This is a genomic window from Streptomyces sp. NPDC025273 (assembly GCF_040638585.1).
Taxonomy (GTDB): Bacteria; Actinomycetota; Actinomycetes; order Streptomycetales; family Streptomycetaceae; genus Streptomyces; species Streptomyces cinereorectus.
Map to the genome: position 1 here is coordinate 1 of NZ_JBEZYP010000029.1, position 47,843 is coordinate 47,843.

The following is a 47,843-nucleotide window of genomic DNA, read 5'->3' on the forward strand; positions in this document are numbered from 1 at the left end:
GTTCTTGCGTTTCCGACTCTATCAGACTCTTTCGTGTCCGATTCCCGGTCGAAGCGGGTTTCGCCTTCCAGTTCTTCGCTTTCGCGTTTCCCTTTTCGGCGGTTCCAACGTTACCAGACTCTTTTCCGTTCCGTTTCCGGTTCGAATTTGAATCCGATGACCCGTGGAGTGGCCTTTGCCTTTCGGCTGATCCGACTTTATCAGAGATAATGAGTCGGAATTCCCGCCCCTCGCGGTCCACCCCGGCGCATGGCTGCGCGCGGCGTTTCCCGGTCTGGCGGAGCCGTAAACGTACTGGAGCGGGGCGCCTCGATGCAAATCGAGGCGCCCCGCTCCAGGTCGGTGACGTCGGATCAGACCTCGACGACGACCGGAAGGATCATCGGGCGCCGGCGGTAGGTGTCGGACACCCACTTGCCCACCGTGCGACGGACCAGCTGCTGGAGCTGGTGCGGCTCCATGACCCCGTCCTGTGCCGACTTGTTCAGGGCTTCCTCGACCTTGGGCACCACGGCGGTGAACGCACCGTCGTCGATGCCGGAGCCGCGGGCCTGGATGTGGGGACCGCCCACGATCTTGCCGGAGGAGCTGTCGACCACGATGAAGACCGAGATGATCCCCTCGTCGCCGAGGATGCGGCGGTCCTTGAGGGAGACCTCCGTGACGTCGCCGACCGAGAGGCCGTCGACGTACACGTAGCCAGCCTGGACCTTACCGACGATCTTGGCCTTGCCGTCGATGAGGTCGACGACGACGCCGTCCTCGGCGATGACGATGTGGTCCTTGGGTACGCCGGTCAGCGCACCGAGTTCCGCGTTGGCCCTGAGGTGGCGCCATTCGCCGTGCACCGGCATCAGGTTCTTCGGCTTGCAGATGTTGTAGAAGTACAGCAGCTCGCCGGCCGAGGCGTGCCCCGACACGTGGACCTTGGCGTTCCCCTTGTGGACGACGTTCGCGCCCCAGCGGGTCAGGCCGTTGATCACGCGGTAGACCGCGTTCTCGTTGCCGGGGATCAGGGACGAGGCCAGGATCACGGTGTCGCCCGGGACGATCCGGATCTGGTGGTCCCGATTGGCCATGCGCGAGAGCGCTGCCATCGGCTCGCCCTGGGAACCCGTGCAGACCAGCACGACCTCGTCGTCCGGCAGGTCGTCCAGCGTCTTGACGTCGACGACCAGACCCGCGGGCACCTTCAGATAGCCCAGGTCACGGGCGATGCCCATGTTGCGGACCATGGACCGTCCGACGAAGGCGACCCTGCGGCCGTACTCGTGGGCGGCGTCCAGGATCTGCTGGATGCGGTGGACGTGGCTGGCGAAGCTGGCCACGATGATGCGCTTCTGGGCATTGGCGAACACCGTGCGCAGCACGTTCGAGATGTCCCGCTCCGGCGGGACGAAGCCGGGGACCTCGGCGTTCGTCGAGTCGGAGAGCAGAAGGTCGATGCCTTCCTCGCTCAGCCGGGCGAACGCGTGCAGATCGGTGAGACGGCCGTCCAGCGGCAGCTGGTCCATCTTGAAGTCACCGGTCGCGACAGCCATGCCCGCAGGGGTGCGGATGGCGACCGCGAGGGCGTCCGGGATGGAGTGGTTGACCGCGATGAACTCGCAGTCGAAGACACCGATGCGCTCACGCTGCCCCTCGGTCACCTCCAGGGTGTAGGGGCGGATCCGGTGCTCCTGGAGCTTGGCCTCGATGAGCGCGAGGGTCAGCTTGGAGCCGATGAGGGGGATGTCCGGCTTCAGTCGGAGCAGATACGGGACGCCGCCGATGTGGTCCTCGTGACCGTGCGTGAGGACGATGCCCTCGACATCGTCCAGACGGTCCCTGATCGTGGTGAAGTCCGGCAGGATCAGGTCGATGCCGGGCTGCTCCTCCTCGGGGAAGAGGACGCCGCAGTCGACGATGAGCAGGCGGCCGCCGTACTCGAAGACCGTCATGTTGCGGCCGATTTCGCCCAGGCCACCGAGCGGGGTGACCCGCAGGGCGCCCTTCGGGAGCTTCGGCGGGGTACCGAGTTCAGGATGCGGATGACTCAAAAGACTCTCCTTACCACGCGCGCCACGTACCGCTGAGGGCACGTGGCGCGCATGTCATTCGTGCACTTGCTGTTGTCAGGTGGGTGTTTCTGTCGCGAGTGTCCTCGCGTATTCAGTTGTGAAGTCCGTGGTTACAGCTGTACCCCGCCGGCCGTCAGATCGATCTTGAGCTGGGCCGTTTCCTGTGCGGTGAGTTCCACCAGAGGCAGGCGCAGCGGACCGGCGGGCAGGCCCTGCAGGGTGAGAGCGGCCTTGGAGGTGATCACACCCTGGGTGCGGAACATCCCGGTGAAGACCGGGAGCAGCTTCTGGTGGATCTCGGTGGCCTTCTGCACGTCGCCACCGAGGTAGGCCTCGATGAGAGCGCGCAGGTCGGGGGTGACGACGTGACCGACGACGGAGACCACGCCGACCGCGCCGACCGAGAGCAGCGGGAGGTTGAGCATGTCGTCGCCGGAGTACCAGGCGAGGCCGGACTCGGTGATCGCCCAGCTGGCGCGGCCCAGGTCTCCCTTGGCGTCCTTGTTGGCGACGATGCGCGGATGCTCGGCGAGCCGCACGAGCGTCTCCGTGTCGATCGGCACACCGCTGCGGCCGGGAATGTCGTAGAGCATCACCGGCAGGCCGGTGGAGTCCGCGATGGCGCTGAAGTGCCGGAGCAGCCCCTCCTGCGGCGGCTTGTTGTAGTACGGCGTGACCGCGAGGAGGCCGTGGGCTCCGGTGCGCTCGGCGGTGCGGGCGAGCTCGACGCTGTGCCGGGTGTCGTTGGTGCCGATGCCGGCGACGACGTGGGCCCGGTCTCCGACGGCTTCCAGTACAGCCCGTACGAGCTGGTCTTTCTCCGCGTCGCTGGTGGTCGGGGACTCACCGGTGGTGCCGTTGATGACCAGGCCGTCGTTGCCTGCGTCCACCAGATGGGCGGCGAGCCGCTGGGCGCCGTCGAGGTCGAGTGCGCCGTCCGCCGTGAAAGGCGTGACCATAGCGGTGAGGACCCGCCCGAAGGGGGTCTGCGGAGTGGAGATCGGAGCCATGGGTAACACGCTACTCGTTGCTCGGAGCGCCGTGTCCCCTCGGGGGGGACGGGGAAGAAGAGCCCGGTACTGCCTGCTCGGGGGTTCAGGCAGTACCGGGCCCGTTTGATCAGCCTAGATGAACTTCATGAAACGCCGCAATACGGACACCGCCTACGGAGCTACACGTCCGTTTTTGTTGAACGCTGCATGAGTGAGCGGCATGAGCCGCTGCCAGTGGTGTTCCATCTGTTCGCCGACCATTTCGATCTCGCGCTGCGGGAAGGACGGCACCTTCGCCAGCTCGTGCTGGGTGCGCAGACCGAGGAAGTGCATCAGCGAGCGTGCGTTGCAGGTGGCGTACATCGAGGAGAACAGGCCGACGGGAAGGACCGCGCGGGCGACCTCGCGAGCGACTCCGGCGGCGAGCATCTCCTGGTACGCGTCGTAGGCCTGGCGGTAGGAGTCCTCCATGGCACGGCTGGTGAGCGCGTGCTGCTCCGGAGTTCCCTCGACGAATTCGTACTTGCCCGGGCGGCCCTGCTGGATGAGCTTGCGGGACTCCGCCGGGACGTAGAAGACCGGTTCCAGCTCCCTGTAGCGGCCCGATTCCTCGTTGTACGACCAGCCGACGCGGTGCCGCATGAACTCGCGGAACACGAAGATCGGGGCGCTGATGAAGAAGGTCATCGAGTTGTGCTCGAACGGGCTTCCGTGCCGGTCCCGCATCAGGTAGTTGATGAGTCCCTTGGAGCGCTCGGGGTCCTTGGTGACCTCTTCCAGGGACTGCTCACCGGCCGTGGACACGCGGGCTGCGAACAGCACATCGGAGTCACCGGCGGCGGATTTCACCAGGTCAACGGTGACATCGCTGCGGAAGTGGGCCTTTGTGGGCTCGGGGGTCTCGGTCACCGGCGGGGGTCCTTCCAATGGCGTCGCTCGGGCGGCGTCCACTCTACGGGCCCGGCCGCCGCGCATGGTCCGGCGACCGTCGGGCAGGTGCCCGTCCGAGCGCGGCCGTGCGGGGACGCGCATCCGTCCGCAGGAATTCTTCGGCCGGTTCGGCGATTCGGGGCACCGATGGGGTCTCCCGTACGTCTGACTCGTTACCAGCACCCGTTACTGAGTTCAAGGAGAGTTTCCTCATGTTCCGCCGGCGTGAATCCGTCCCGTTCTCGTTCGTGGCCGAGGCCGACCGGTTCCGCAGCAATGTCACTCCGCCGCCCCGCCCGCGGGCCAGCGTCTCCCAGCTGGCCGGCCGTTCCCTCGTGGGGCTGACCCTGATCGCCGGTTTCGCCGGGTCACTGCTCTTCGGGCTGCCCGCCCTCGACACCGACCCGACGCCCTCCCACGGTCAGGCCTCCGAGGCGTCCCGGCACCGCTGACCCGTCCCGCTGCTCCCGACGGGACCCCTGGGGTGGTCGGCCGGGAGGCTGCTCGGTAGCCTCACCGGGCACAGCAATCGAGCGTGCTTGTGAGTGAGGATCAGTCGTGCCCCTGCCCTTCCTGACGGCCGACCGCGCATTCGACGCGGGCGCAGAGGACATCGCGCTGCCGTTCGACGACCACGACACCTGGCGGCGGCCCTACCGCCCCGGCCCGTGGCGGGTCGCGGCAGCGGCCACCCTGCTGTTGCTCGCGTCGTTCGTGCTGCTCGCGGCGGTGATCATCTCGTTGGCCGGATCACTGTCCGCCGCCACCGCGTGCTTCGTGCTCGCCGGTCTGGTGATCGCCTGCGCGCTGCGCCTGCTGCGGGTCGGCGCCTGGGTCAGCCGGCACGGCGTGCGCCGGGTGGGCTTCTTCCGTACCACCACCGTCCCGTGGAGCGGTGCGGCGGCGGTACGGACGGTCCAGCAGCCGGTGAAGTGGCTCGGATTCCCTCGCACCGTCCAGGGCCAGGCCCTGGTCGTAGTGCGCCGGAGCGGCGAGACGCTGCCTCCCCTGGTCACCGACCACAACGCGGACTTCCTGGCCCGTGCGGAGGCCTTCGAGCGTGCCACCGACACGATCGAGGCCTGGGGCGACGAGTACAGCGTGGTCAGCTGACGCGGTCGGGGCCGCCCGGAAGGACGGCCCCGACAGAGCAACCGAGCAACGACAGGACGAGCCGGTACGGCGCCGCTCAGGCGCGTACCGGCTTGTCCGCGTGCAGGGCGATGGCGCGCTGCATCGCCTTACGGGCCCGTGGGGTGTCCCTGGCGTCCTGGTAGGCGACGGCCAGCCGGAACCAGCAGCGCCAGTCGTCCGGGCTGTCCTCGGTCTCCTCACGGCGCTGTGCGAACACGGCGTCGGCGGAGTCCCGGTCGATCCGCCCGGACGGGGTGCGCAGCAACTCGTCGACGGGCAGGCCGCCCTCCGCGTCCAGTTCCGCCGCGAGGGCGTTGGCCCTGCGGACGAACTGGGTGTTCTTCCAGAGGAACCAGATCCCGATCACCGGCAGGATCAGCACCGCCACGCCGAAGGTGACCGTGAGAAGGGTGCCGTGCCGGATGAGCAGGACGCCGCGGCTGCCGGCCAGGACGAAGTAGAAGACCAGGACGGCGGCGGTGACGGCGTACGTGAGCTTTGCGCGCATGGGTTCGGGCCCAGTCAGTTCAGGTCGAGGAAGTGTTCCAGGCCGAAGGTGAGGCCGGGAGTGGTCACCACGCGGCGGGTGCCGAGCAGGATGCCCGGCATGAAGCTGCTGTGGTGCAGCGAGTCGTGGCGGAGGGTGAGGGTCTCGCCCTCGCCGCCCAGCAGGACCTCCTGGTGGGCGAGGAGGCCGCGGAGCCGGACCGAGTGGACCGGGACTCCGTCGACGTCCGCGCCGCGGGCGCCGTCCAGTGCCGTGGCGGTGGCGTCCGGCTGCGGGGCGCAGCCGGCCTTGTCGCGGGCCGCGGCGATCAGCTGGGCGGTGCGGGTGGCGGTGCCGGAGGGGGCGTCCGCCTTGCCGGGGTGGTGGAGCTCGATGACCTCGACGGACTCGAAGTAGCGGGCGGCCTGCTCCGCGAACCTCATGGTGAGGACCGCGCCGATCGAGAAGTTCGGCGCGATGAGCACGCCCGTGCCCGGGGAGGCGGAGAGCCAGGTGTTCAGCTGCGCGAGCCGTTCGTCGGTCCAGCCCGTGGTACCGACGACGGCGTGGATGCCGTGCCGGACGCAGAAGTCGAGGTTGCCCATCACCGACGCGGGGGTGGTGAGCTCGACGACGGCCTGGGCGCCGGTGTCCGTGAGGGTCTCCAGCGTGTCGCCGCGGCCGAGTGCGGCCACCAGCTCCATGTCCTCGGCGGCCTCGACGGCTCGTACCGCCTCGGATCCGATGCGTCCCTTGGCGCCGAGGACGGCCACGCGCAGCTTGCTCATGTGCTCTGCTTCCTGACTGATGGGTGAGGAGACCGTGAATGGGTTAGGAGACCGCTTCGTGGAGGCGGTCCGCCTGCTTGTCCTTGAGGGGTCCGATGACCGAGAGCGAGGGGCGGTGTCCGAGGATGTCGGCCGCCACGGCGCGGACCTCGTCGGGGGTGACTGCCGCGATCTTCGCCAGCATGTCGTCGACCGACATCTGCTCGCCCCAGCAGAGCTCGCTCTTGCCGATGCGGTTCATCAGCGCGCCGGTGTCCTCCAGGCCGAGGACCGTCGAGCCGGCGAGCTGGCCGACGGCCCTGGTGATCTCCTCGTCGCCGAGACCGTCCGTCGCCGCACGGTCGAGCTCGTCGCGGCAGATCTTCAGGACGTCGTGCACCTGGCTGGGCCGGCAGCCGGCGTACACGCCGAAGAGCCCGCAGTCGGCGAAGCCGGAGGTGTACGAGTACACGCTGTAGGCGAGGCCGCGCTTCTCCCGTACCTCCTGGAAGAGGCGTGAGCTCATGCCGCCGCCGAGGGCGGTGTTCAGGACGCCGAGCGCCCAGCGGCGCTCGTCGGTCCTGGCCAGGCCGGGCATGCCGAGGACGACGTGCGCCTGCTCGGTCTTGCGGTTGACCAGCTCCACCCTGCCGGCGGTGCGCAGGGCGCGGGAGCCCTCGCGCGGGGCCGTGGGAACGGCGTCGGCGCGGGTGAGGGCGCCGGCGCGCTCGAAGGCCTTCCGGACCTGGCGTACGACGGTGGCGTGGTCGACGTTGCCCGCCGCTGCCACGACCAGGTGCGTGGGGTCGTAGTGCTTCTTGTAGAAGCGGGCGATCTGGCCGCGGTTCAGGGCGTTGATCGTGTCGACCGTGCCGAGGACGGGACGGCCCAGCGGGGTGTCGCCGAGCATCGTGTGCGCGAACAGGTCGTGCACGCAGTCGCCCGGGTCGTCCTCCGTCATGGCGATCTCCTCGAGGATGACGCCGCGCTCGGCGTCGACGTCCTCGGGAGCGATCAGCGAGCCGGTCAGCATGTCGCAGACGACGTCGATGGCCAGCGGCAGGTCGGTGTCCAGGACCCGCGCGTAGTAGCAGGTGTACTCCTTCGCCGTGAAGGCGTTCATCTCGCCGCCGACCGCGTCGATCGCGGAGGAGATGTCGAGGGCGCTGCGATGGGCGGTGCCCTTGAAGAGGAGGTGTTCGAGGTAGTGCGTCGCGCCGTTCAGGGCGGGCGTCTCGTCGCGTGATCCGACGTTGGCCCAGATCCCGAAGGTGGCGGAGCGGACGGAGGGCAGGGTCTCCGTGACGACCCGGAGGCCGCCGGGGAGGACGGTGCGGCGGACGGTGCCGATGCCGTTGGTGCCCTTGAGGAGCGTTTGGGTACGGGCGACGGCCCGCCCCTCCGAAGAAGGGCGGGCCGTCGTCACGGAACTACGGGACGTCACTTGTCGGTGTCGTCCTTCTTCTCGGACCCCTCGGCGGAGCCGCCGTCGGACTCATCGCCCTCGACGACGGGGATGAGGGAGAGCTTGCCGCGGGAGTCGATCTCCGCGATCTCGACCTGGACCTTGGCGCCGACGCCGAGCACGTCCTCGACGTTCTCCACGCGCTTGCCACCGGCGAGCTTGCGGATCTGCGAGATGTGCAGCAGGCCGTCCTTGCCGGGCATCAGGGAGACGAACGCACCGAAGGTGGTGGTCTTGACGACCGTACCCAGGTAGCGCTCGCCGACCTCCGGCATGGTCGGGTTGGCGATCGCGTTGATCGTGGCGCGGGCGGCCTCGGCCTGCGAGCCCTGCTGGGCACCGATGTAGATGGTGCCGTCGTCCTCGATCGTGATGTCGGCGCCGGTGTCCTCCTGGATCTGGTTGATCATCTTGCCCTTGGGGCCGATGACCTCACCGATCTTGTCCACCGGGATCTTGACGGTGATGATCCGCGGAGCGTTCGGGGACATCTCGTCCGGGACGTCGATGGCCTCGTTCATGACGTCCAGGATGTGCAGACGCGCGTCACGGGCCTGCTTCAGCGCGGCGGCCAGGACCGAGGCGGGGATGCCGTCGAGCTTGGTGTCGAGCTGGAGCGCGGTCACGAACTGCTTCGTACCGGCGACCTTGAAGTCCATGTCGCCGAAGGCGTCCTCCGCACCGAGGATGTCGGTGAGGGCGACGTAGTGGGTCTTGCCGTCGATCTCCTGCGAGATCAGGCCCATGGCGATACCGGCGACGGCGGCCTTGAGGGGCACACCGGCGTTCAGCAGGGACATGGTGGAGGCGCAGACCGAGCCCATGGACGTCGAGCCGTTGGAGCCCAGCGCCTCGGAGACCTGACGGATCGCGTAGGGGAACTCCTCGCGCGACGGCAGCACCGGCACGATGGCGCGCTCGGCGAGCGCGCCGTGGCCGATCTCGCGGCGCTTGGGCGAGCCCACGCGGCCGGTCTCGCCGACGGAGTACGGCGGGAAGTTGTAGTTGTGCATGTAGCGCTTGCGGGTCACCGGGGAGAGGGTGTCCAGCTGCTGCTCCATGCGGAGCATGTTGAGGGTGGTGACGCCCAGGATCTGGGTCTCGCCACGCTCGAACAGCGCCGAGCCGTGCACGCGCGGGATGGCCTCGACCTCGGCGGCGAGCGTACGGATGTCCGTGACGCCGCGGCCGTCGATGCGGACCTTGTCCTTGATGACGCGCTCGCGGACCAGCTTCTTGGTCAGCGCGCGGTAGGCACCGGAGATCTCCTTCTCGCGGCCCTCGAAGGCCGGGAGGAGCTTCTCGCCCGCGATCTCCTTGATGCGGTCCAGCTCCGCCTCGCGCTCCTGCTTGCCGGCGATGGTGAGCGCCTTGGCGAGCTCGGTGCTGACGGCGCCGGTGAGCGCCTCCAGGACGTCGTCCTGGTAGTCGAGGAAGACCGGGAACTCGCCGGTGGGCTTGGCAGCCTTGGCGGCGAGGTCGGACTGGGCCTTGCAGAGCGCCTTGATGAAGGGCTTCGCGGCCTCGAGACCGGCGGCGACGACCTCTTCGGTCGGGGCCTCGGCGCCGTCCTTGACGAGCTGGATGGTCTTCTCGGTGGCCTCGGCCTCGACCATCATGATCGCGACGTCGCCGTCCTCCAGGACGCGGCCGGCGACGACCATGTCGAAGACGGCGTCCTCGAGCTCGGTGTGCGTCGGGAAGGCGACCCACTGGCCCTTGATCAGGGCGACGCGGGTGGCGCCGATGGGGCCGGAGAAGGGCAGGCCCGCCAGGATCGTGGAGGCGGAGGCGGCGTTGATCGCGACCACGTCGTACAGGTGGTCGGGGTTGAGCGCCATGATCGTCTCGACGATCTGGATCTCGTTGCGCAGGCCCTTCTTGAAGGAGGGGCGCAGCGGGCGGTCGATCAGGCGGCAGGTGAGGATCGCGTCCTCGGAGGGCCGGCCCTCACGGCGGAAGAAGGAGCCGGGGATCTTGCCGGCCGCGTACTGCCGCTCCTCGACGTCCACCGTGAGGGGGAAGAAGTCGAGCTGGTCCTTGGGCCGCTTGGAAGCGGTGGTGGCCGACAGCACCATGGTGTCGTCGTCCAGGTACGCGACGGCCGAGCCGGCGGCCTGCTTGGCCAGGCGGCCCGTCTCGAAGCGGATGGTGCGGGTGCCGAAGGTGCCGTTGTCGATCACGGCTTCGGCGTAGTGGGTCTCGTTCTCCACTAGTGATTTCTCCATACTCGTCGTCTTTCGTCCTGCCGCCCGTGTGGCGGAGGACGGTGCGGAGAAGCGCACCGTGTGTGCGGGCCGGTCTTCGATCGAAGCTCCCGGGCGTTGTCCCGGGGGCCACTACCGAGGACCGGCGGCGGCCGTGGGGCGCCTCTCCTCGTTCTGTTGTCGTGCGTCCAGGTTACTGAGCCTGACCCCGGTCCCGCACGTACAGCAAAGGGAGCGGCCCCCTGGAATGGGGGAACCGCTCCCTCTCACAGCGTCCTTACTTGGCGCCGCCGGCCGCACCGCGGCGGATGCCGAGGCGGTCGACGAGCGCGCGGAAGCGCTGGATGTCCTTCTTGGCCAGGTACTGAAGGAGGCGGCGACGCTGGCCGACCAGGATCAGCAGACCACGACGGGAGTGGTGGTCGTGCTTGTGCGTCTTGAGGTGCTCCGTCAGGTCCGAGATCCGGCGGGAGAGCATGGCGACCTGGACCTCGGGGGATCCGGTGTCACCCTCCTTCTGGGCGAACTCGGACATGATCTGCTTCTTCGTAGCGGCGTCGAGCGGCACGCGTACTCCTCTTGGTGTTCGATGCGCCCACGAGTGCCCCTGGTCTTGATCTCAGGGGAGCTTCCGTGACTCGGAGGCGAAGGTCCGATGAGCGCAGTCCCCAGGATGATCCGGAGACGCGTACACAAACGGCCACTGGCCAGAGTACCAGTCGTGCGGAGCGGCTTCGACGGGCGTCAGCCGGTCATGGCCCTGGCGCGCGTGTAGACGTCCAGTACGGCCAGGCACAGCGGGACCAGGGAGAGCAGCAGGGCACTCTCCGTGAGGTCGAGGAGACGGCCCCAGAGAGGAGAGAGGCCCTTGCGCGGGATGACCAGGCCGATCGCGGTGAGCAGGGCCGCTCCCGCGGCGACGGCCGCCGAGAGCCAGATCGTGCGGATGTCCAGGGAGCCCCGGTCCCCGTAGCGCACCAGGTCGTACAGCAGGTCGGCCGGCGGGTTGAGCGACAGGCCGAGGACGAGCAGGCCCGTCGCGCCGATGCCGGCCACCAGGACGCAGGCGACCTGGGAGGTGTAGCGGAAGAGGCGGGCGCGCAGCAGCATCGCGAGTCCGGCGGCGAGGGCGAGGATCTGGCCCCAGACGCTGTCGGAGAAGCCGAGTACGGCGGCGGATCCGACGACGACCGCGGCGCAGCCGCCGACGAGGCCGAGGAGCATCTCGTGGCCGCGGCGGGCCTGGGCGGCGATGCGGTCGGCGTCGACGGGCTCGGCGCCGCCATCGGGCGCGGCACCCGGTCCGGCGAAGGAGTCGTCGTAGCCGGCGGGGGCGGTGCGCGGGGACGCGTAGCCGATGGGCAGCCGGGCGAAGCGGGCGGAGAGGCCCGGCAGGAAGGCGACCAGGCCGAGGGCGACGACGACGGTGACGGCCGCGGTCTCGGTGGCGGAGGCCTCGGTGAGGATCGCGACGAACGTGGCGAGGGTGCCGACGGTGGCGAGGAAGGTCGCCGCGACGAACGGCGCGTCGCCGCTCGGGGTGAGCGCGACCAGGACGACCGAGGCGAGCAGGACGGCGACGCAGCCGAGCAGGAACTGCAGCCGTCCGGGACCCTGGCCCGCGTCGGCGCCGATGATTCCGGAACCCGCGATGAGGACGAGGGGCAGCGCGCCGAGCCCGAGGGCGACGGCCGTGGCCCGGTCCGCGTAGACCCGGGCGCGTACCCCCGCGAAGGCGGTCAGCAGGAGTCCCGCGGAGCCGGCGATGACGCCGGGCAGGCTGTGCATGTCGTGGCGCACGGGGTCCGCGAACCAGAGCACGAATCCCATCAGGACGAGCAGCAGGACGCCGCCCACCAGTCCGGCGCCGCGCAGGAGTTCGTCGCTCCACAGGTGGCGGTCGCGGGTGACGGCCGAGGCGACGGCGTCCGAGACGTCGTCGAAGACGGCGGGCGGCAGCGACTGGGCGAAGGGCCGCAGGCTGAGGAGTTCGCCGTCGAGCACCTGTTGGGCGCAGAGCGTGCGGGCGCCGTCGAGGACGGTGCCGTCGCGGCGTACGAGGTGGTAGCCGGTGGGTGTTCCGGCCGCCTGGGTCTGGCCCGTGAGACGCAGTATCTCGGGGTAGACGTCGGCGACCGCGATGTCTTCCGGAAGGGCCACGTCGATGCGGCTGTCGGGTGCCACGACAGTGACGCGGCAGAAGCCCGTCGCTGCGGTCGTACTCACGTGTCTGGTCCCCCTGATTCGCGGTTGCGCACAGTGCGCGCGCCACCCTACCGAAAGGGGTGCTCGGGATCTGCACGTAGGATCGCCGTCGCGCGGAGGCAAGTCCGCAGCACACGCAGCCACGGGGGCGTCGGTGCGGACCAGACCGGCCTTCCGCCCGTCCGTATCGAGGGATTGATGTTCCGGTGAGTCAGATCGTCGTGAAACGACCCCCGCGGTCTCTGCCGCCGGAAGTACCCGCGGACGCGTTGACGTTGGAGGCTCCTCCCGAACTGCCGCGCGGGCAGCAGGAGGGCATGCTGATGCAGATCCTGCCGGTGCTCGGCATGGGCTCGTCGGTGGTCTTCTTCTTCTCGCCGCAGGCGCCTCCGTTCATGCGGATCATGGGTGTTCTGATGCTGGTCTCGACCGTCGCCATGGTGGTCGCCCAGATCGTCCGGCACCGTCGCGGTACGCAGGGGCAAATGGGCGATGTCCGTCGTGACTACCTCAAGTACCTTGCCCAGACCCGGCGGACGGTGCGCCGGACGGCGCGTACCCAGCGCGATGTGCAGCTGTATCTGCACCCGGCGCCGGAGCAGCTCTGGTCGGTGGTGGCCGAGGGCAGCCGGGTGTGGGAGCGGCGCGTCGGCGACAAGGACTTCGGGCAGGTACGGGTGGGGCTCGGGGCACAGCAGCTGTCGACTCCCCTGGTCGCCCCGGACACCGCTCCGGTGGATGAGCTGGAGCCCATGTCCGCGGGGGCGATGCAGCAGTTCCTGGCGGTGCACGGGACGTTGGACGGGCTGCCGATGGCGGTCTCGATGCGGGCCTTCTACCACGTGACCGTCTCCGGGCGGCCGGACGCGGCGCAGTCGACGGCGCGGTCGCTGGTGGCGCAGCTGGTGACGCTGCACTCCCCCGAGGACCTGATGGTCGCCGTCGTGGTGGCGCCGGGTGCGGTGGGGCGCTGGGACTGGACGAAGTGGCTGCCGCACACGCAGGTGCCGGGCCAGGTCGACGGGGCCGGGACCAAGCGGCTGTTCGGGGACGACCTGGGGGAGCTGGAGTCGCTGCTGGCCGGCCGGCTCGACGGACGGCCGCGGTTCGGGCGGGAGAGCCAGCCGGTGCTGGACCAGCCGCACATCGTGGTGGTCCTGGACGGCGGGATGGTGCCGCCGGACTCGCTGTTCGCGGCGGCCGAGGGCCTGCAGGGCGTGACGATCGTCGAGGTGGTGCCGGGCGAGCTCGACGAGCCGCGCGGCGGACTGTCGATCGTGGTGCGGCCGGGGCTGCTGCGGCTGGAGTCCGGTGCCGGTCTGGCGTACGAGGGTGTGCCGGACGGCATCTCGCTGGAGGCCGCGGAGGCACTGGCCCGGCAGCTGGCGCCGCTGCGGATGGGCGGGGGCGACGACGACGAACCGCTGCTGGCCAACCTGGACTTCACGGATCTGCTGAACCTGGGGGACGCGGCCTCGGTCGACGTGGCGCGCACCTGGCGGCCCCGCTCGGTGTCGGAGCGGCTGCGGGTGCCCATCGGTGTCGGCGAGGACGGCCAGCCGGTGATGCTGGACCTCAAGGAGGCCGCGCAGGAGGGCATGGGTCCGCACGGGCTGTGTGTCGGTGCGACGGGTTCCGGCAAGTCGGAGCTGCTGCGGACACTGGTGCTCGGGCTCGCGGTGACTCACTCCTCGGAGACCCTGAACTTCGTGCTCGCGGACTTCAAGGGCGGTGCGACGTTCGCCGGGATGTCGCAGATGCCGCACGTGGCGGCGGTCATCACCAACCTGGCGGACGACCTGACCCTGGTCGACCGCATGGGCGACGCGATCCGCGGTGAGCTGCAGCGCAGGCAGGAGCTGCTGCGGTCGGCGGGCAACTACGCCAACATCCACGACTACGAGAAGGCCCGGGGCGCGGGCGCGGCGCTGGAGCCCCTGGCCTCGCTGGTGCTGGTCATCGACGAGTTCTCCGAACTCCTGACGGCCAAGCCGGACTTCATCGACATGTTCATCCAGATCGGCCGTATCGGCCGTTCGCTGGGCGTGCATCTGTTGCTGGCCTCGCAGCGCCTGGAGGAGGGCAAGCTGCGCGGCCTGGACACCTACCTCTCGTACCGGATCGGTCTGCGGACCTTCTCGGCGGCCGAGTCGCGTACGGCGCTGGGTGTGCCGGACGCGTACCACCTGCCGTCGGTGCCGGGTTCGGGCTACCTGAAGTTCGGCACGGACGAGATGACCCGTTTCAAGGCGGCGTACGTGTCGGGGACGTACCGCACGGGCGGCCCGGATCTGTCGGTGGGGCAGTTGCCGATCGAGCGGCGTCCCGCGGTGTTCAGTGCCGCGCCGGTGCCGGTGGTGTACGCGGCGCCCGATCCGGCGCATCTGGCGGCGCGGGCGGCGGACGACGACGCGCTCGCCGACACGGTGCTCGATGTGATCGTGCGGCGGCTGGAGGGGCAGGGCGTGCCCGCCCACCAGGTGTGGCTGCCGCCGCTGGACCGGGCACCGACGCTGGACCAGCTGCTGCCGGGACTGGCGGCGACCACGGACCGGGGGTTCACGGCGACCGAGTACACCCGGCCCGGTGGCCTGGCCGTTCCGCTCGGCCTGATCGACAAGCCGTTCGAGCAGCGGCGTGAGGTGCTGTACCGGGACTTCTCGGGTGCGGCCGGTCACATGCTGGTCGTGGGTGGTCCGCAGTCCGGGAAGTCGACCATGATGCGGGCGCTGGTCTCCTCGTTCGCCCTCACCCACACCCCGCAGGAGGTGCAGTTCTACGGTCTGGACTTCGGCGGTGGCGGTCTCGTCTCGCTGGCGGAGCTGCCGCACGTCGGCGGGATGGCGTCACGGCTGGACCCGGAGCGGGTGCGCCGGACGGTCGCGGAGGTCGGGGGCGTGCTCACCCGGCGCGAGGAGTTCTTCCGGGCCCGTTCCATCGACTCCATCGCCACCTACCGGCGCAAGCGCGCCCGGGGTGAACTGCCGGGCGAGGCCTGGGGCGACGTGTTCCTGGTGATCGACGGCTGGGGCGGCTTCCGGGCCGAGTACGAGGGACTGGAGCAGGTCGTCACGGACATCGCCTCGCGCGGTCTCGGCTACGGCATCCACGTGGTGATCACGGCGGCCCGCTACATGGAGGTACGGGCGGCCCTGAAGGACCAGATCCTCGGGCGGCTGGAACTGCGGCTCGGCGACGTCATGGACTCGGAGTTCGACCGCAAGGTCGCGGCCAACGTCCCGGCGGGTGTGCCCGGGCGTGGCCAGGTCCCGGAGAAGCTCCACTTCATGGGTGCTCTGCCGCGTATCGACTCCGTCAGCAGCGGTGCGGATCTCTCCGACGGCACCGCGGCGTTCGTCGCGGCGGTGCGGTCGAGCTGGTCGGGACCGGCGGCGCCCGCCGTGCGGCTGCTGCCGCGCAAGCTTCCGGCGGACCAGCTGCCCAAGGGCTTCGAGTTCCCCGAGCGGGGTGTCGCGATCGGCATCGACGAGACCTCCCTGGAGCCGGTGTTCGTCGACTTCGAGACGGATCCGTTCTTCCTGGTCTTCGGTGAGAGCGAGTCCGGCAAGACCAACCTGCTGCGGCTGATCGCCAAGCAGATCGCGGAGCGCTACTCCCCCGACGAGGCGAAGATCGTCGTCGGTGACTACCGGCGGGCCCTGCTGGGCGCGCTGCCGGAGTCGCATCTGCTGGAGTACGCGCCGATGGCGAGCGCGATGCAGATGCACATGGAGGCACTCGCCGGGGTGTTCTCGCGGCGCCAGCCTCCGACCGATGTGACCCCGCAGCAGCTGCGGGACCGCAGCTGGTGGTCGGGGCCGCAGATCTTCATCATCGTCGACGACTACGACCTGGTGGCCACGAACGCGGGCAATCCGCTGGCACCGCTCGCGGAGTACCTGCCGTTCGCCCGGGACACCGGGGTCCGGTTCATCATCGCGCGCAACTCGGCGGGGGCGTCGAGGTCGATGTACGAGGGTTTCATGCAGCGCATCAAGGAGCTGGGCGCGCAGGGTGTGGTGCTGTCCGGTGATCCGTCCGAGGGTGACCTGATCGGGTCGGTGCGGGGCCACGCGATGCCGCCGGGACGCGGGTACTTCGCGTCGCGCCGGCGCGGGACGCCGCTGGTGCAGACCGGGCGGCTGCCCGAACAGCGCTGACGCCGGCATCACCCGGCCGGCCGGCCGCCGCACCGGTGTGCGGGCCCTTCCGTCCTGCGGCGGGCCGTCCGGCCGCAGGACCTCACGGCCGGGTTCGGGACGGCGGGGCCCGATTCCGCCACCGGTGCCCCGGGGCCCGGTGATCCGGGGATAATCGGGGCGCGGGCCACGAACACGGAGCCACCGGCGAGAACGCACTGCGCCGCGGGAGAGGAAAGGCGTCTGATGGGCACCCAGCAGGAGAAGGACGAGTTGTACGCGCTCGACATCTCGGGGGTCGAGTGGCTGAGCGCCCCCGGCACCGAGGAGGCCGAGGAGCGGGTCGAGATCGCGTATCTGCCGGACGGTGCCGTCGCGATGCGGTCGTCGCTCGATCCGGAGACCGTGCTGCGCTACACGGAGGCCGAATGGCGTGCCTTCGTCCTGGGCGCGCGGGACGGTGAGTTCGACCTGACGTAGGTCCTCGCGCGGACGGGGGCACGGAAGAGGGGCACGGCCCGGTGGGCGTGCCCCTCTTCCGCGTGCGGATCCCGGGTCAGTACGACTCGGTGAACAGGCGCGAGGCCTTGACGTCCGTGGAACGGTAGCTGTCCTTGCCGTTCTCGATGATCTTGGCGACCTGTTCCAGGCGGTCCTTCATGTGGTCTGCCTTGCCCTTGTACTTCCCCTGGAGGGTGACGTACCCGGCGTGGGCGTCACCGTCCCAGGTGTCGGTGACGACCTTGAGGGCGGCGTCCATCTCTTCGAGGTCCTTGATGATGTTGCGCGACACCACACGGATGCGGTTCGCCATCTCCTGGACGCTCTCGTACCTGACCTTGGTGTTCGGGTCTGCTCCGGCCATGAGTGTGTTCCTCCGGTGTTCGGCGTCTGTGAAAGGGGTGCTGCGGCCCGGCTCAGAGGTTGTTGAGCCCGGAGGTGTTGCCCGAGGAAGCGGGCTCCTTCACGGCGTTGAAGGCCGCGCGGACCTCGTCGTCGTTGGCGTTGCTGAGGTTCTTGGTCTGGCTCACACCGTTGAGGAGCACCTGCAGCAGTCGCCGGATCTCGTCGTGGTCCTCGTTGATGACGATCTGTGCGGATGTGAATCCGCCGGCACCGACACCGGTCCAGCCCGCGCTCACGGTCGCGAGGATGTCGGCGAGCTCGCGGGACTGCTTGGAGACCGCTTCAGCGGTGTCGATGATCTTGTTCTTCGCCTGGATGATCGGATCGTCGGCAAGTCCGAAACCCGCACCGGTGTTGCTCATCCGGAGGTCCTCTCTCAGTTCCCGGGCCTGTCCGCAGTCGCGGACAGGGATGCTGCGCGGGTTCCGAGAAGTGTCCCGCGGTGTTCGCGCACCCCGTGACAGAGCTCGTCCACTTCTCGTTCCCCCGTCACACACGTGAAGTCTGCTACCACCCTAGCCACTTCGTCATCGCCGCCCAACCGCGCTCCACGGCGGGAGACGCACCTCACCGTCGAGCGTTCTCAGCGCACGTCGCGCCGTCGCCGGACATCGCGGACGACCGTCGCGGTGCCGGCCACGACGCACACCAGGACGGCGGCCAGGGCGAGGGCGTAGGTGGCGTAGCGCTCGCTGCGTTCCTGCGGGGTCTCGGACATCGCCAGGTGGGCGGGCTCCGGTGCCGGCGCCCTGGGCGGTGCCGGGTCGGGTCGCGCGGCCGGCAGCGGTACGTCGTCCTCGTCCCCGGCGAGGGCCCGTACCGGGTCGACGACGCCCCACCCGACGAAGGCGTCGTGGCCGTTGATGGAACGCTCGGCGGTCTGCTCGATGCGGGCGACGATCTCGGCGGCCGTCCAGTCGGGGTACTTGGCGACGAGGAGGGCCGCGACGCCGGCGACGTAGGGCGCGGAGAAGCTGGTTCCGTTGTCGGTGCACTGGCCGTTGCCCGGGACGGTGGAGACGATGTCGACGCCCGGGGCGGCCACTCCGACGAATTCGCCGGCCTGGGAGAAGGCGGCGCGTTCGTTGTTGCGGTCCGAGGAGGCGACGGCGAGGACGCCGGGGAAGGCCGCCGGGTAGGTGTTCCTGAGCTTTCCGTCCATGCCGTCGTTGCCCGCGGATGCGACGACGACGATGTCCTCGGCGAGCGCCCTGGCCACGGCCCTGCCCAGCGCGGAGTCCTCCGTGAGCGCCTTGGTGGTGTCCTGGGAGATGTTGATGACCCCGGCCCCCTCGGCGATCGCGTGGTCGATCGCGGTGGCCATCGTGGTGTCCTTGCCGCTGTTCTTCTCGTCGTTCTGCCGGATCGGGATGATCGTGGCCTCGGGGGCCAGCCCGACGAATCCGGTTCCCTCCCGGGGGCGTGCGGCGATGATGCCGGCGACCTTGGTGCCGTGACCGACCTCGTCGGTGGTGCCGTCGCTCCTGCCGCCCTTGAGGAGGTTGCGTCCGGCGGAGGTGTCGACGGCCTCCTTGAGCTGCGGATTGGCGATGTCGACGCCGGTGTCGATGACCGCGACCTTGACGCCCTTGCCCTTGGTGTCCTGCCACAGTTCGTCGAGCAGGACGCGCTGCAGCGGCCAGGGGCGACCCTCGAACTGCTCCTTCATCGGGAAGGTGCATTCGCCGCTGCCGTCGAGAACCGGCCGGGCGCCGTCCCGCGGCCCTCCGGTGGCGTACGCGGCGTGCGGTGCGGCCAGTGCGGCCAGTGCGGCGGTGGCCGCCGTCAGTGCGGCCGTCTTCCGGTACAACATCTGTTCCTCTCCCCCGGGTCCCGCGTTCGTCCGGATGCCCGCGCGGTTACGAGCCCTGGGGCTGACGCGCGCTGTTGGTGTCGAGCCGGGGGCCCTTGGCGAGGAAGTCCGACCAGGCGATCGGTACGAGCGTGGGGGTCACCTTCTCGTAGCCGAGCCGGATCTGCGCCTGGCTGGCCTCTGGCCTGCCGTCCTGGGCCTGCTGGTCCCCGGCGCCGATGTCGGAGCGCTCGGCGTCGCTGTCGCCGTTCGCCTGGACCGCGTACCGCAGCCCGGTGTCGGTCAGCAGGAAGAGCGAACCGTCCGGGCTCGTCTGCTTGCCCTGGACCTGGGTGTAGAGCAGTCCGCTGCCGGGAGTGACGTAGGTGCTGGTGCCTCCGGCGTTGATCACGGCCGGGTAGGCGGTGCCCGCCCAGGTGGACAGCGTCGTACGGCCCTTGTCGTCGACCTTGCGCAGCACGCTGCACACGGTGTCCCGGCTGCCGCCGCCACCGGCCGAGTTGACCTGCTCGGCCTTGTGGGCGGGCCAGCGGCTCGCCTGGCCGGCGAAGGTCCGCGCGTCCGGGACGAAGTCCTGCAGGCCGACGGGGCGTGCCTCGCTGTCGAGGTTCAGCGGGGCGGTCTGCGGGGAGTTGATCAGGAGCCAGGCGGTGAATTCGGAGACCGGCTGGACCTTGCCCTCCAGGACGACGTAGTGGGTGGTGCCCTCGCCGGTCCTGGTCCGCAGGACCGTGCCGACCTTGTTCTCCTCGGCGGAGAGCTGTCCCTCGATGTGCGCGGGCGCGCCGATGGTGCCGGGGATCCGCGGGAAGACGAGCGGGCTGCCGTCGTGCAGGGTGGCCAGCCAGTCGTCGGTGACCGCCTGCGGCTGCCTGCTGCCGACGAGGGCGTTGGTCAGGTGTCCGTCGTCGGTCGCGCTCTCGTCGATGCGGTACTTGGTGCCGCTCGCGTCGACGAGGTAGCGGGCCCTGTCCTGTCCCTGGACGTAGAGCACCTGGCCGCCACCGAGCCGCTGCTTGCCCTCGGTCAGCCGGTTGTCCCGCTCCGCGAGGACGAAGGCCGCCTTCTGCACGGTGTTGCCCTTGCCGCCGGGCTGCTCGCATACCGCCCACCGCTTGGCGGTTCCCGCGTCCTTCGCCTCGGGCAGCCGGTCGGGGGCGTACGGGATGCCGAGGATCGGACCGCGCGGGGGCTTGCCGGCGTCCAGGATGTCGTCGCCGACCTGGACGACGTCGAACTGCTGCGGGGTCAGCAGCAGTCTGGCGGAGGCCAGGTTGAGCACGGGGTGGAGCAGGGTCTTCCTGTCCTTGCCCTTGCCCGTGGCGAGCACGACGTACCGGGTGGTGGACTTCTTGCCGACGATCACTTTGGTGCCGGGCTTGTCCCAGTCCTTGGGTGCCGTGGGCTTGAACATCCCCCAGGCGCCGAAGCCCGCCACGATCAGCGCGCCTACGATCAGGCTCGGGACGACGGCACGCAGCGGGCGGGGGGCGCCCTCCTCGGTACCCGTGGGCGAGGGTTGGAGGAATGCGGCCACCGTGCGCTTCTTCGCAAAGGTGTACGCGTTGAGCTCGTCCCGCCGTGATGCCATGAGTGCGTCTGTCTCCCGTGTCTCCCCGCGCGGCCCAGGAGCGTACGCATTCCCGTCCCCCGTAGCGGGACCCCGGATGCCGGACCTGGTGCCGGACCGGCCCCCTACTATGCCTGCTGACCGTGCGCGCCGGTGGGGCGGGTAGGGTGACCCAGCCGCCGAAGCCCCGGCGGGACAGGGGCGATCGGGTCGAGTTGGGGCCTTATGAACGGGGGAATGCCGGAATGATGGCTTCCGCGACGCGGACACGTCCGGCCGGCGACACGCAGCCGTCCGGGGGACCCGGAAACGGCCGCCGGGGGGTCTCCCGCAGAGGTTCGCGCACGGCTCCCGGTGATCCCTCGGGCCCGGGCGGCGCCGCCGCCCCGCGGCTGAACGGACGTGCCGGACAGGTCGGTTCGTTCCGACTGCAACAGCTCGTTCTGATCGAGATCGCGGCGGCGCTGCTGCTGGCGGCATGGGTGATCGAGCCGCTGCTCCTCGTGCCCGCCGGTGCCGTCGCCGCGGTGCTGGTGCTCCTCGCCGTCGTCCGCAGACACCGCCGGTCGCTGCCGGAGTGGCTGAGCACCGTCCTCGCACTGCGCACCCGCAGCCGCCGGGCCGCCTCGCTGGTCCTGCCCGCGGGTACGGAGCCGGGCCTGGCGCCCGCCGTGGAGTGTGAACCGGCGCTGCGTACCTACTCGTTCAGCGACCGTGACCGGCGCCCGGTCGGGATGATCGGCGACGGCACCTACCTCTCGGCCGTCGTCCAGGTCGAGTCGGACGCCACCGCGCTGCGCCCGGACCGCTCGGAACGGCCGCTGCCCCTGACGCTCGTCCGGGACGTGCTGGAGGTCGACGGGATCCGGCTGGAGTCGGCGCAGATCGTGCAGCACACCCAGCCCGCTCCCGCCCCGCACCTGCCGCCGCAGTCGGTGGCGGCGCGGAACTACGCCCCGTTGCAGGCCCGGACGGGTACGCCCGCGCTGCGTGTCACCTGGATCGCGCTGAAGCTGGACCCGGAGCTCTGCCCGGAGGCGGTGGCGGCGCGCGGCGGCGGGGTCGCCGGGGCGCAGAAGTGCGCCGTACGCGCCGCGGACCAGCTGGCCAGCCGGCTGACCGGTGCCGGATTCCGTGCGACCGTGCTGACCGAGCAGGAGCTGATCTCGGCGATCGCGACCTCGGCCTGCGTCAGCCCCCTGGCGATGGCGCAGGCCGGCCGGACGGAGACGCCGGGCCGCCGCACCGAGGAGTCCGCGCGCACCTGGCGCTGTGACGACCGGTGGCACACCAGCTACTGGGTGAGCCGCTGGCCGCATCTGGGGGGCGGCGGGGCGTCGATGCCGCAGCTCGTCGCGCTGCTGACCTCGATCCCGGCGCTCGCCACGACGTTCAGCCTGACGCTGGGACACGGCGACCGCTCGGCGGTCTCGGTCACGGGGCATGTCCGCATCACCGGGCGCAGCGACGAGGAACTCCTCACCGCCCGCCATGAACTGGAGCGCACCGCGCGCGGCGTCAAGGCGTCGCTGGTGCGGCTGGACCGCGAGCAGCTGCCCGGTGTGCTCGCCACGCTGCCGCTCGGGGGTACCCGCTGATGTCCGCCACCACGAGCGCCCGGTCCCGGCTGGGTTTCGGTCTGATCGGTCCGCGCCGCGGCCGGCACACGGTGTCCCTCGACGAACTGGCTTCGCTGGCGGTGCCCGTCGGGGACGACGGCACGGTCATCGGGGTGGACGCGGAGGGACGCCCGGCGGTGCTGGGCATCAACCGGCCCACTCCGTACGAGGTCACGCTGATCGGCGGACTGTGGACCGCCCAGGTTCTGGCACTGCGTGCGGCGGCGACGGGTGCGCGGATCGCCGTGGAGACGGGCCGGTCGCAGGCCTGGACGGGTCTGGCGCAGGCGGCGGGCGGCGGGCAGCCGTGCATCTCGCTGCACGACGTGGGGCGGGTACCGCCGCAGGGTGCCTCGGCGGGGTCCCCGGTGGTCGTGGTGCGCGACTGCGGCATGCGGCCGCCGCGCGGTCGCGTGGTGGCAGGGCCCTGGCAGTCCGTGGTCACCCTGCTGCCGTACCTGAGTCCGGTGGCCCCGCGGCTGATGGAGAAGGCGGCACTCGTCGGTGTCCAGCGGGTCTCGCCCGACGAGGCTGCGCAGATCGGGCGGATCATGAATCTGCCGGCCGCCGAGACCCAGGCGCTGTCCACCCTGGCCGACGGCGTGACGCTGTGGTGCACGGACCGGGACCGGCAGTTCGTGATGACCCAGGCCACCGACGCCGAGTCCGGATTGCTGGGCGGCGCACGCCGGATGGACTGAGCGTTCCTGCGGAACGCTCGCACGGGACGGGCCGCGTTCCGTCAGCCGATGTGCGTTTTCGACCAGTTCGGCCTGCCCGCTCCTGCACAGTCCGTTCACGTGTGGCCGGGGCGTGACCTACGGGACAGTTCTCCCGTGCGATACGGCCTGCCGTAGCGCGCCCCATGACGATTAGGGTGGGTGTGGGCGCGGCAGAGGAACCTGCGGGCAGGCACTGCGCGTCGCAAGGGGGAGAGCCGGGCGGGCCGGACAACGAGAACGGCCGCCCCCACCCACCACGGCACAAGGGTGCTCGACCACACCAGGAGGCAAAGTGAACGGCGATCGGGACGAGATCCGCGGGGGATGGAACACACCCGTCGACGAGTCGTCCGACGCGGAGCCCGCAGAGCTGACGGGTGAGTTCACCATCGACTACACCCCGCCCGCCTGGTACACGCAGAACGCGTCGGGGGACTCGTCGGGCGGGGCGGGGTCGCATCTGGCGCCGCCTCCGCCGCCGCACGGGGCTCCGGTGCCGGGGCTGCCGGCAGGGGGCGGATTCGAGCCGAACTGGTCGCCTGCTCCGCCCGCACCGGCGCGGACCGCTCCGCCCGTACCGCCTGCGCCGTCCGTGCCCTCCGCGTCGTCGTCCGAGACCGGGGCGGTGGCTCCGGCTTCTCCTCCGGCTCCTTCGCCGGCCTCGGCCGGTTCCGAGGGAGCGGGCGCCGGGAGCGGTGCGCCGGATCCGTTCGGCGGCGGTGACCTGGAGAGCGGTGCGACGATGCGCTTCTCCCCCGCCGCGCTGAAGCGGGAGATCGCGGAGCGCGAGGCGGCAGCCGAGGCCGCGTCCGCGGTGTCGTCGGCTCCCGGTCCTGATGCCTCCGCTCCCGGAGCGGCGCCCGAGGCCTCGGTGGATGCGGCGGATGACGCCGGGGACATCGACGCGGACCTGTCCGCTCCGGTGAACGAGAGGTCCGGTGGGTCCGAGGACGCCTCGGACTCGGGTGGGGATGTCTCCGCCCCTGACCCGGACGCGGACTCCGCACGGGCGGCCGACGAGGCGCCGGCGACGGGCTCCGCGCAGGCCGACGAGCCCGCGGACCTCGTCACGGACGCGGCCTCCCCGGACGCGCCGCCTGCCGACATGCCGCCTGCCGACGCCCCTTCGGACGCCACCCCCCAGGACGCCGTGCCGTCGAGCGCGCCCGCTCCGTGGTCGCCCGTGCCGCCCACGCCGGGTGCCCTTCCGCCGCTGCCGCCCACCTTCCAGCCGGCCGCACCGCAGCCCGGTGCACCGCAGTCCGGTGCACCGCAGCCCGGTGCGCCGCAGTCCGCGCCGCAGTGGCCCGCACCGACGCCGGCACCCACACCCGCGCCCGCACCCGTGGTTGCACCTCAGCCGCCGGTGCGGCCCCAGGCCCCGGCGCCGCAAGGTGGTTACGGGTTCCCGCAGCCTCCGCAACAGCAGTTCCCGGCGCAGGGCGCCCCTCAGCCGCCCCACGCCCCCGTCCAGGCCCAGCCGCAGCCGCAGCCCGGCTACGGGTTCCCGCCCCAGCCCCATGCTCAGCCCCAGCCCGGCTACGGATTCCCGCCCCAGGCCCCGCACGTGCCCATGCAGGGCGCCCCGCTCCCTCCGCAGATCCCCCAGCAGCCGGCGCAGGCCACGCCCCACCTGCCCGCCCCCACCGCCCAGCAGCAGCAGCCCGAGGCGTACCAGCCTCAGCAGCCCGCACCCCAGGCCCCGCCCGCCGATCCGCGCGCCGGAGCCGCCTGGCCCACCCCGGTCACCCACGACCAGCGCGAGCGGTCCGTACCGGGCGCCCCGCTCGGTTACACGGCCGCGGTCGAGCTCTCCTCCGACCGGCTGGTCCGGGGCAAGCAGAAGGCGAAGAGCAGCCGCAATCCCTCCGGGGCCTCCCGTTTCAAACTGGGCGGCAAGAAGGAGGAGCTCGAGCGGCAGCGCAAGCTGGACCTGATCCGCACCCCGGTGCTGTCCTGCTACCGGATCGCGGTCATCAGCCTCAAGGGCGGCGTCGGCAAGACCACGACGACCACGGCGCTCGGCTCGACCCTGGCCACCGAGCGGCAGGACAAGATCCTCGCCATCGACGCCAACCCGGACGCCGGCACGCTGGGCCGCCGGGTGCGCCGCGAGACCGGGGCCACCATCCGCGACCTGGTCCAGGCGATCCCGTACCTCAACTCGTACATGGACATCCGCCGCTTCACCTCGCAGGCGTCCTCCGGTCTGGAGATCATCGCCAACGACGTGGACCCGGCGGTCTCCACGACCTTCAACGACGAGGACTACCGCCGGGCGATCGACGTCCTGGGCAAGCAGTACCCGATCATCCTCACCGACTCGGGCACCGGTCTGCTCTACAGCGCGATGCGCGGCGTGCTGGACCTCGCCGACCAGCTGATCATCATCTCGACCCCGTCCGTCGACGGCGCGTCCAGCGCGTCCACCACGCTGGACTGGCTGTCGGCGCACGGGTACGCGGATCTGGTGCAGCGTTCGCTCACCGTCATCTCCGGGGTCCGCGAGACCGGCAAGATGATCAAGGTCGACGACATCGTCCAGCACTTCGAGACGCGCTGCCGTGGCGTGGTGGTCGTGCCGTTCGACGAGCACCTGTCGGCGGGCGCCGAGGTCGACCTCGACATGATGCGCCCGAAGACGCGCGAGGCGTACTTCAACCTCTCCGCGCTCGTCGCCGAGGACTTCCAGCGGGCCCAGCAGCAGCAGGGACTGTGGACGGCGGAGGGCGGCAACCCGCCGCCGCAGTTCGCCCCGCCGATGCCCGGCCAGCAGTACGCACCCCAGCAGCCGTATCCCGGACAGCCGTATCCCGGACAGCCCCAGCAGCCGTACCCGCCCCAGCAGCACCCCCAACAGCCGTATCCGCAGCAGCCGTACGGAGGACAACCGCAGTACGGAGGACAGCAGCCGTACGCGGGACAGCAGCCTCCGCAGCAGCAGGCCGCGGCACCGCAGCATCCCTATCCGCCGCACCCCGGTCCGGGTGCGCAGCAGAACGGCTGGCAGCAGTCGGCGCCCTCCCAGGCGCAGTCGGGCGCGAACCAGGCCGGACCGCCTCCGGGGCCCGCGCACGCCGATGGCCAGGCACATCGGGCCGGCCAGCCCGAACTGCAGGGTCCCGTTCCGCCCGCCGGCTGGCAGCAGTACCCCTCGCAGCCACCGCCGGCGCCTCAGCAGTAAGGCAATAGAGGTCTAAACCAATGAGGGCTCGTACCGTCCGCACGGTGCGGGTCCTTCTTGCATTCCCGCAGCCCACACGCGGTTTGACCGACCGTTGACGTGACTCGACCGGCGCTGATAAACCTTCGCTTCACCAGCTGGCGAACCAGAGATCAGCCCGCCTTCACCGTGCGAGTCATGACGCGAGGTCTACGTCCTATGGTCACAAGATTCCCTCCACGCTCCCCCCGTCCGCGGGGCCGCGTGCGCATCCTCCTTGCCTCCGGAGCCGCCGCGTTGGCGCTGGCCGCCGGATCGGTCGTCCCCGGCAACCCGGTCGGCCCCGCCGCACAGGAGGCACAGGCGGCCGACGGGAAGTCGACGCTCACGGTCGCGGTCGCGCAGAGCGTGGACTCCCTGAGCCCGTTCCTCGCGCAGCGGCTGGTGTCCACGAGCATCCACCGGCTGATGTACGACTTCCTGACCAACTACGACGCGAAGGACAGCCACACGATCCCCGGGCTCGCCACCGCGTGGGAGCCGTCGGCGGACAAGCTGACGTGGACGTACACCATCCGGACCGACTCGAAGTGGTCGGACGGCGAGCAGGCCACCGCCGAGGACGCGGCATGGACCTTCAACAAGATGATGACCGACGAGGCAGCCGCCACGTCGAACGGCAGCTTCGTCGGCAACTTCAGGAAGGTGACCGCGCCGAGCCCGGACAAGCTGGTCATAGAGCTGAAGCAGCCTCAGGCCACGATGACGGCGCTGGACGTGCCCATCGTGCCCAAGCACGTCTGGGAGAAGGTCGGCGACTTCTCCACGTTCAACAACGACACGAAGTTCCCCGTCGTCGGGAACGGCCCGTTCATCCTGACGGACTACAAGGTCGACAGCTACGTGAAGCTCAAGGCCAACAAGGACTTCTGGCGCGGCGCACCCAAGTTCGACGAGCTCGTCTTCCGGTACTACAAAGACCAGGACGCGGCCGTGGCCGCCCTCCGAAAGGGTGAAGTCTCCTTCGTCGCCGGCAGCCCGGGTCTGACCCCGGCCCAGGCCGCCTCACTGAAGACCGCCGACAACATCAAGGTGAACGACGCTCCCGGCAGGCGCTTCTACGCGCTGGCCACGAACCCGGGCGCGCGCACCGAGGACGGGGAGAAGTTCGGCGACGGGCACCCCGCGCTGCTGGACCAGAGGGTCCGTCAGGCGCTCTTCATGAGCGTCGACCGTACGACCATCATCGACAAGGTCTTCCAGGGCCACGCCATAGAGGGCGAGGGGTACATCCCGCCCCGCTACGCGTCGTACTTCTGGAAGCCGACGGCCGAACAGAAGCTCGCCTACGACCCGGCCAAGGCCGCCGCGCTCCTCGACCGGGCCGGCTACAGGAAGAACAGCGCCGGCAAGCGGGCCGGCAAGGACGGCAAGCCGCTCGACCTCCGCATCCTGTGCCACGCCACGGACCCGAACGACAAGGCGATCGGCAAGTACCTCCAGGAGTGGTGGGGCGACCTCGGTATCGGTCTGAAGGTCGACTGCCGCGACAACGTCTCCGACCCCTGGTACGCGGGTGAGTACGACCTCGCCTTCGACGGCTGGTCCGTCAACCCGGACCCCGACTTCGTCATGTCGATCCACACCTGTGCGGCCCTCCCGGCCAAGCCGAAGGAGTCCGCGGCGACCGACAACTTCATCTGTGACAAGCAGTACGACGAGCTCTACGCGAAGCAGCTCGCGGAGTACGACCCCGCCAAACGGGCCGGCCTCGTCAAGCAGATGGAGTCGCGGCTGTACGACACGGGGTACATGAACGTCATGGCGTACCCCAATGCCGTCGAGGCCTACCGCACCGACCAGATCGCGTCGATCACGACCATGCCCTCCGGCGGAGGGAACATCTACGGTCAGGACGGCTACTGGAGCTGGTGGTCCGCGGTCCCGGCCGCCGGTGCGTCGGGCGGTTCGTCCGACGAGGGTGGCAGCTCCACCGGAGTCCTCGTCGGTGTCGGAATCGCCGTAGTCGTCCTCGCCGGTGGCGGGCTGCTGTTCGCCATGCGTCGTCGTTCCACCGCGGAAGACCGTGAATAGTCCATGAGCACAGACAGCACTCCCGCGCTCCTGAAGGGGGCGGCGGGCGTGGACGGTGTGCGCGACGGCGGCCCGGCTCCGGCCGGGCCGCCGGCCCGCGGTCCACGCGCCCGCAGCACGACCGCGTACCTCCGCTATGCGGCGGGCAAGCTGGCCGGTGCGGCCGTCTCGCTGTTCGCCGTGCTCGTCACCAGCTTCTTCCTCTTCCGGCTGATTCCCGGCGACCCGGTCAAGCAGATGACCGGCGGCCGGCAGGTCTCCACCGAGCAGATCGCCGCGATGCGCCGGGAGTTCGGACTGGACCTGCCGCTCTGGCAGCAGTTCACCGAGTACTGCGGCAAGGCCCTGACCGGGGACTTCGGTACGTCGTACCAGTTCCGCGCCCCCGTGATGGACAAGATCTCCGAGGCACTTCCCGCGACGCTGCTGCTGACCGGTACCGCCTTCGTGATCTACACGGTGATCGGTGTCTGGCTGGGTGCCAGGTCCGCCTGGCGCAACGGATCGGCCGGTGACCGCTTCCACACGGCCTTCGCCCTGACGCTGTATTCGGTGCCGTCGTTCTGGCTCGGCCTTCTCCTGATCATCACCCTGTCGGTGGGCATCGGCCCGATTCCCGGGCTCTTCCCGACCGGCGGCATGGAGTCCGGCAGTTCGAGCGGCTTCGGCTACGTCCTCGACGTGGCCCACCATCTGGTGCTGCCGGTGGTCACCCTGGTCGCCGTCGAGTACGCGCGCACCCTGTTGGTGATGCGTTCCTCGCTGCTCGACGAGATGGGCAGCGACTATCTGACGACGGCACGGGCGAAGGGGCTGCGCGACGATCTCGTACGCCGTCGTCACGCCGTGCCGAACGCGATGCTGCCGACGGTGACGCTGCTCTTCGTCAACCTGGGCAACACGGTGGCGGGAGCGATCCTGGTGGAGACGGTGTTCTCCTGGCCCGGCCTGGGCGGGCTCTTCTACCAGGCCCTGAGCGTGCCCGATCTGCCATTGGTGCAGGCCCTGTTCTTCGTCTTCGCCGCCGCGGTGATCCTGATGAACACGCTCGCCGATGTGATCTATCCGCTCCTCGATCCCCGGGTGGGCCGATGACGACCACGACCGACACGGCGCCGGCCGCGGGCCCGCGTGCCCTCACCCGGGCCCGCAGGCGACAGGCCGCCGCCCGCTTCTGGCGCCAGTACCGCGGCCACCGGGCCGGCCTCGCCGGTCTCGCGGTGCTCGCGCTCATCGCCCTGACCGCGCTGTCCGCCCCGCTGCTGGTGGGCGCGGACTCGCAGAGCGTCACCGACGCGCCGGGCGGGCCGCTGGAGTCGCCGAGCGGCGCGTTCCCGCTCGGCACCGACCAGTTCGGCCGCAGCCTGCTGGCCCTGCTGGTGTGGGGGACGCGGGTCTCACTGACCGTCGGCCTGCTCGCGGCGTTCCTCTCGGTGGCCATCGGCACCCTGGTGGGCATCACGGCCGGCCACTTCAAGGGCTGGTACGGGAACGTCGTCATGCGGATCACCGACTGGTTCCTGGTGATGCCGACCCTGGTGCTGGCCATCGCACTGGCGACCGTGCTCTCACGGTCGGTCTGGACGACGATCCTCGCCATCGGCGTGACCACGTGGCCGACGACCGCGCGGCTGGTCCGTGCGCAGACGCTGTCCGTCGAGTCCCGTCCGTACATCGAGCGCTCCAAGGCGCTCGGCGGGGGCCACGGCCACATCATGTCCCGTCATGTGCTGCCCAACGTGATGCCGCTGGTGCTCGCCCAGACCACGCTGGTGATCTCGACCGCCATCCTCACCGAGGCGACCCTCGCCTTCCTCGGGCTGGGCGATCCCACGATCATCTCCTGGGGCGGGCTGCTCCAGGACGCCCGTGAGGCCGGAGCCGTCAGCTCCGGCAACTGGTGGTACCTCGCTCCGCCCGGACTCGCCATCGCGGTCGTCGCCCTCGCGTTCACGCTGTGCGGCCGCACCGTCGAGTCCGTGCTCAACCCCAAGCTGGGGGTGACCCGTTGACCGCTGTGAAGACAGAGACCAGGACGGAACCGGAGGTCCGGCAGCCGCTGCTCGACGTCCGTGACCTCCATGTCACGTACGGCACGGGGGCCTCTGCCGTCCCCGCCGTACGAGGCGTAGATCTGCGGGTCGAGGCCGGCCAGAAGCTGGGCATCGCCGGGGAGTCCGGCTGCGGCAAGTCGACGCTGGCGCTCGCGCTGCTGCGGCTGCTGCCCGCGACCGCGACCCTCAGCGGCCAGATCCTGCTGGACGGCGAGGACGTCCTCACGATGAAGTGGGGCCGGCTGCGCGCGGTGCGCTGGGCCGGGGCGTCGATCGTCTTCCAGGGTGCGATGCACTCGCTGAACGCGGTGCACCGGATCGGGGACCAGATCGTAGAGCCGATCCTGCTGCACGGGAAGGCCACCCCGGCCGCCGCACACGGGCGGGCCGGCGAACTGCTGGAGCAGGTGGGCCTTCCCGCCGCACGTGCGGACGCCTATCCCCATGAGCTGTCCGGCGGGCAGCGCCAGCGCGTGATGATCGCCATGGCGCTGGCCTGCGACCCACGACTGATCATCGCCGACGAGCCGACCACCGCACTCGACGTGATGATCCAGGCGCAGATCCTGCGGCTGATCGAACAGCTCGTCGCGGACCAGGACCTCGGTCTGATCATGATCAGTCACGACCTCGCGGTGCTCTCCGACACCTGCGACCGGCTCTCGGTGATGTACGCGGGGCGGGTGGTCGAGGAGGGGCCCGCCGCGCAGGTGTACGAGAACGCCCGGCACCCCTACGGCAACGCGCTGTCGGCCGCCTTCCCACGGATCGGTGACCTCTCGTCCCGGCACGCGCCACGCGGACTGCCGGGCGACCCGCCGGATCCGTCGGCGCTGCCGTCCGGCTGTACGTTCCATCCGCGCTGCCCGGTGGCGCTGGAGTCCTGCGCCACCGAGGACCAGGAGCTGCGGGCCGCCGGCCAGGACCGGCGGGCGGCCTGCGTGCTGATGGACCCGGAGGCCGTCACCACGCCCCGGCCGCACGACGGCGACACGGCAAGGAGCACCTCATGACCGCCACCTCCCCGGCTCCCCTGCTCAGCGCGGAAGCGCTGCGGGTCTCCTTCCCCGGCCGGCGCGGGGCGGCAACGGCGCGCGCTGTCGACGGTGTGGACCTCGACATCCGGCCGGGCGAGATCGTCGCCCTGGTCGGCGAGTCGGGCTGCGGCAAGACGACGCTGGCCCGCTCCCTGCTGGGCCTGGTGCCGCCCACATCCGGCCGGGTCACGTTCGGCGGCAAGCCGCTCGACTACTCGGGCCGGGCGCTCAAGGCGTACCGCAAGCGGGTGCAGCTGGTGCTGCAGGACCCCAGCGGCTCCCTCAACCCCCGGCACACGGTGTACGACGCGGTGGCGGAGGGCCTGCGCATCCACGGGTACGCGGGCGACGAGCGGACCGCGGTGGCGGGGGCGCTGGCGCGGGCGGGGCTGCGGCCCCCGGAGCGGTTCTTCCTCAGGTATCCGCACGAGCTGTCCGGCGGCCAGCGCCAGCGTGTCGTGATCGCGGGGGCTCTGGTCCTGGAGCCGGAGCTCATCGTCGCGGACGAGCCGGTGGCCTCACTGGACGCGTCGGTGCGCGGCGAGATCCTGGCCCTGCTGCTGCGGCTGCGCGACGAGCTGGGCCTGTCGGCGCTGGTGGTCACGCACGATCTGGGTCTGGCGTGGAACATCGCGGACCGGGTGGCGGTGATGTATCTGGGCCGGATCGTCGAGACGGGAGACGTGGAGCAGATCCTCACGGCGCCCCGGCACCCGTACACGCGGGCGCTGCTGTCCGTGCTTCCGGAGGCGGAGGGCGATCCGGTGATCCTGACCGGGGAGCCGCCGGACCCGTCGAGGGTGCCGTCGGGCTGTCGCTTCCATGCCCGGTGCCAGATCCTCGCCTCCGGGGAGGCGGAGCGCGCGGGGGTGGCCGACGCGTGCCGCACGAAGGACCTGCCGGTGCTGGAGGGCGGGGGCCGGACGCAGGTGGCCTGCCACTGGGCAGCGGCGGCGACGGCGACGGCCGGACCGGCCCCGGCCGGGGGCTGAGACCTGCCTGTCGGGCCACGCCCCGGCCGGGGCCGGAACCGCCGTGAGCCGTCAGGGGCCGGCGGACCCGCGCTCAGGGCCGGTGGTGGATCGTCCCGGTCAGCTCGCCCAGCGGGCGCCCCGTGCCGCCCCAGCGGTGCTGGATGATCTCGGCGGCGATGGAGACGGCCGTCTCCTCCGGCGTGCGGGCTCCGAGGTCGAGACCCACGGGTGAGGCGAGGCGGGCCAGTGCCGCCTCGTCCGCCCCGGTCTCGCGGAGCCGTTCGATCCGGTCCCGGTGGGTGCGCCTGCTGCCCATCGCGCCGATGTACGCGGCGGGCGTGCGCAGCGCCGCGGTCAGCAGGGGCACGTCGAACTTCGGGTCGTGCGTCAGCACGCAGATGACCGTGCGCGCGTCCACCGCGGTGGACTCCAGATAGGTGTGCGGCCACGCGCAGACCACCTCGTCGGCCGTGGGGAAGCGCTCCCGGGTGGCGAAGGCCGGCCGCGCGTCGCAGACCGTCACCCGGTAGCCGAGGAAGGAACCGATGCGCGCCGTGGCCGCCGCGTGGTCGATGGCCCCGAAGACGAGCATGCGCGGCGCCGGGGCGAACGCCTGGACGAAGACGGTCACGTCCTGCATCCGGCGCTCTCCGTGCGCGCCGTACCGCTGGGTTCCGGTGGCTCCCTGGGCGAGCAGCCCGCGTGCGTCGTCGGTGACGGCGGCGTCGAGTCCTCCGTCGCCGAGCGAGCCTGTGGCCCTGCCGGCCAGGACCGTCCGCCGGGCGCCCGCCGGCGCCGTACCGCAGACCACGGTCGCGACGGCGACGGGCTCCCCTCGCGCGATGGTGTCGACGAGCTCCCGCAGCCGGTCCCGGCCGTCCGCCGTGGCGTAGGGCTGCACCAGGACGTCGATCGTGCCGCCGCAGGTCAGTCCGACGCCCAGGGCCTCGTCGCCGCTGATGCCGTAGGTCCGCAGCAGCGGCTCGCCCGTGGCGAGCGCCTCGGCCGCCGCCTCGTACACATCGCTCTCCACGCATCCCCCGGAGACGCTGCCCGCCACCGTGCCGTCGGCGGCCACCGCCATCACGGCACCGGGGGCGCGCGGGGCGCTGCCCCGGACCGCTACGACCGTGGCCAGGGCGAAGGGCGTACCGGCGTCGTGCCAGGCGCGCAGTTCCGACAGCAGTTCACGCACGGTGCGCACGTCCTCCCGGGCTCGACGGTCCTCCTTTGACGATGCCCCGGTGCGCCGCCCGGCGCACCGCAGGAGGGCCTCAGGCCGGGTCGTACGCGGCGATCAGCTCGCCGCACCGCTTCACGTCGGCGGCCATCGCCACGAGCAGCTCGTCGATCGAGCCGAACTTCAGCATGCCGCGTACGTACGCGAGGAAGTCGACCGCGACGTGCAGCCCGTACAGGTCGAGGCCCACACGGTCGATCGCGTACGCCTCCACCGTGCGCTCCGTGCCGTCGAACTGCGGGTTCGTGCCGACGGAGATCGCGGCGGGCATGGCCTCGCCGTTCACCGTCAGCCAGCCCGCGTAGACGCCGTCGGCGGGGATCGCGGTGTGCGGGAGGGTCTCCACGTTCGCCGTCGGGAAGCCGAGCTCGCGGCCTCGCTGAGCGCCGCGCACCACGATGCCCTCCACCCGGTGCGGGCGGCCGAGGATCTCGGCGGCGCCCGCCACATCGCCCTCGGCGATCAGACGGCGGGTGAGGGTGGAGGAGAACGGTTCGCCGCCGCCCGCCTCTCCGCTCACGAAGAGGTCGATGACCTCGACGCGATAGTCGTACGTCGCACCGAGCTCGGCGAGCAGCGCGACATCCCCCGCCGCCCGGTGTCCGAAGCGGAAGTTCGGGCCCTCGATGACCAGCTGTGCGTGCAGCTTGTCGACGAGGACCTTCGCGATGAAGTCGGCGGGCGCCAGCTTCGAGAACTCGGCGGTGAACGGCAGGATCAGCACCGCGTCCACCCCCAGGTCCGCCATCAGCTCGGCGCGCCGGTGGTGCGGGGCGAGCAGCGGCGGGTGGGTGCCGGGGCGTACGACCTCGCTGGGGTGCGGGTCGAAGGTGACGGCCACGGAGGGAACCCCGAGCTCACGCGCCCGCTCGACGGCCCGGCCGATGATCAGCTGGTGCCCGCGGTGCACCCCGTCGTAGGAGCCGATGGTGACGACGCTGCGTCCCCAGTCCTCGGGGATCTCCTCCAAGCCGCGCCAGCACTGCACTGTGACCGCTCCTCGCCCGAACCTGTGTACGTGTGTGTGTCCATTACGCAGGTCTAAGACTGCCATGCTCACGTCCCGCGGCCTGCATCGGCGTCGGCAACCCGGACTGTGATCCGTCCATCGATTCCATCGCCCGACGGGCAGCGGGACCCACGACGACCGACCACTCCCGGGGGGCGTCGTCCAGCCATCGGGTGACCAGCGCCGCGAATCCGGGCACCTCACGGGCGAGTTCGAGCAGCCCGCGGTCGAAGCGGGCGGCCCCGTCGGGCGTCCGTACGAGGAGTGTCCCCGTACGGTGCAGCAGGGCCCTCGTGCGGGCCTCGGGGCACCGGCCGGAACCCGCCGCGGCGGCCCGCAGCAGGGCGCAGAGCACCTCCGGGTCCCCGCCGGTGTCCAGCTCGAAGTCCAGCAGGACCTCCAGCAGCCCGGCCCGCAGCGGGCGCGACGCCACGCTCCCCGGGGCGGCGAGCACCCGGGCCAGCGCGGCGCGTACCGGGGGCGGCGCGGGGCGGTCCCGCAGCAGCCCGGTGACCAGGGGCAGGAGCAGCGCGCGGGCGGCCGGGCTGTGCTCCAGGCGCAGCTCCACGTACCCGGCGGCCTGCGCCCCGTCAGCGGGGTGGCTGTCGATGTACTGCCGGACGAGGCCGGGGGCGTGCAGGGCGAGGGCGGGGGCGTCCAGCCCGGCCAGCGCGCGCAGTACCTCGTCGGCGGCTTCCCCGGGCAGCGAGAGCCTGGCCCCCAGGGCGGCGAGCACCGCCTCCCGGAACTCGTGGAAGACCCCGGCCGGCAGGGCCACGGGCAGCCCGCGGTCCCCGGCGGCGAAGGCCCGCAGGGCTCGCGGCAGGTAGCGGCCCCGGGTCAGCGGATCCCGTACGAGGAGCGTGAGCGCCTGGGCGTGCACGGCGGTGTCGCCGGGCCGGGCCAGCAGGACGAGTGCGGCGTCACGCAGCAGGGCCCGGTCGGTGTCCGTGGTGGCGAGGCCCGCGGTGAGCGTGGCGTGGACCGCGGCGGCGGCGCGTCGTTGTGGGCGCTCCTCGTCGCGTGCCCACCGGTCGACGGCCCGGCAGAGCGCGGACGGCTCGTCCTCGGCGAGGGCGGTGAGCAGTTCGGCGGCACGCGGATGGGCGGATTCGACGAGCGCCTCGGTCAGGTCGTCGACGGCCAGGTCGCGGCGGGCGTACAGCAGGGCCTGCGCGGCGGCGGCCACGGTGGGCCGCATCCGCACGCCGTCCCCGGGGGGCCGCGGGCCTCCGTCGGCGGTCAGCGGGGTCTCGTCGGTGAACCACCGGCAGAGCAGTGGCTGCACGGTCTGCGGGTGGGCGGTGAGGCGCCGGGCCACGGCGTCCAGATACCGCTCGTCGCCGTCGGCCCGCGAGGAGCCGTCCGCGCGCCGGGCACCGTCGGCGGGCACGAGCCGGCGGAGCAGATCGACGCGGTCGTCCTCGGGCAGCCGGATCCGCCGCCAGAACCACGGCCCGAACACGGCGTACGGCCCGGGTCCCGCCGGTCCCCCAACGGCCCGGGAGCGCCGGGTGATCCGCCTGGTGAGCACCCTCAGCACCCCGAGGTACGGCCGTGCGTCGGGGACCCGGAGGAGGCTCTCCCGCAGCAGGTGGGACGCCCACCAGGAGGCGTCGGCGGGCCGGGCCGAGGGGCCGGCGGCCGCTGCGGCGGGCAGCCGGTCCATCGCCTCGATGAGGTCGGCCATCCGGTGGGCCAGCGCGGCGGTCCCCCGGCGGCGCCCCAGCAGGAGCATCGCCTGGATCACCGGACCGATGCGGTGACGCGGAACGGGGAGGTTGCGGGGTCCCGCCTCCGGAGCCTGCGGCGGGGCGACGGACCGCGCCGCCCCGCCACCCCGGGGCGGCGCGGAGGGTTCGTACGCTCCCCCCGAGTGCCAGCGGTGTACCAGCGAGCGCAGTGCGGCGTCGAGGTCCAGGTGCGCGCCCTGGACCCAGTCGCCCAGTTCCTCGTGGGCGAAGCGGTATCCGGCACCCGCCGGGGCCAGCAGCCCCTCGGTGAGGACCGCCGGGGCCCACCCGGTGCGCCACGGGAAGATCTCCTCGAACGTGGCCCGGTCCAGCTCCCCCTGGCCCGGTCCGAGGCAGCGCCGGGCCGCCTCGTGGACCCGGCCCGCCACCTTGGCCGCGAGCCTGCGGACCGCCGTACCCCGCAGCAGGGGTTCGGCCTCCGCCGCGATACGGACGGCGATCCGGACACACGCCAGGTCCAGGTGGGCGGCGAAGACGTCCTCGGTGCCGGGCCTGCCCGGTACGTCGGGGGGCAGCGCGGCCCGTACCTCTGCGAGCAGGCGCAGGGTGAGCGGATGCCGGTCGTGACCCGGAGCGATCGCGTCCGGCGGAATGCCGTGGCGCTCCCTGGCCCGCGTGGCCTGGCCCGCGGTCAGGTCACCCAGCCGGACGGCGGGCGGCAGGCCGCGGGCGGGCCGCTCCGGGCGGTGCAGGGCGTCGGGGGGGTACAGCGCACCGGCCGTCTCCCAGTGCTCGGGCCGGCAGGCGACGGCCATCCGCACCCCGTGCGCGCGCAGCCACGCGGCCGTTCCGCCGGTCCACTCGGCGAGCCGGTGAGCCAGCGGGGGCGGCATCTCCTCGGGGCCGTCCACGACGACGAGCAGCGGGTTCCCGGACGCGGCCGCGAGGCGGGCCACCCGCTCGGGGGTGGCCGTCGTCATGTCGCCCCGGGCCCCGGCCGCGGTGACGATCCGCCCGGAGCGCCGGAGCGCCCGCGTCATCGCGTCGGCGACCGATGTGTCGTCCGCGTGCAGGTCGGCACCGCGCAGCCAGAGCGTGAGCGCCGGCACGGGCCCGCGGGCCCGGCGGCCGGCCAGCGCGGCCAGTTCGGTGGTGCGGCCCGTCCCGGGTCCGCCGACGAGGCCGAGCACGGATCCCGTACCGGCCTCGAAGGCGGTGAACTCCGCGCCGATGTGCGGGCGTTCGACCGTATCAGCGCCTCCGGGACGGCCCGCCTGCGCCGCGTGGCCGAGCGAGGTCGCGGTCAGCTGCAGGGCCCCCGCGAAGTTGAGGTCGCAGCCGTATCCGGGGACACCGCCCGCGTTGCGCCGCAGCAGTTCGGCGAGCGGCCCGTCGCCGTCCGGGTCCTGCTCCCTGACGGCGAGCGGCACCGCGAGCCCCGCGGTCTCGTGCCCGGCCCGCAGCGCGGTGGAGAGCACACCCAGGACGGCCCCGGTGCACGGGTCGGTCACGGGCCCGCCGACCGCGGCACCGCCCGACCGGAGCGCGTCGCGCCCGTCCGTGCCGAGGGCGAGTTCCAGCGCCTCCCCCACCCGGTGGCTGCGCCCGCCCTCGGCGTACGTCGCGGGGGTGGTGCCGAGCACCCGCGCCTCCCGGCGGCCGTGGGCCGCGATCCGCACGTAGGTGCCCGTCCCGATCCGGTCGCGTACGGCGATGGGGAGCGGATCCACGCCGAGGACCTCGGGCCCTCCGGTGCTCAGCAGGGCCAGCCCGAGACCGGGCAGAGCCGTGATGTCGTCGGCCGCGACGGAGCAGGTGCGGCCGTCCGCCGCGTGCAGCACCAGGGGCGCGCGGGAGCCCACGGCCTGATGGCTGGTGACGACCGTCCCGCGGTCGTCCGCCACGAATCCGGTCCCTCGCGGCCGGCCGGCCTGATCGCAGATCATCACCAGTTCCGACCGGTCCCCGCTGCCCATGGTCCGACGGTAGGTCCCGGGTGATCAGCAGGAGAAGCGCGGAGGGCCGAAGCGCCCCCCTCACGCCCCCTCGTCACTCCGAGCGCCCGTCCATCAGGGTGAATACAAGGGTCTGCGTGGACAGGGATGGTCGTTGGAGGGGGATCGTGGAGCGGGCACCGGGCCCTGCCCGCTCCACGGTGGACCGGCCCCTCGGGGGCGGTGCCGGTCAGGCGAAGACGGCGAGGCTCCTGGCCTTGCCCTTCTGTTCCTCGACGAGCACCAGGAAGGTCCCGTCGGGCCCGAAGACCCCGACCGGCCCCGGCGGATACGCCGGCATGTCGAGCCGGACACCGTTGAGCAGCAGCTTGGCCCGCTTCTCGTCGACGTCCCAGCGGGGGAACGCCGAGGCCGCGGCCTCGGCCACCGGCATCACGGTCAGCTCCTGCTGGTGCTGCTCCAGCGTCCGGGCCGCGTCGATCCCGTACGGCCCCACCCGGGTGCGCCGCAGCGCGGTCAGATGCCCGCCGACACCGAGTCCGGCGCCGAGGTCGCGCGCCAGGGCGCGGATGTACGTGCCCGAGGAGCAGACGACCGAGACGACCAGGTCGACGACGGGGGTGCCGTCCTCGGCGACCGCCTCGCGGACGTCGTAGACACGGAAGGACGAGATGGTCACCGGCCGGGCCGGGATCTCGAACTCCTCGCCGCCGCGCACCCGGGCGTACGACCGCTTGCCGTCGATCTTGATGGCGCTGACCTTCGACGGCACCTGCATGATCGGACCGGTCAGCGCGGCCACCCCGGCGTCGATGCCCTCTCGGGTGACACCGGAGGCGTCGGTGGACGAGGTGATCTCGCCCTCCGCGTCGTCGGTGACGGTGTCCTGGCCGAGCCGGATCGTACCGAGGTACTCCTTCTCGGTCAGGGCGAGGTGGCCGAGGAGCTTGGTCGCCCTCTCGACACCGAGCACGAGGACACCGGTCGCCATCGGGTCCAGCGTGCCGGCGTGGCCGACCCGCCGGGTCCGGGCGATGCCGCGCATCTTGGCCACGACGTCGTGCGAAGTGAAGCCGGACGGCTTGTCGACGATGACAAGGCCGTCCGGCGTTTTGTTCTGCGTCATGCGGAAGGTGAGCCCTCGCCGTTCTCGTCCTCGTCCTCGTCCTCCGGCTTGCGGTACGGGTCCGCGTCACCGGCGTACGTGGCGCCCGAGGAGGCCTCGCGGACCTTGGCGTCCGAGGCCCGGGCCCGGTCGAGGAGGTCCTCGATCGCCTTGGCGTTGTCCGGCAGGGCGTCCGCCACGAAGGCCAGGGTCGGGGTGAACTTCGTCCCCGCCGCCGCGCCGACCGCCGACCTCAGAATGCCCTTGGCGCTCTCCAGGCCGGCCGCCGCGGACGCCCGCTCCTCGTCGTCGCCGTAGACCGTGTAGAAGACCGTGGCCTCCCGCAGGTCGCCGGTGACCCGGGTGTCCGTGATGGTCACATGCGTGCCCAGACGCGGGTCCTTGATACCGCGCTGCAGTTTCTCGGCGACCACCACCTGGATGAGGTCCGCCAGCTTCTTTGCCCGCGCGTTGTCGGCCACTGGTCCTTCTCCTTCGTGAACGTGCTCAGTCTTCTTCGTCGTTGTGCAGCCGCCGTCGTACGGACAGCAGCTCCACCTCCGGCCGGCCGGCGATCATGCGTTCGCACCGGTCGAGTACGTCTGTGAGGTGTCCGGTGTCCCCGGAGACCACGGCAAGACCGATCTGGGCCCTGCGGTAGAGGTCCTGCCCGCCCGTCTCGGCGACGCTCACCGCGAACTTGCGGTGGATCTCGGCGACGATCGGGCGGACGATGGAGCGTTTCTCCTTCAACGACCGTACGTCGCCGAGGAGCAGATCGAAGGACAGTGTCCCCACATACATGTGTGTCCGGATGTCCCGCCGGTTCGGGTTCGGGGGCCCGGGGGCCGCCCCCCGGACTGGCACAGCCACGCCCCGCCGTTCACCCGGCGGGGACACCCGAACCGTACACGGAACGGCCGGGGCCGATCGACGGAAATACGACCCGTCGACCGGCCCCGACCGTGCAGGGGAGTCCGGGGGTCGCCCCCCGGGGTTCCCCGTGGATCAGCCTCGCGGCTTCTCGCGCATCTCGTACGTCGCGATGACGTCGTCGATCTTGATGTCGTTGAAGTTTCCGAGGTTGATACCGCCCTCGAAGCCTTCGCGGATCTCGGTGACGTCGTCCTTGAAGCGGCGCAGACCGGAGATGTTGAGGTTCTCCGCGATGACCTTGCCATCGCGCAGCAGGCGCGCCTTGGTGTTGCGCTTGACCTCGCCGGAGCGGACCAGCACACCGGCGATATTGCCCAGCTTGGACGAGCGGAAGATCTCGCGGATCTCCGCCGTGCCGAGCTCGACCTCTTCGTACTCCGGCTTGAGCATGCCCTTGAGGGCCGCTTCGATCTCTTCGATCGCCTGGTAGATGACCGAGTAGTACCGGACGTCCACACCCTCGCGGTCGGCCATCTGCGCGGCACGCCCCGCGGCGCGCACGTTGAAGCCGATCACGATGGCGTCGGAGCCGGTCGCCAGGTCGATGTCCGACTCGGTGACCGCACCCACACCGCGGTGCAGGACCCGGATGTCGACCTCTTCACCGACGTCGAGCTGGAGCAGCGAGGACTCGAGAGCCTCCACCGAACCGGACGCGTCGCCCTTGATGATGAGGTTGAGCTCCTGGACCAGACCGGCCTTGAGCGCCTCGTCCAGGTTCTCCAGGGAGAACCTGACGCCCTTGCGGGCGAAGTTGGCGTTGCGCTCACGAGCGGCACGCTTCTCGGCGATCTGACGGGCCGTGCGGTCCTCGTCGACGACCAGGAAGTTGTCGCCGGCACCCGGGACGTTGGTGAGACCCAGCACGAGGACGGGGGTCGAGGGACCCGCTTCCTCGACGTTCTCGCCCTTGTCGTCGAGCATCGCGCGGACTCGGCCGTACGCGTCGCCGACCACCATCGTGTCGCCGACCCGCAGCGTGCCTCGCTGGACCAGGACGGTCGCGACGGCACCGCGGCCGCGGTCGAGGTGGGACTCGATCGCGATGCCCTGCGCGTCCTGCTCCGGGTTGGCCCGCAGGTCGAGCGAGGCGTCGGCGGTGAGGACGACGGCCTCCAGAAGAGCCTCGATGTTGAGGCCCTGCTTGGCGGAGATGTCGACGAACATCGTGTCGCCGCCGTACTCCTCGGCCACCAGACCGAACTCGGTGAGCTGACCGCGCACCTTGGTCGGGTCCGCGCCCTCGACGTCGATCTTGTTGACCGCGACCACGATCGGCACGTCGGCCGCCTTGGCGTGGTTCAGCGCCTCGATCGTCTGGGGCATCACACCGTCGTTCGCCGCCACCACGAGGATCGCGATGTCGGTGGACTTCGCACCACGCGCACGCATGGCGGTGAACGCCTCGTGACCCGGGGTGTCGATGAAGGTGATCCTGCGGTCCTCGCCGTTGACCTCGGCGCCGACCTGGTAGGCACCGATGTGCTGCGTGATGCCGCCGGCCTCGCCCGCGACGACGTTCGTCTTGCGGATCGCGTCCAGCAGTCGGGTCTTACCGTGGTCGACGTGACCCATGACGGTCACGACCGGCGGACGCGAGACCAGAGCCTCTTCGCCGCCCTCGTCCTCACCGAACTCGATGTCGAAGGACTCGAGCAGCTCGCGGTCCTCCTCCTCGGGGCTGACGATCTCCAGGACGTAGTTCATCTCGTCCGCGAGAAGCCGCAGCGTCTCGTCGGAGACGGACTGCGTGGCGGTGACCATCTCGCCGAGGTTCATCATCACGGCGACGAGCGACGCCGGGTTGGCGTTGATCTTCTCCGCGAAGTCGGTCAGGGACGCACCGCGCGACAGCCGGACGGCCTGTCCGTTGCCGCGAGGCAGCATGACGCCGCCCACCGACGGGGCCTGCATGGCCTCGTACTCCTGGCGCCTCTGCCGCTTCGACTTGCGGCCACGACGCGCGGGACCACCGGGGCGGCCGAACGCGCCCTGCGTGCCACCACGGGCACCGGGACCGCCGGGACGTCCACCGAAGCCGGGACGACCGCCGAAGCCGCCGCCACCACCGGGACGGCCTGCGCCGCCGCCACCACCGGGACCACCGGGACGGCCGGCGAAACCGCCGCCGCCACCACCGGGACCGGCCGGACGGCCTGCGAAGCCGCCGCCACCGGGACGACCGCCACCGGCACCACCGGGACGACCGCCACCGGCACCGGGACCGCGGCCACCGCCGCCGGGGCCACCACCGGGACGCGGGCCCGCAGCGGGACGCTGCGGCATCATGCCCGGGTTCGGACGGTTACCCGAGGGGGCACCGCCCGGACGGGGAGCCTGCGGACGGGGCATGCCGCCCGGAGACGGACGTGCGCCACCCTGGCCCTGCGGGCGCGGGGCGCCGCCGGGACCACCCTGCGGGCGCGGGGCGCCGGGGCGCTCCTGACCGCCGCCGGGGCGCGGGGCACCACCGGGACGGGGCGCCTGGGGGCGCGCCATTCCGGTGGAACCGCCGGAGGTGAAGGGGTTGTTGCCGGGGCGGGGACCTGCCGGTCGTGCGCCGCCGGGACGCGGTGCGCCCTGGCCTGCGGGACGTGCCGGACGGTCGCCGCCGCGCTCGCCACCGCGGCCGCCGTCACGCTCGCCACCGCGGCCGCCGTCACGCTGACCGCCGGCCGGAGCCGGACGGGCGGGGCGGGGACCCGGGGTGGCACCCGCGGGACGCGGGGCCTGCGGCTGCTGGGGTGCGGCCGGCTGGGCCGGCGCCGGAGCCGAGAACTCGGCGGCGGGCACCGGGGTGACCGGAGCGGGCTTGGGAGCCGGCTTCGGACCCGGACGCGGACCGGCGGACGGCGCGGAAGGCGCCGCGGGGGCGCTGCTCGCCGGAGCCTCGGCAGCGGCCGGCCTGGGGGCCGGGGCGCCGGGCTTGGGAGCAGAGGGACGTGCCGCAGCGGCCGGGGAGGGCGCTGCGGGCTTCGAGGGGGCGGCCTTGCGGGGCGCGCCAGGCTTTGCAGCGGACTTGCCGGCGTTGCCACCGGGACCCTGCAGTGCGTCAGTCAACTTGCGTACGACCGGCGCCTCGATGGTCGAGGACGCCGAACGGACGAATTCACCGAGTTCTTGGAGCTTGGCCATGACGACCTTGCTCTCAACCCCGAACTCCTTGGCGAGTTCGTATACCCGGACCTTAGCCACTTCGCTCCTTTTAGGTCCGGGTTACCGCCGGACCGTCGCTACTTCATGGGCGTACTCATCGCGTACTCATCGAGTGCTCATCGCAATCTCGACCTACTTCCAACTCGCGAGGTACCTGACCGCACGGGGACCCGTGCCGTTCACTTTTCTTGCGGTGTCACCCGCTCGACGAACCGCTGCAGTGCCGCGGAATCGAACGGCCCCTTGGCCTTGAAGGCCCGGGGGAATGCCCGGCGGCGGACCGCCAGGTCGAGACAGACAGAGACCGGGTGCACATACGCACCCCGGCCGGGCAGCGTACCGCGTGAATCAGGGACAACTTCTCCCTCGTCCACCACGATGCGCAGCAACTCGCTCTTTGCCGCCCGCTCCCGGCATCCCACACAGGTTCGTTCGGGGCAAGCGCGGGCGTGCGTCCGGCCAGACACGTCTAAGTCTACCTCCCCGCACCGACCCCACCCCTTTGGGGCAAGAATCGAACGGATGTTGTCGTGATCTCAGCGGCATGACGCCTCGATCTATTCCCTGGGACGCCCGGAGAGGCCGCCCGGGCGTCCCCTTCGGACGTCCGTGTTCAGCCGCGCTCGGACCGCTCCCGGGCCCGCTCGGCGCGCTCGCGGTCGGCGATGTCCCGCTCGGCACCGGTCTCGGTGTCCGGCCGGATGTCGATCCGCCAGCCGGTGAGCCGGGCGGCGAGGCGGGCGTTCTGGCCCTCCTTGCCGATCGCCAGCGACAGCTGGTAGTCGGGCACGGTCACCCGCGCGGACCGGGTCCCGAGGTCCACGACCTCGACCTCACTCACCCGTGCGGGTGACAGGGCGTTGGCGACCATCTCGGCCGGGTCGTCCGACCAGTCCACGATGTCGATCTTCTCGCCGTGCAGCTCGGCCATGACATTGCGCACACGGCTGCCCATCGGACCGATGCAGGCGCCCTTGGGGTTCAGGCCGGCCCGGGTGGAGCGTACGGCGATCTTGGTGCGGTGGCCGGCCTCGCGGGCGATGGCCTCGATGACGACCGAGCCGTCCGCGATCTCCGGAACCTCCAGCGCGAAGAGCTTCTTCACGAGGTTCGGGTGGGTACGCGAGAGCGTCACGGACGGACCGCGCACCCCCTTGGCCACCCGGACGACGTACGTGCGCAGCCGCAGGCCGTGGGTGTACTCCTCGCCCGGCACCTGCTCCTGCACGGGCAGGATCGCTTCCAGCTTGCCGATGTCGACGAGGACGTTCTTCGGGTCCTTGCCCTGCTGCACGAGGCCCGTGACGACGTCGCCCTCGTGCCCGGCGTACTCACCGAACGTCCTGTCGTCCTCGGCGTCGCGCAGCCGCTGCAGGATGACCTGCTTGGCGGTGGTCGCGGCGATACGGCCGAAGCCGGACGGGGTGTCGTCGAACTCCTTGGGCTCCTGGCCCTCCTCGAGGTCGGCCGGGTCCTCCTTCGCCCACACCGTGACGTGGCCGTTGGCGTCCAGCTCGACGCGCGCCCGGCGGTGGCTGCCCTCGGTGCGGTGGTACGCGATGAGGAGGGCCGACTCGATCGCCCCGACGAGCACGTCGAAGGGGATCTCCTTGTCCTGCGCCAAGCCCTTCAGAAGCTTCACATCGATGTCCACGGCTACGCCTCCTCTTCCTTCTTGTCCTTGCGGTTGAATTCGATCTCCACGCGCGCCTTGGCGATCTCGTCGAAGGCGACACGGCGCGACGTGGGCCTGCGGCCCTTGACGCCCGGCACTTCGAGATCGAGTCCCTCTTCGTCCACGGCGAGGATGCGGGCCACCAGCTCGCCGCCGTCGTTCAGGCCCAGCTTCGCCAGCCGGCCGGTGGCGCGTACGTAGTGGCGGTGCTCGGTCAACGGGCGGTCGGCGCCCGGAGAGCTCACTTCGAGGACGTATTCCTCGTCGCCCATCGCGTCGGTCTCGTCGAGGGTCTCGGAGATCGTGCGGCTCAGCTCGGCGCAGGTGTCGAGCTCCACGCCGTCCTCGGAATCCACGATGACCCTCAGCACCCTCCGACGGCCCGCCCGGGACACCTCGATCTCTTCGAGATCCAGGTCCTTGGCGCTGACGAGCGGTTCGAGCAGCCCGCGCAGCCTCTCGCTCTGGGTGGTGCTCATCCGGGTGACTCCTCGGCCGCGTGTGCTGTTGTGGGGATCGTCGCGTGTCAGGTGAAAGGGTATCCGGTCCGCGGGGGTGTTGCCGTCCGCCTCCCGCCGGGCCGCGGGTACGCTCGGCTGCGGTGATCACTTCGGGACAGAATCTGTCAGAAACCATGTCTAAGGAGACAAGTGCGGCGCACGGGGACGACGCGCAGGAACGCGCTCACGAGGACGGGAGCGGTCGCCCTGGGCGCGGTACTGACAGGGTGCGGCGGCAGCGGCGGGTCCGGTGCGCGTCCCGGGTCCGGCTCCGCCGACGCGGAGGCCGCCTCGCTGCGCGCCGAGACGGCGCTGCGGACGTCCGCCGCCCGCTCGAGCACGACGCTCCTCACCCGGTACGAGCAGGTCGTGACCGCCCACCCGACGACGGCGGCCGGACTCGCGCCGCTGCGGGCCGCCGTGCGGGAACACGCCTCGGCGCTCTCCGCCGGCGCGGCGGAGAAGGCCGTCCCCGCCGACCCGAAGGCCGCCGCGCCCCCGGCTCCCCCCGCGGACCCGAAGGCCGCCCTGAGGGAACTGGCTGCCGAGGAGCGGCGGGTGGCCGACGAACGCGCCAGGGCCCTGGTGAAGGCCGGACCCGAGCTGGCCCGGCTGCTGGCCTCGGTCGCCGCCGCCGGAGCGGCCCACGCGTACCTGCTGACCGAGCTGGCCAAGGAGACCTCGTCATGACCGATGGCAGCGGACAGGCCGACGCGGCGGGCATGCTGCCCGCCGCGCAGGCGGCGCTGGCCGCGGAGCACGCCGCGGTGTACGGCTACGGGGTGCTGGGCGGCCGCCTGGAGGGCGCCCGGCGCACCGACGCGAGGACGGCCCACGACGCGCACCGGGCCCGCCGTGACGCGCTGGTGCGGACCGTGCGCGACCTGGGTGGTACGCCGGTGGCGGCGGACGCCGCGTACGCTCTGCCGTTCGCGGTGCCGGATCCGTCGGCCGCGCTGCGGCTCGCCGCCGTGCTGGAGGACCGGGTCGCCGCCGTCTACTCCGATCTCGTACGGGCTGCCGGGGGGCCGCTGCGGCAGGAGGCCGCGGGTGCGCTCCGGGAGGCCGCCGTGCGCGCGGTGCGCTGGCGCGGCACCGGCGTAGCCTTTCCGGGGCTCGCCGAGAAGGCCGCGGCAGATCCGTCGGACCCGACGGCTGAGGCGGGCGCCACGGGCGTCACGCACTGAAGCAGGCTCTGAAAGGGAACAAGGCACGTATGGGTTTCGAACCGCCGCAGCGTCTGGTGCGAGCCCTCGGCGAGACGTGCGGGGACGCCGCCGCAGCCGACTGGCTCGGGCGGCTGCCCGCACTCACCGACGAGGCGCTGTCCGCCGAGGGGGGCGGAGTCACCCTGGACCGGGTGGTCGCCCCGGGCGGACGCAGCAGCCTCGTCCTGCTGGTGACCCGGCCGGACGGTACGGCAGCCGTGCTGAAGATCGCCCCGCCCGCCGCCGCGCCCGCTCTGGAGCGGGCGGCGCTCGCCCACTGGAACGGCTGGGGAGCGGTGGAGCTGCTGGCCCCCGCGGCCACCGACGGGTCCCTGCTGCTGGAGCGGCTGCACCACGAGGTGTCCCTGCGCTCCCTTCCCGAGGCGAAGGCCCTGCTGGAGGCCGCAGGCACGGTCCGGCGGCTGTGGGTCGAGCCTCCGGCCGGTCACTCCTTCGAGACGGTCGCCGAGCGCACCGCCCGGCGGACGGAGCCGATGCGGGCCGCCGCGGCCTCGGACCCGACGCTCGGACCGCTGGTGTCCTCGGCGCTGGAGGCCCGCGCGGAGCTGGTCGCGCATTCCCCCGAACTCCTCCTGCTGCACGGCAACTTCCGGCAGAGCAAGGTGCTGTCGGGCGAGCGCGCGCCGTGGCTGGCGGTCGGTCCGGAGCCGCTGGTCGGTGAGCGCGCCTACGACCTGGCTCGGCTGGTGCGCGACCGGGTCGAGGACCTGATCGCCTCACCGGGCGGCGCGGCGACGGCACGGCGCCGGGTCAGGAAGCTGGCTGACTCGCTGGAGGTGGACCAGGCGCGCCTGCGCGGCTGGACGCTGTTCCGGGCCGTGGAGTCCGGGACGCGTGCGCTGGCCGTGGGGCGCCGGCAGGACGGGGAGCTGGCACTGGAGTTCGCCGGCTGGCTGTAGCCCGGAAGCGCGCAGGGGCCCCTGGATCGGTGGCCCATTGGCGGGCCACGGGACGCTCCCTGCGGAACCAGGCGAGGAAGTCACCCGAACGGCTCAGCGTCACCATC

38 protein-coding genes are annotated in these 47,843 nt (G+C 71.6%); 15 read left to right on the forward strand and 23 right to left on the reverse strand.

What is annotated here, in order from left to right:
• Window positions 1–353: 353 nt before the first annotated feature.
• The 3 genes from AB0F38_RS29940 to thyX form a co-directional block, all read right to left on the reverse strand.
• On the reverse strand, window positions 354–2,039 hold the full coding sequence (locus tag AB0F38_RS29940; RefSeq protein WP_361900050.1) for a ribonuclease J: 1,686 nt from the start codon (window positions 2,037–2,039) through the stop codon (window positions 354–356).
• A 131-nt stretch (window positions 2,040–2,170) separates the two neighbouring features.
• Window positions 2,171–3,070: a 4-hydroxy-tetrahydrodipicolinate synthase gene (gene dapA, locus AB0F38_RS29945; protein ID WP_361900053.1), complete on the reverse strand. Its 900-nt coding sequence runs from the start codon at window positions 3,068–3,070 to the stop codon at window positions 2,171–2,173.
• Between the two features lie 153 nt (window positions 3,071–3,223).
• The gene (gene thyX / locus AB0F38_RS29950; protein WP_361900055.1) at window positions 3,224–3,961 is read right to left on the reverse strand and encodes an FAD-dependent thymidylate synthase; all 738 of its coding nucleotides are present in this window, start codon (window positions 3,959–3,961) and stop codon (window positions 3,224–3,226) included.
• 233 nt (window positions 3,962–4,194) lie between these two features.
• Between thyX and AB0F38_RS29955 the strand changes: the two genes are divergently transcribed.
• Window positions 4,195–4,434: a hypothetical protein gene (locus AB0F38_RS29955; RefSeq protein WP_361900058.1), complete on the forward strand. Its 240-nt coding sequence runs from the start codon at window positions 4,195–4,197 to the stop codon at window positions 4,432–4,434.
• A gap of 106 nt (window positions 4,435–4,540) precedes the next feature.
• Window positions 4,541–5,095 (forward strand): hypothetical protein, encoded by a 555-nt coding sequence (locus AB0F38_RS29960; RefSeq protein WP_361900061.1) that lies wholly within the window; start codon window positions 4,541–4,543, stop codon window positions 5,093–5,095.
• Window positions 5,096–5,171: 76 nt separating this feature from the next.
• On the opposite strand, the gene AB0F38_RS29965 is transcribed toward AB0F38_RS29960, so the two are convergent.
• The 6 genes from AB0F38_RS29965 to eccD all read right to left on the reverse strand — a co-directional run bounded on the left by AB0F38_RS29965 (window position 5,172) and on the right by eccD (window position 12,268).
• Window positions 5,172–5,624: a hypothetical protein gene (locus tag AB0F38_RS29965; RefSeq protein ID WP_361900064.1), complete on the reverse strand. Its 453-nt coding sequence runs from the start codon at window positions 5,622–5,624 to the stop codon at window positions 5,172–5,174.
• 14 nt (window positions 5,625–5,638) lie between these two features.
• A complete protein-coding gene (gene dapB / locus AB0F38_RS29970; protein WP_361900067.1) occupies window positions 5,639–6,391 on the reverse strand; it encodes a 4-hydroxy-tetrahydrodipicolinate reductase in 753 nt (250 codons plus the stop codon).
• Window positions 6,392–6,434: 43 nt separating this feature from the next.
• The gene (locus AB0F38_RS29975) at window positions 6,435–7,814 is read right to left on the reverse strand and encodes a pitrilysin family protein (protein WP_361900070.1); all 1,380 of its coding nucleotides are present in this window, start codon (window positions 7,812–7,814) and stop codon (window positions 6,435–6,437) included.
• Window positions 7,811–10,048 carry a polyribonucleotide nucleotidyltransferase gene (locus tag AB0F38_RS29980; protein WP_361900149.1) on the reverse strand — a complete coding sequence of 746 codons (2,238 nt, stop codon included), beginning with the start codon at window positions 10,046–10,048 and terminating at the stop codon, window positions 7,811–7,813. The genes AB0F38_RS29975 and AB0F38_RS29980 overlap by 4 nt, the downstream gene beginning before the upstream one ends.
• A gap of 271 nt (window positions 10,049–10,319) precedes the next feature.
• Entirely contained in the window at window positions 10,320–10,610 is a 291-nt protein-coding gene (rpsO, locus tag AB0F38_RS29985; protein WP_003965855.1) for a 30S ribosomal protein S15, read from the reverse strand.
• Window positions 10,611–10,786: 176 nt separating this feature from the next.
• Window positions 10,787–12,268, reverse strand: coding sequence for a type VII secretion integral membrane protein EccD (gene eccD / locus AB0F38_RS29990; protein ID WP_361900073.1), 1,482 nt, complete (start codon window positions 12,266–12,268; stop codon window positions 10,787–10,789).
• Between the two features lie 185 nt (window positions 12,269–12,453).
• Between eccD and eccCa the strand changes: the two genes are divergently transcribed.
• Together eccCa and AB0F38_RS30000 are read left to right on the forward strand one after the other, a co-directional pair.
• Window positions 12,454–16,407, forward strand: a complete 3,954-nt coding sequence (gene eccCa / locus AB0F38_RS29995; protein ID WP_361900076.1) for a type VII secretion protein EccCa — start codon at window positions 12,454–12,456, stop codon at window positions 16,405–16,407.
• A gap of 225 nt (window positions 16,408–16,632) precedes the next feature.
• Window positions 16,633–16,866 carry a DUF397 domain-containing protein gene (locus tag AB0F38_RS30000; protein ID WP_361900079.1) on the forward strand — a complete coding sequence of 78 codons (234 nt, stop codon included), beginning with the start codon at window positions 16,633–16,635 and terminating at the stop codon, window positions 16,864–16,866.
• A gap of 76 nt (window positions 16,867–16,942) precedes the next feature.
• On the opposite strand, the gene AB0F38_RS30005 is transcribed toward AB0F38_RS30000, so the two are convergent.
• From AB0F38_RS30005 to eccB, 4 genes are all read right to left on the reverse strand, one after another.
• On the reverse strand, window positions 16,943–17,251 hold the full coding sequence (locus tag AB0F38_RS30005; RefSeq protein WP_361900082.1) for a WXG100 family type VII secretion target: 309 nt from the start codon (window positions 17,249–17,251) through the stop codon (window positions 16,943–16,945).
• A 52-nt stretch (window positions 17,252–17,303) separates the two neighbouring features.
• Entirely contained in the window at window positions 17,304–17,654 is a 351-nt protein-coding gene (locus AB0F38_RS30010; protein ID WP_361900085.1) for a hypothetical protein, read from the reverse strand.
• Window positions 17,655–17,875: 221 nt separating this feature from the next.
• Window positions 17,876–19,105 (reverse strand): type VII secretion-associated serine protease mycosin, encoded by a 1,230-nt coding sequence (gene mycP, locus AB0F38_RS30015; protein ID WP_361900088.1) that lies wholly within the window; start codon window positions 19,103–19,105, stop codon window positions 17,876–17,878.
• 46 nt (window positions 19,106–19,151) lie between these two features.
• A complete protein-coding gene (eccB, locus tag AB0F38_RS30020; protein ID WP_361900090.1) occupies window positions 19,152–20,696 on the reverse strand; it encodes a type VII secretion protein EccB in 1,545 nt (514 codons plus the stop codon).
• A 224-nt stretch (window positions 20,697–20,920) separates the two neighbouring features.
• On the opposite strand from eccB, the gene eccE reads away from it, so the two are divergent.
• The 8 genes from eccE to AB0F38_RS30060 all read left to right on the forward strand — a co-directional run bounded on the left by eccE (window position 20,921) and on the right by AB0F38_RS30060 (window position 32,356).
• Complete coding sequence (eccE, locus tag AB0F38_RS30025) at window positions 20,921–22,273, forward strand: type VII secretion protein EccE (protein WP_361900092.1); 1,353 nt, start codon at window positions 20,921–20,923, stop codon at window positions 22,271–22,273.
• The gene (locus AB0F38_RS30030; RefSeq protein ID WP_361900095.1) at window positions 22,273–22,995 is read left to right on the forward strand and encodes a hypothetical protein; all 723 of its coding nucleotides are present in this window, start codon (window positions 22,273–22,275) and stop codon (window positions 22,993–22,995) included. The genes eccE and AB0F38_RS30030 overlap by 1 nt, the downstream gene beginning before the upstream one ends.
• 313 nt (window positions 22,996–23,308) lie before the next feature.
• Window positions 23,309–26,200, forward strand: coding sequence for an SCO5717 family growth-regulating ATPase (locus AB0F38_RS30035; RefSeq protein ID WP_361900097.1), 2,892 nt, complete (start codon window positions 23,309–23,311; stop codon window positions 26,198–26,200).
• A gap of 198 nt (window positions 26,201–26,398) precedes the next feature.
• Window positions 26,399–28,273, forward strand: coding sequence for an ABC transporter substrate-binding protein (locus AB0F38_RS30040; protein WP_361900099.1), 1,875 nt, complete (start codon window positions 26,399–26,401; stop codon window positions 28,271–28,273).
• A 3-nt stretch (window positions 28,274–28,276) separates the two neighbouring features.
• Entirely contained in the window at window positions 28,277–29,368 is a 1,092-nt protein-coding gene (locus AB0F38_RS30045; protein ID WP_361900102.1) for an ABC transporter permease, read from the forward strand.
• Window positions 29,365–30,285 carry an ABC transporter permease gene (locus tag AB0F38_RS30050; RefSeq protein ID WP_361900105.1) on the forward strand — a complete coding sequence of 307 codons (921 nt, stop codon included), beginning with the start codon at window positions 29,365–29,367 and terminating at the stop codon, window positions 30,283–30,285. The genes AB0F38_RS30045 and AB0F38_RS30050 overlap by 4 nt, the downstream gene beginning before the upstream one ends.
• Window positions 30,282–31,340 (forward strand): ABC transporter ATP-binding protein, encoded by a 1,059-nt coding sequence (locus AB0F38_RS30055; RefSeq protein ID WP_361900108.1) that lies wholly within the window; start codon window positions 30,282–30,284, stop codon window positions 31,338–31,340. The genes AB0F38_RS30050 and AB0F38_RS30055 overlap by 4 nt, the downstream gene beginning before the upstream one ends.
• Window positions 31,337–32,356 (forward strand): ABC transporter ATP-binding protein, encoded by a 1,020-nt coding sequence (locus tag AB0F38_RS30060; protein WP_361900111.1) that lies wholly within the window; start codon window positions 31,337–31,339, stop codon window positions 32,354–32,356. The genes AB0F38_RS30055 and AB0F38_RS30060 overlap by 4 nt, the downstream gene beginning before the upstream one ends.
• A gap of 73 nt (window positions 32,357–32,429) precedes the next feature.
• On the opposite strand, the gene AB0F38_RS30065 is transcribed toward AB0F38_RS30060, so the two are convergent.
• The 10 genes from AB0F38_RS30065 to rimP form a co-directional block, all read right to left on the reverse strand.
• Window positions 32,430–33,533, reverse strand: a complete 1,104-nt coding sequence (locus AB0F38_RS30065) for an XdhC family protein (protein ID WP_361900114.1) — start codon at window positions 33,531–33,533, stop codon at window positions 32,430–32,432.
• Window positions 33,534–33,612: 79 nt separating this feature from the next.
• On the reverse strand, window positions 33,613–34,566 hold the full coding sequence (locus AB0F38_RS30070; RefSeq protein ID WP_361900117.1) for a bifunctional riboflavin kinase/FAD synthetase: 954 nt from the start codon (window positions 34,564–34,566) through the stop codon (window positions 33,613–33,615).
• Window positions 34,567–34,609: 43 nt separating this feature from the next.
• The gene (locus tag AB0F38_RS30075; protein WP_361900120.1) at window positions 34,610–38,257 is read right to left on the reverse strand and encodes a serine protease; all 3,648 of its coding nucleotides are present in this window, start codon (window positions 38,255–38,257) and stop codon (window positions 34,610–34,612) included.
• A 208-nt stretch (window positions 38,258–38,465) separates the two neighbouring features.
• Window positions 38,466–39,362, reverse strand: a complete 897-nt coding sequence (gene truB / locus AB0F38_RS30080; RefSeq protein WP_361900122.1) for a tRNA pseudouridine(55) synthase TruB — start codon at window positions 39,360–39,362, stop codon at window positions 38,466–38,468.
• The gene (gene rbfA / locus AB0F38_RS30085; protein WP_361900125.1) at window positions 39,359–39,823 is read right to left on the reverse strand and encodes a 30S ribosome-binding factor RbfA; all 465 of its coding nucleotides are present in this window, start codon (window positions 39,821–39,823) and stop codon (window positions 39,359–39,361) included. The genes truB and rbfA overlap by 4 nt, the downstream gene beginning before the upstream one ends.
• A gap of 25 nt (window positions 39,824–39,848) precedes the next feature.
• Entirely contained in the window at window positions 39,849–40,145 is a 297-nt protein-coding gene (locus AB0F38_RS30090) for a DUF503 domain-containing protein (protein WP_056792835.1), read from the reverse strand.
• Between the two features lie 204 nt (window positions 40,146–40,349).
• Window positions 40,350–43,472, reverse strand: a complete 3,123-nt coding sequence (gene infB / locus AB0F38_RS30095) for a translation initiation factor IF-2 (protein ID WP_361900129.1) — start codon at window positions 43,470–43,472, stop codon at window positions 40,350–40,352.
• Window positions 43,473–43,612: 140 nt separating this feature from the next.
• On the reverse strand, window positions 43,613–43,900 hold the full coding sequence (locus AB0F38_RS30100) for a YlxR family protein (protein ID WP_361900132.1): 288 nt from the start codon (window positions 43,898–43,900) through the stop codon (window positions 43,613–43,615).
• Between the two features lie 146 nt (window positions 43,901–44,046).
• Entirely contained in the window at window positions 44,047–45,087 is a 1,041-nt protein-coding gene (gene nusA, locus AB0F38_RS30105; RefSeq protein WP_361900135.1) for a transcription termination factor NusA, read from the reverse strand.
• Window positions 45,088–45,089: 2 nt separating this feature from the next.
• Window positions 45,090–45,587 carry a ribosome maturation factor RimP gene (rimP, locus tag AB0F38_RS30110; protein WP_361900138.1) on the reverse strand — a complete coding sequence of 166 codons (498 nt, stop codon included), beginning with the start codon at window positions 45,585–45,587 and terminating at the stop codon, window positions 45,090–45,092.
• 171 nt (window positions 45,588–45,758) lie between these two features.
• Between rimP and AB0F38_RS30115 the strand changes: the two genes are divergently transcribed.
• From AB0F38_RS30115 to AB0F38_RS30125, 3 genes are read left to right on the forward strand one after another with little or no spacing between them, the layout of a single operon-like run.
• The gene (locus tag AB0F38_RS30115) at window positions 45,759–46,298 is read left to right on the forward strand and encodes a hypothetical protein (protein ID WP_361900141.1); all 540 of its coding nucleotides are present in this window, start codon (window positions 45,759–45,761) and stop codon (window positions 46,296–46,298) included.
• Window positions 46,295–46,795, forward strand: coding sequence for a ferritin-like domain-containing protein (locus AB0F38_RS30120; RefSeq protein ID WP_361900143.1), 501 nt, complete (start codon window positions 46,295–46,297; stop codon window positions 46,793–46,795). Before AB0F38_RS30115 ends, AB0F38_RS30120 begins: the two co-directional genes overlap by 4 nt.
• A gap of 29 nt (window positions 46,796–46,824) precedes the next feature.
• Window positions 46,825–47,736 (forward strand): aminoglycoside phosphotransferase family protein, encoded by a 912-nt coding sequence (locus AB0F38_RS30125; RefSeq protein ID WP_361900146.1) that lies wholly within the window; start codon window positions 46,825–46,827, stop codon window positions 47,734–47,736.
• Window positions 47,737–47,843 lie beyond the last annotated feature (107 nt).

What these genes read in the sequence shown, in the direction of transcription:
- AB0F38_RS30040 (WP_361900099.1), top strand. Translation starts at nt 26,399, where the DNA reads ATGGTCACAAGATTCCCTCCACGCTCCCCCCGTCCGCGGGGCCGCGTG.
- AB0F38_RS30125 (WP_361900146.1), top strand. Translation starts at nt 46,825, where the DNA reads ATGGGTTTCGAACCGCCGCAGCGTCTGGTGCGAGCCCTCGGCGAGACG.
- mycP (WP_361900088.1), bottom strand. Translation starts at nt 19,105, where the DNA reads ATGTTGTACCGGAAGACGGCCGCACTGACGGCGGCCACCGCCGCACTG.
- AB0F38_RS30075 (WP_361900120.1), bottom strand. Translation starts at nt 38,257, where the DNA reads ATGGGCAGCGGGGACCGGTCGGAACTGGTGATGATCTGCGATCAGGCC.
- AB0F38_RS29965 (WP_361900064.1), bottom strand. Translation starts at nt 5,624, where the DNA reads ATGCGCGCAAAGCTCACGTACGCCGTCACCGCCGCCGTCCTGGTCTTC.
- truB (WP_361900122.1), bottom strand. Translation starts at nt 39,362, where the DNA reads ATGACGCAGAACAAAACGCCGGACGGCCTTGTCATCGTCGACAAGCCG.
- AB0F38_RS30045 (WP_361900102.1), top strand. Translation starts at nt 28,277, where the DNA reads ATGAGCACAGACAGCACTCCCGCGCTCCTGAAGGGGGCGGCGGGCGTG.
- AB0F38_RS30090 (WP_056792835.1), bottom strand. Translation starts at nt 40,145, where the DNA reads ATGTATGTGGGGACACTGTCCTTCGATCTGCTCCTCGGCGACGTACGG.
- AB0F38_RS29955 (WP_361900058.1), top strand. Translation starts at nt 4,195, where the DNA reads ATGTTCCGCCGGCGTGAATCCGTCCCGTTCTCGTTCGTGGCCGAGGCC.
- rimP (WP_361900138.1), bottom strand. Translation starts at nt 45,587, where the DNA reads ATGAGCACCACCCAGAGCGAGAGGCTGCGCGGGCTGCTCGAACCGCTC.
- AB0F38_RS30050 (WP_361900105.1), top strand. Translation starts at nt 29,365, where the DNA reads ATGACGACCACGACCGACACGGCGCCGGCCGCGGGCCCGCGTGCCCTC.
- AB0F38_RS30010 (WP_361900085.1), bottom strand. Translation starts at nt 17,654, where the DNA reads ATGAGCAACACCGGTGCGGGTTTCGGACTTGCCGACGATCCGATCATC.
- eccE (WP_361900092.1), top strand. Translation starts at nt 20,921, where the DNA reads ATGATGGCTTCCGCGACGCGGACACGTCCGGCCGGCGACACGCAGCCG.
- AB0F38_RS30060 (WP_361900111.1), top strand. Translation starts at nt 31,337, where the DNA reads ATGACCGCCACCTCCCCGGCTCCCCTGCTCAGCGCGGAAGCGCTGCGG.
- dapA (WP_361900053.1), bottom strand. Translation starts at nt 3,070, where the DNA reads ATGGCTCCGATCTCCACTCCGCAGACCCCCTTCGGGCGGGTCCTCACC.
- dapB (WP_361900067.1), bottom strand. Translation starts at nt 6,391, where the DNA reads ATGAGCAAGCTGCGCGTGGCCGTCCTCGGCGCCAAGGGACGCATCGGA.
- AB0F38_RS30000 (WP_361900079.1), top strand. Translation starts at nt 16,633, where the DNA reads ATGGGCACCCAGCAGGAGAAGGACGAGTTGTACGCGCTCGACATCTCG.
- AB0F38_RS30030 (WP_361900095.1), top strand. Translation starts at nt 22,273, where the DNA reads ATGTCCGCCACCACGAGCGCCCGGTCCCGGCTGGGTTTCGGTCTGATC.
- AB0F38_RS30120 (WP_361900143.1), top strand. Translation starts at nt 46,295, where the DNA reads ATGACCGATGGCAGCGGACAGGCCGACGCGGCGGGCATGCTGCCCGCC.
- AB0F38_RS30005 (WP_361900082.1), bottom strand. Translation starts at nt 17,251, where the DNA reads ATGGCCGGAGCAGACCCGAACACCAAGGTCAGGTACGAGAGCGTCCAG.
- eccB (WP_361900090.1), bottom strand. Translation starts at nt 20,696, where the DNA reads ATGGCATCACGGCGGGACGAGCTCAACGCGTACACCTTTGCGAAGAAG.